Below are 56852 nucleotides of genomic sequence, written 5' to 3' on the forward strand. Positions count from 1 at the left end.
GTCGACACCCTTAATGCCAAGTGGAAACCCGGGTCGAGTCGAGAGATTGGCGAGCTTATGTTTAAGCCACTCATCTTTCTCGTGCTGGCATTTGCATCCTCTATCGCTGTCGTTGTGGCGAGCGGGCAGCAAGGCATATTTCGCACGATTGTTATCGCGACTGCTTTGGGACTTGCGGCCGGCGCTTTTTCTGCACTCTGTCGGAACGTCTGGCTAATCTCCAGGTTGGTCAAGCAATAGCCTTCTTGCGAGGGGTATCGAACGCCGCCCATCCCAAACCTGCTAAACTCACAAGGTTGCCGTCAAACGGCCGCGGATAAAGAGAGCTGGCACATCCTGTGACCGGCACCGCGCAACGAGGGAAAGGGGTCATCTATGCCTTTAGCACCAGATGCCAAGAAAGCAATCATCGACGAGTACGCCACTCACCCTGGTGACACGGGAAGCCCCGAAGTGCAGGTCGCTATGCTGACCGCACGAATTCTGGACCTCACCGAGCACTTGAAAGAGCACAAGCACGACCACCACTCGCGTCGTGGACTGCTTCTGCTGGTCGGCCAGCGTCGTCGCTTGCTCGGCTACCTCGCAGACGTGAACATCGAGCGTTACCGCTCGCTGATCGCACGCCTCGGACTGCGCCGCTAGTTTGCTCCGCTAGGAACGAACCTGTTCTTGGAACGGAAGCCGTCATCCCTCGTGGATGGCGGCTTTCGTGGTTTAACGCGGTAATAGAGAGCATGCCCACCTTTATCAAGCGCAGACCGGATGCTCCTGCCGGATTCTTCGAGGCCGAAGCCGCCGGACTGGCCTGGCTGGCGGAGGCGACCGACGGTGTGCGCGTCGCCGGTGTGATCCGCGTGGCACCCGGCGAGATCGAGTTGGAACGGATAGCCGAGGTCACCCCGACCGCCGAAGCCGCCGACGCGTTCGGAGCGGCGCTCGCCCGCACCCACGCCGCCGGTGCCGCGGCCTTCGGGTCACCTCCCGAGGGCCACACCGGCCCGTTGTTCATCGGCCGCCGCCCCCTCACAGCGGCGCGGCAGACCCGCTGGGGCCGCTTCTACGCGCGCGACCGCGTGCTGCCGTACCTGAGCCTCGCCGTGCAAGCCGGCACCGTGAACGAGCGCGAGGAACGTGTCATCCGCGCCGCCTGCGACCGCATCGCGAACGGCGACTTCGACGACTCCGAGCCACCGGCCCGGCTGCACGGCGACCTCTGGACGGGCAACGTCCTGTGGGCGCGCGACGGCGCGGTGCTCATCGACCCGGCCGCGCACGGCGGACACCGCGAGACCGACCTCGCGATGCTGGCGCTGTTCGGATGTCCCTTCCTCGAGCGAGTGCTCGGGGCGTACGACGCGAGCGCCGTCGACCTGGGTGCGCCCCTGCGCGACGGCTGGCGCGATCGCATGCCCGTACACCAGCTGCACCCGCTCGCGGTGCACGCCGCCGGGCACGGCCGCAGCTACGGCGTCGCCCTCGCCGACGCGGCCGGCCGAACGCTGGAGTTGTAACCTAGCCACTGCTTTATCTGTATCGGAGACCCATGACCTTCCGCTCCGACCTGCGCAGCATTGTCGAACTGCGACCGAGCCCGCCCCGCCTGTACGTCGCCATTCAGGCCGCGGTCGCCATCGGCATCCCGACCGTGGGCTTCGCCCTCGCCGGCAGCCCCGAACTCGGCCTGCTCGCCAGCAGCGGCGCCTTCCTCGCCCTGTACCTGACGACCCGCAGCCGCGGCGACCGCGCCCGCAGGCTGCCGTTGCTCGCCCTCGGGTTCCTCGCCGCCTCGGCCCTCGGCATAGCCGCATCCGGAAGCCTGGTCCTCGGCCTGCTCGTTCTGTTCGTCGTCGCTGCCGTCTCCTCGGTGCTCTGCCTCGGCCTGGACGTCGGCCCGCCCGGCGCCCTGTTCTTCGTGCTCGTCGCCGGCGTGAGCGGCCACGTCGCCGGGCCGGCAGAGCTCGGCGGCGGCGGCGTCGACGGCTGGCTCGTGCTGGGCATGCTCGCGCTCGGCCTCGTGATCGCCTACCTCGTGGTGCTCGCGCCGCTCGTGCTGCCGCGGGTGCGCGCCGCCGACGCTCGGGTGCGGAACGAACCGCTGCGGTTCGACTTCGACGAGACGACCAGGATCATCCTGGTCCGTCTCATCGTCGCGACCGCGATCGCCGTGGTCGTGGCCGCTCCGCTCGGTATCCACCGCTCGTACTGGGTCCTGGTCGCGGTCGTCGCGATCCTGCAGAACGGGCACCGGCTGCGCCTCACCGCCCTGCGCGGCGTGCACCGCGTTCTCGGGACGCTCGTGGGCCTCGGCCTGTTCGCGCTCGTCTCGCTCGTGAACCCGACCGGGGTCTGGCTCGGCCTGCTGCTGATGGCGCTGCAGTTCGTGGTCGAGCTCGTCGTCATCCGCAACTACGGGTTGGCCCTCGTGTTCATCACGCCGCTCGCGCTCACGATCGCCGCCCAGGCCGGCACGGCCGCCGTCGACGTGATCGTGACCGAGCGCTTCTTCGACACCCTGCTGGGAGCGGCGATCGCGACCGCCGTGTTGCTCGCGGCGCTCGGGCTGATGCGCTGGCGAGCCCGGAACCCGGCATGATGGAGGCGTGAACAGGGGCGGATGTCTCGTGGCCGCGGCAGCGGCAATCGTCGTTGTGCTGTCGGGCTGCACGGCCAGGGAGCTCCCGGCCGGTCCCACCGAGGCCGACGTCGACCGCTACTACGACGCGATCGCGGACGCGCACTGGAACGCTCTCGGATTCGACCCGGCCGTGCCTCGGCCCGATATCGAGATCGGATTCACGACCGCGGAGACATGGGCGGAGCAGGTCGCCCGCTGTCTGAACGAGGCGGGATTCGACGGCTACAGCGAGCAGGGTGGCACGCTCCTCGTCACCGGCGACGCCACCAATCTCGAGCAGTCGGCCGAGGAGAAGCTCGCCAACTACCGGTGTCAGATCGCGCACCAGGTGCGGCCGGTCGCCGGTCAGATCCTCAGCGCCGCGCAGCTCGAGTACGTCTACGACTACTACGTGCGGTTTCTCGTGCCGTGCCTCGAGGCGCGCGGCGAGGAGATCACCGACATGCCCGACCGCGAGTCGTTCCTCGCCGAGAGCTTCGTCGGGGCCTGGAGCCCGTACTGGAGCTCCATCAGCGCGGACAGGGAGGAGTTCGCCCGGCTCCGAGTGGAGTGCCCACCGATGCCACCGGGCATAGCCGTGCCGTGGGAATAGTTCCGCCGCGACATCCGTTCTATCTACATGCAAACGTATAGACTTGCAATGACAACCCGGGAGGGCACGAAATCATGAGCACAGGCACTGGAATGCAGTTCGGAATCTTCACCGTCGGAGACGTGACGACGGACCCCACCAACGACTCGACGCCCACCGAGCACCAGCGCATCAAGGCCATTCTGACCATCGCGCAGAAGGTCGAAGAAGTCGGCATGGAGGTGTTCGCGCTCGGCGAGCACCACAACCCGCCGTTCGTGCCCTCGAGCCCCACGACGATGCTCGGCTACATCGCCGCCAAGACCGAGCGCCTGATCCTGTCGACCGCGACGACGCTCATCACCACGAACGACCCGGTGAAGATCGCCGAGGACTACGCGATGCTGCAGCACGTGGCCGACGGCCGCGTCGACCTCATGATGGGCCGCGGCAACACCGGCCCCGTCTACCCCTGGTTCGGCAAGGACATCCGCGACGGCATCCCGCTCGCGATCGAGAACTACGCCCTGCTGCAGCGTCTCTGGCGGGAAGATTTCGTCAACTGGGAGGGCAAGTTCCGGTCGCCCCTGCAGGGCTTCCAGTCGACGCCCCGCCCGCTCGACGGCGTCGCGCCGTTCGTCTGGCACGGCAGCATCCGCTCTCCCGAGATCGCGGAACAGGCCGCCTACTACGGCGACGGCTTCTTCGCCAACAACATCTTCTGGCCGAAGGAGCACTACATGCGCCTCATCAGCTACTACCGCCAGCGCTTCGAGCACTACGGCCACGGCAAGGCCGAAGAGGCCATCGTCGGACTCGGCGGCCAGGCGTTTATGGCGAAGAACTCGCAGGACGCGGTGAAGCAGTTCCGCCCGTACTTCGACAACGCGCCCGTCTACGGCCACGGTCCCACGATGGAGGACTTCACCGAGCAGACCCCGCTGACCGTGGGCAGCCCCCAGCAGGTCATCGACCGCTACGCCGGGATGCGCGAGCACTACGGGGACTACCAGCGCCAGCTGTTCCTCATGGACCACGCCGGCCTGCCGCTGAAGACGGTGCTCGAGCAGCTCGACATCCTGGGTGAAGAGGTCATCCCCGTCCTGCGCAAGGAGTTCGCCAAGAACCGGCCAGCCAACGTGCCCGACGGCCCCACCCACGAGGCGCTTGTCGCGAAGCGGGATGCGGCTCTCGTCGCGTCCGTCCCTGAGCCCGTCGAAGCGGCGGTGGCCAACTGATGACCACCCGCAGAATCGCCGTCATCACCTCGGGGCTCAGCCAGCCCTCGTCGACGAGACTCCTCGCCGACAGGCTCGCGGATGCCACGGCTCGCCAGTTGGCGACGCTGGGTATCGACGCCGAGGTGGAGATCCTCGAACTGCGCGACACCGCGCAGGACGTCGTCAACAACCTGATGACCGGCTTCCCGAGCCCGAAGCTCGAGAAGGCGATCGAGACGGTCACGGGTGCCGACGCGCTCATCGCGGTGACGCCCGTGTTCACCACGAGCTACAGCGGATTGTTCAAGTCGTTCATCGACGTGCTCGATCCGCAGTCGCTCACCGACATGCCCGTGCTGATCGGCGCGACCGGGGGCAGTGAGCGGCACTCGCTCGCCCTCGACTACGCCATGCGTCCGCTCTTCACCTACCTGCACGCCGTGGTGGTTCCGACGAGCGTGTACGCGGCGTCGAGCGACTGGGGGAGCACCGGGGACGGGGTCGCGGCAGCCCTGCCCGACCGCATCGACCGCGCCGCTCGCGAGCTCGCGAACCTGGCGGCCGAGTCCGACCGTTCCAGCCGCGTGGTCGACCCGTTCGCCCTGCCCGCCGGGTTCAGCCCCGTCGGCGGCTACGGCGCGCAGTAAGAACCGATCCGAAAGCCCGACGCCGACACGGCGCCGGGCTTTTGTGGTCTCTAGGATCGAGGCATGACGAAGTTCCTGCGCCTCGGCCCTGTCGGTAGCGAGATCCCGGCCGTCGACGCCGGCGACGGCGTGCGCGACCTGCGCCCGCTGACCGCCGACATCGACGGTGCGTTCCTCGAGAGCGACGGCCTGCGCCGGGCGCGAGCCGCGGCATCCGACCTGCCCCTTCTCGAGGGAGCCGCCGACCTGCGCGTCGGCGCCCCCATCGCGCGTCCCGGTGCGGTGCTCTGCATCGGCCAGAACTACGCGGCGCACGCGGCAGAGTCGGGCAACGCCGCACCCACCGTGCCCATTCTGTTCTTCAAACACCCGAACACCGTCGTCGGCGCGTTCGACGACATCCACGTGCCGCCGCGCGCCGGGAAAATCGACTGGGAGGTCGAGCTCGGCGTCGTCATCGGCACCCGCGCCCGCTACCTCGACTCGGTCGACGTCGCGCTGAGCCACGTCGCCGGGTACGTCGTCAGCCACGACGTCTCCGAGCGCACCTGGCAGAAGGACGAGTCGGGCGGCCAGTGGTCGAAGGGCGAGATCGCCGAGACCTTCAACCCGATCGGCCCGTTCCTCGTGCCCGCCGACGAGGTGGACGCGCAGAACCGGCGGCTCTGGTCGACCGTCAACGGCGAGGCGCGTCAAGACTCGACCACCGCCGACATGGTGTTCTCGGTGGCCTTCCTGGTCTGGCACCTCTCGCAGTACGGCGTGCTCGACCCCGGCGACCTGATCAACACGGGCACCCCCGAGGGTGTGGCGATGTCGGGCCGCTTCCCCTACCTGAAGGTCGGCGACGTCGTCGAACTGGGCGTCGAGGGACTCGGGGTCATGCGGCAGACGCTGGTCAGCGCACCGCGCTAGTCACCGGTTGGTCACCAGCGACACCGCGTACCGGTCCCACCACACGCCCGCGGCAGGGCCGCCGTTGCAGGGCCCGTCGCTCACCCCCGGGTGCTTGACCCAGAGCAGCGCGTCGAGCTTCGTCGTGCCGGGAGTCGCTCGCGGGTTCACCCCGAGGGCCGCGCCCAGCGGGTTGCACCACTCGCCGTTCGCGCCGGCGCCGTTGCGCGACACGTCGATCACGTAGTGCTTCCAGTTCACCCGCGCCGAGAGCTTGCCGGCGTAATCCGACTCCTGTTGCACCGGGTGGAAGTTCGACACGTTCGTAAAGAAGCCGTTCGCCCGCGCGATGCCCGCCTTCTTCAGCCACTCCGCCTGCGCGGCCGGTCCGAGCCAGTTCGAGTTGCCGCCGTCGAGGTAGGTGACGAGTCCGGCGTCGGCGAGGATGTCGACCGCCTGCCTGATGAGCGGTGGACGCACCGCCACCTCGCTGGCACACTTCGGGGCGGCGAGCGATGACAGCGAGTCCGGTTCGATGAGCACGACGGCGCGTGTGCCCTCGAGTTCGTCGGCGATCACCCGGTTCCAGTCGAGGTAGGCGTCGTAGGTGGTGCCGCCGCCCGAGTGCCCGCCGCAGTCCCGGAACGGGATCGCGTAGGTCACGAAGACGAGCGTCGCACCCTGTTTAGCGGCGGCGGCGACGTGTCGGCGGATGATGGTGCGCATGAGCTCGTCGCTCCACCAGTTTCCGAGCCAGACCGCGGTGGGCTGAGCCGCGATGACGGCCATGGCGTCGGCCGAAGCGACATCACCCTGCGCTCTGAGGCGGGCGTCCGCTTTAGCGGCATCCGTATTTGCTTCCAGGTAGATCGGCCCCGGGAAGACCGGGTCGGCAGCGGTCGCCGATGTGGGCGCGCCGACGACGAGCAGCGCGGCGAACAGGAGTGCTGCCACCGCGCGCATCGTCAGTCTTTCGTCGGACGGTTGTCGACGAGGTCGAGGGCCTGTTCTTCCCACCACACGCCGGCCTTCGGGCCGCCGTTGCAGGCGCCGTCGCTGATGCCGGGGTGTTTGATCCAGAGCAGCGCGTCGAGGCTGGTGCTCTCGCTCGTGGTCACGACCGGCGCCTGGCCGAGGGCCGCGCCGGTGGGGTTGCACCAGTCGCCCTTCCAGCCGTTGCCGTTGCGCGACACGTCGGTCACGAAGCGTTTGCCGCCGAGCAGGGCCGACAGCGCCTCGCCGTACTGGCGCTCCTCGTCGACCCGGTAGAAGTTGGAGACGTTGGTGAAGAAGCCGCGCGCGTTCTCAACGCCCGCCGACGTGAGCATCTCGGCCATGCGCTTCTCGGGGATCCAGTTGTTGTTGCCCGCGTCGAGATAGGAGGTGAGCCCTGCCGCGGTGAACGCCTCGACGGCGCCCTTGATGAGCGGGAGGCGGCGCGTCTCCTCGCCCGCGCACTTCTCGCTGAACAGCATGGCGAGCGAGTCGGGTTCGACGATCATCACCGCGCCGGTACCCTTCAGTTCGTCGGCCAGGGCCTGCGCCCACGGCCCGTACTCGTCGTACTCGAGTCCGCCGGCCGAGAGCCCGCCGCAGTCGCGGTTGGGGATGGCGTACGGGACGAAGACGAGCGTCGTGCCGGCCTCTTCCGCCTCCGCGATGTACTCGCCGAGCACGTCGGGCATCTTCTCGGCGGTCAGCCATTCACCGAGCCAGATCGCCGTGGGCTGCTGGCTGATCTGCGCGATCTTCTTCGCTTCCTCGGTCTTACCGGCGTCGCGCAACTGCTGTTCCGCGACCATCGCCTCCGAGCGCGGGTCGAGGAACGGCCCGCCCGGAAAGACCTCGGCACTCGTCTTGACGCCCGGGGTCGTGGTCGGAGTCGGGGCCGCGGATGACTCGGATCCACCGTCGTCCGCCGGTGCCGTGCAGCCAGCGGCGAGCAGCGCGACGGTGGCCGCGACGGCCGCGGCGATGCAGACCCGAGAGAAGGATGGTGCGGTCGAAGTCACGTAGCGCCCCCAGCTAGGTTGAGGTTCAAGAGTTGCACGGCACCGCGGTAGGGGCAACGTCACCCAGCCGATGCGGAGGTGACGCGGTCGGCGAACAGCCCGAGCAGCGCCGCGACGGCCGGGCTCGGGTCGGGCCGGCTGATCACGCTCAGCCGCCAGTCGACGACGGGGTCGAGCCGCACGGCGACGGTGCCGGGCGGCAGCACGAGCGAGAGTTCCGGCACGACGGCGATTCCCAGATCCGCGGCGACGAAGCGCGGCACCTCGGTCAGGTCGCTTACGACAGTGCTCACGTTGCGCGTGATGCCCGCGTCGGCGAACGCCCGCTCGATCACGACCCGGTTGCCGAAGCCCGCCGGCGTGTCCACGAACTTCTCCTCGGCGAGATCGCGCAACGTGACGCGCTTCAGCGCGGCGAGCGGATGACCCAGCGGAAGCACGGCCACGAAGCGGGTCTCGGCGAGCGTGAGCACCTCGAGCCCCACGAGGTCCTGGATCGGGAGGCCCATGAAGGCGACGTCGACGCGCCCGCGGCGCACGTCGTCGGCGAGCCCGGTCGAGCCGGAGGCGGATGCACCGAGCTGGAGATCGACGAGGGGGTGCAACCCGTGGAACTCGCCGAACAGTCCGGGCAGGTCGACGAACCCGACGTTCGTGAAGATGCCGACGCGCAGCCTTCCGCGGATGCCGGTGGTCGACGAGGCGCTGCGTACCCGGTCGATCGCCTCCAGCGCGATCCTCGCCTCGGGAAGCAGCAGCTCCCCGGCGGGGGAGAGGGCGACGCTCTTCGTCGACCTGACGAACAGGGTGGTGCCGAGGTCGGACTCGAGCGCGCGGATGCCGGCGGACACCGTGGACTGCACCGCGAACATCCGCGCTGCCGCCCTCGTGAAGTTGAGTTCTTCGGCGACCGCGACGAAGTATTCCAGTTGGCGGGTGTCCATCCGCCTATTATCGCTTTCATCGATCAATTTGACCAGAATTAGTCGTTGGACACGATGAAGGTTCCGGCGCACTCTGGGGTCATGACAATTTCGGCACCCGCCCGCACCACCCGGTTCCAGTTGCGCCACGGCGCCGGCTTCTGGATCATCGCCGCCGCCTTCTTCACGGTGATGGCATTCTCGACCCTGCCCACCCCGCTCTACGCGCTGTACCAGCAGCGCGACGGGTTCGCGACGTTCATGATCACCGTGATCTTCGCCGCGTACGGCATCGGCGTGATGGCGAGCCTGTACTTCGCCGGGCACGTGAGCGACTGGCTCGGCCGCCGCCGCATCATCCTCATCGCGATCGTCGTCGAGATCGTCGCTGCGGCGATCTTCCTGCTCTGGCCCGAGGTGCCGGGCCTGATCGTCGCGCGGTTCGTCAACGGCGTGGGTGTGGGCATGCTCACGGCCACGGCGACCGCGCACCTCAGCGAGCTGCGCGCCGTCGCGCGGCCCGACGAGGGACCGTCGACCTCCGGCACCGTCTCCAGCTTCGTCAACATCGGCGGGCTCGCCGCGGGCGCGCTGATGTCGGGTGTGCTCGCCCAGTTCGTGGTCGCACCGCTCGTCGTGCCCTACGTCGTCTTCCTGGTGCTGCTCGTCGTCGGCGCGATCGCCGTGGCCTTCGTGCCGGAGACGGTCGAGCGCCAGGAGGAGCGGCACGCCTACCGTCCGCAGCGGGTCTCGCTGCCCGCGGCTTCCCGCTCCACGTTCTTCGCGGCCGGGGCGGGCGCGTTCTCCGCCTTCGCCATCTTCGGACTGTTCACGTCGCTCGCCCCGAGCTTCATCGCGGGCACCCTGCACGAGCCGTCCCGCCTCGTCGCCGGTGCCGTCAGCTTCGTCGTCTTCGGAGCGGCAGCCGTGTCCCAGGTCCTCACGACCCGCCTCGCGCCGGTGCGCCAGTTGCAGCTCGCCGTCGTGCTCATGTCGCTCGGACTGGTCGGGATCGCGACCGGCGTGCTCGTCGTCAGCCTGCCCGTCTTCGTGGGCGCCGGCCTGCTCGCCGGTGCGGGGGTCGGCATCCTGTTCCGCGGCTCGATCGGCGTCGCGGCGTCGCTCGCGAGCGGCCCGTCGCGCGGCGAGATCCTGGCCGCGCTGTTCCTCATCGCGTACGCCGGCATGTCGGTTCCCGTGCTGCTGATCGGTCTCGCGCTGGCCTTCCTACCGAGCACCACCGTGCTCGTCGGCTTTGCGGCGGTCGTGCTCGGGCTCGTGCTGGTGTCCGGAGCGCGCATGATCGCCACGCGCCGCTAGCGGCTATCGGCGGGGCCTGCTGGTAGTCTGGAGTCGCAACACAATGGAGCAGGCTGGCGGAGAGCTGGTCAGTGGTGGTGAATTCCCGGCACGCAGCCGGTGGTTTTCTACTGTTGACCAGACATGCGTCCCACTCTGGGGAGAAACGCGCGTACACATATCTGTGTGTCGAACGGCCCCTGTTCCTCGACGAGTCCCCTCCATACGGGAGCGGACGTAAAACAAAGAGGAGAAACCCCCGCATGGAGGGTCCAGAAATCAAGTTCGCCGAAGCCGTTCTCGACAACGGCAAGTTCGGCACGCGCACCGTGCGCTTCGAAACCGGTCGTCTCGCACAGCAGGCCCAGGGCGCAATCGCGGCCTACCTCGACGAAGACACCATGCTCCTCAGCGCGACCAGCGCCGGCAAGCACCCCCGCGAGGGCTTCGACTTCTTCCCCCTCACGGTGGACGTCGAAGAGCGCTCCTACGCGGCCGGCAAGATCCCCGGCTCGTTCTTCCGTCGCGAAGGCCGCCCGTCGACCGAGGCCATCCTGGTCTGCCGTCTCATCGACCGCCCCCTGCGCCCGACCTTCGTCGAAGGCCTGCGCAACGAGGTCCAGGTCGTCATCACCGTCCTGAGCATCGCTCCCGACGAGTTCTATGACGCCCTCGCGATCAACGCGGCATCGCTGTCCACGCAGATCTCCGGCCTTCCGTTCTACGGTCCCATCGGTGGCATCCGCCTCGCACTGATCAACGACCAGTGGGTCGCATTCCCCAAGTACTCGCAGCTGGAAGAGGCCGTCTTCGACCTCACCGTCGCCGGTCGCCTCGTCACCGATGCCGAGGGCAACGAAGACATCGCGATCATGATGGTGGAAGCCGAAGCCACCGAGAACAGCTGGGACCTCATCAAGGCCGGCGCCACCAAGCCCGACGAGACCGTCGTCGCCCAGGGCCTCGAGGCCTCGAAGCCGTTCCTCAAGCAGCTCATCAAGGCCCAGCTCGAGGTCGCAGCGCAGGCCGCCAAGCCGATCGCCGCGTACCCGGTCTTCCCGCCGTACCAGCAGGCGACCTACGACTCGGTCGCGGGCTTCGCCTACGAAGAGCTCAAGGGCGTCTACCAGATCGCCGACAAGGTCGCCCGCCAGGACGCCGACGACGAGCTCAAGGATCGCGTCAAGGCTCACGTCGCATCCGAAATCGAAGCCGGCAACCTCGACGGCAGCGCCACGTCCGAGATCTCCGCGGCCTACAAGTCGGTGTCCAAGAAGGTCATGCGCACCCGCGTGCTGACCGAGGGCATCCGCATCGACGGCCGTGGCCTCTCCGACATCCGCGCGCTCGACGCCGAAGTCCAGGTCATTCCGCGCGTGCACGGTTCGGCGATCTTCCAGCGTGGAGAGACCCAGATCCTCGGCGTCACCACGCTGAACATGCTCAAGATGGAGCAGCAGATCGACTCCTTGGCCCCCGTGACCAAGAAGCGCTACATGCACCACTACAACTTCCCGCCCTACTCGACCGGTGAGACCGGCCGCGTGGGTTCGCCGAAGCGTCGCGAGATCGGGCACGGCTTCCTCGCCGAGCGCGCCATCGCCCCGGTTCTGCCTCCCCGCGAGGAGTTCCCCTACGCGATCCGTCAGGTGTCCGAGGCTCTCGGCTCCAACGGTTCGACGTCGATGGGTTCCGTCTGCGCCTCGACCCTCTCGCTGCTCAACGCCGGTGTGCCGCTGCGCGCACCCGTCGCCGGTATCGCGATGGGCCTCATCTCCGACGAGATCGACGGCGTGACGCGCTACGCGGCACTCACCGACATCCTCGGCGCGGAAGACGCACTCGGCGACATGGACTTCAAGGTCGCCGGCACGTCGGAGTTCGTCACCGCGATCCAGCTCGACACGAAGCTCGCCGGCCTGCCCTCCTCGGTTCTGGATGGCGCGCTCAAGCAGGCCAAGGAGGCTCGCACCGCGATCCTCGCCGTGATCAACGCTGCGATCGACGCTCCCGACGAGATGGCCCCCACGGCGCCTCGCGTGATCTCGGTGCAGATCCCGATCGACAAGATCGGCGAGCTGATCGGCCCGAAGGGCAAGACGATCAACCAGATCCAGGACGACACCGGAGCCGACATCTCGATCGAGGACGACGGCACCGTGTACATCGGCGCCGTCGACGGTCCGTCGGCCGAGGCCGCCCGTGCCGCCGTCAACGCGATCGCCAACCCGCTCAACCCCGAGGTCGGGGAGCGCTTCCTGGGAACGGTTGTCAAGATCGCCACCTTCGGTGCGTTCGTCTCGCTCACCCCGGGCAAGGACGGTCTGCTCCACATCAGCGAGGTGCGTAAGCTTGCCGGTGGAAAGCGCGTCGAGAACGTCGAAGACGTCCTCGTCGTCGGCCAGAAGATTCAGGTCGAAATCACCAAGATCGACGACCGCGGAAAGCTGTCGCTCGCTCCTGTTGAGGACGAGACCGTCGGTGGAGACACCGAGGGTAGCGCAGCCGCCAGCGAGGGCCCCGAGGCCCCCGCAGAAGGCTAAGCAGCAACTGCAGCGCCCATAGATCTGCTCGAGGCCTCTCGCCAGGCGCTCGAGTAAGACGAAGAAGCCCCCACCGCAAGGTGGGGGCTTCTTTGCTTCCCGCCGCTTTTTCCGGCTCGGACGGGGTACAGATTTTTCCGGATGTAACCGGCACAATTCCATCCGACTACGTCCTGATAACGATTGGGGTGTCATCCCACGAATGTCGGCGGTGCATCCTATTCTCGAAATCGAGCTAAGGGGAACGTGAGACATGACGACTGCGATCGACACCGGTCGGCCGTCGGCGAGCGCGCGCTCCGGGCTCAGGCAGGTCGGCGCCTCCGACCTCGAGGTCTTCCCCCTCGCGATCAGTGGCAACGTCTTCGGCTGGACGGCCGACGTCGTCTCCACTAACGCGATCCTCGACGAATACGCCGCTGGCGGCGGCAACTTCGTCGACACCGCAGACTCCTATGCCGCTGGCCGCAGCGAGATCATGGTCGGCAACTGGATGCGCGACCGTCGCAACCGCCCAGAGATGGTCGTGGCGACCAAGGTCGGTAAGAGCGCCGACAACCCGGGCCTCTCGGCGCGCGCCCTCACGGCGTCGGTTCACGCGTCGCTCGAGCGCCTGCGCACCGGCTATATCGACCTTCTCTACCTGCACGTCGACGACGAGTCCGTGCCCTTCGAAGAGACTCTCTACGCCGTCGACGAACTCATCCGCGCCGGCAAGGTGCGCTACTTCGGCGTCTCCGACCACACCGGCAACCGGCTCATCGAGGCGCGCATCGCCTCGGGCCAGATGGGCATCGCCCCGATGGTGGCGCTGCAGAACCAGTACAACCTGCTGCACCGTGGCGAGTACGAGGGCGATCTCGCCCGCGTGGCCGACCGCCAGGGTCTCGGCGTGATGCCGCGCTTCGCCCTCGCCAGCGGCTTCCTCACCGGAAAGTACCGCTCGCGCTCCGACATCGCCAAGAACGAACGCGGTGCCGAGGCGGCGAAGTACCTCAGCCGCAAGGGGCTCAAGGTGCTGGCGACACTCGACCGCATCGCGCAGTCGCACGGAGTGGCTGTCGCCACCGTTGCGCTCGCCTGGCTGCTTTCCAAGCCCAACGTCGTGGCGCCGGTGGCGTCGGCGAGTCGCGCCGCCCAGGTCGGCGACCTCGTGGCCGCGGCGACACTTCCGCTCACCCGGGCCCAGATCGCCGAACTCGACAAGGTCAGCGCGTAGCTACCTCAGCGTTCAGCTAGCACAGGGCGTCGCTAGAACAGGCCGGGGATCGCGACCCACCCGAGTGCGGTCACGATCACGATCGAGTTGAGCACCAGAGCGACGACGGTGAGGGACTTGCTCCCGCGCCCTCCGGTGACCAGGGCGAGCACGAGCACCACCTCGAGAGCGACCGACACGACGATGAGGCTCAGCGGCGCCGGCAGCGCCGTGAAGGCGGTGAGCAGCATCAGTACCGCGAGCACGAGCTCGAGCACGGCGAGCACCGTGGAGTTGCGGCTCGCACGCAGGCGCCCGACGCCGTCGATGAAGGCGAGAACGGCGGCCGCCGCGGTGATGACGGTCAGCAGGTTCAGTGTGATCATGGCGGCTCCTCCGGGTACGCGGAACTCCCAAGGCTAGTGCGATTATTGGTGCCGTCGTGCCCATAACGTAGGCTCGGTGGCGATGACCGGTGCAGTGCAGTTACCCCTTGACCTCGCAGAACTCTCTTTCGTTTCGACCGGCGACTCGCTCGTCCGACGCAGCGTTCTGCCCAGCGGAGTGCGCATCCTGAGCGAGCGCGTTCCCGGGGCCCGCAGCGCCACGATCGGCTACTGGGTCGCGGTCGGTTCGCGCGACGAGACCCCGTCGACCTACGGTTCGACCCACTTCCTCGAGCACCTACTGTTCAAGGGCACGCTCACCCGCAGCGCGCTCGACATCGCGGTGAGCTTCGACGCCGTCGGCGGCGAGCACAACGCGATGACGGCCAAGGAGTACACCTGCTACTACGCGAAGATCCAGGATCGCGATCTGCCGATGGCGATCGACGTCATCTCCGACATGCTGACCTCGTCGCTGCTCGACCCCGACGAGTTCGAGACCGAGCGCGGCGTCATCCTCGAAGAGCTCGCGATGGCAGACGACGACCCGGGCGACGTTACGAGCGAGCGCTTCTTCGAGGCAGTGCTCGGCGACCATCCCCTCGGCCGCCCGATCGGCGGCAGCCCCGAGACGATCGCTGCCGCCACCCGGGAGTCGGTGTGGAACCACTACCGGGCCAACTACCGCGCCCAAGACCTCGTGATCACCGTGGCGGGAGCCGTCGACCACGACGAGCTCGTCGCTGGCGTCACGGCGGCCCTGCGTCGTGCCGACTGGAACCTCGACGCGCAGGCGGCCCCCGTGCCGCGCCGCAGCGGCAGCGGCGAACTGATCGAGCGGGGCAGCCCGCTCGCCGTCGTGCAGCGCCCGATCGAGCAGGCAAACATCCTGCTCGGGGTGGAGGGTCTCGCCGCCTCCGACCCGCGCCGACCGACGCTGGCCGTGCTCAACTCCGTGCTCGGCGGCGGCATGTCGAGCCGGCTGTTCCAGGAGATCCGCGAAAAGCGCGGGCTGGCCTACTCCGTCTACTCGTTCTCGCCCAGCTACTCCGACGCCGGGCTCTTCGGCATCTACGCGGGGTGCTCACCCTCGAAGATCGCCCAGGTCACCGAGCTCATGCTCAGCGAATTCCGCGCCCTCGCCACCGGCGGGGTCACCGCCGAAGAGCTGCGTCGCGCCAACGGCCAACTGAGCGGCGCGTCGGCGCTCGCGCTCGAGGACTCCGACACGCGCATGTCGCGACTCGGTCGAGCGGAACTCACGATGGGGGAGTACGTTGATCTGGACGAGTCGCTCCGGCGCCTCGATCTCGTGACGGCGGACGGCATCCGAGAACTTGCTGAGGACCTCGTGTCGCGGCCGCTTTCGGTCGCCGCAGTCGGCACGATTGACGAAACCGTGTTCTCCGAACTCGCTTCGTCGGCACGGTCGGCAGCGTCGCCGGCACCGGTCGCGTAGCTCTCGATCCGAACTAACAAGGCGGAATCTCTTGTCCCACTTCATCTACCTGGTTCGCCACGGCGAGCAGCAGGACGCCGAATACGGTCTCCCCGACGGCCCGCTCTCACCGCGCGGACGCCGCCAGGCCGAATCGATCGCCGAGCGGTTGAGTGGCGTGCCGTTCACGGGCGCGTTCCACTCGCCGCTGGAGCGGGCGTCGGAAACCGCGCGCATCATGCAGGGCCGGATGCCGGCGCTGAACTCACAACCGTCGGCGTTGCTGTTCGACTGCTACCCGAGCGGACCGACTCCCGACATGCCGCGGGCGTTCGAGTCGTTCTTCGGGGGAGTCACCGAGGAGGAGATCGAGGCGGGCCAGGCGCAGATGGCCGATGCCACGGCCGAATTCCTCTCGCCCACGGCGGGGGACCGCCACGACCTGCTCATCACCCACAACTTCGTGATCGGCTGGTTCGTGCGCGAGGCGCTCGACGCGCCGAACTGGCGCTGGCTCGGGCTCAACCAGGCCAACTGCGGCCTCACCATCATCCGCGTGCGCACGGCTAAGCCGCCGGTGCTCGTGACGCACAACGACCTGAGCCACCTGCCGATCGAACTGCGCACCGGCATGCCCGAGGGCTGGCCGGTCTAGCGCCGCTCATGGATTCGTCTTTCTGGCCGCCGCGTCGGGTGGAGATCGGCGACGCGGCATCGTTCGTCGGCATCACACCGCGGGCGATCCGCCGCTACCACGAGATCGGTCTGCTCCCGGAGCCCGAGCGGGGCAGCGACGACCGCCGCGGCTACGGCCACGAGGAGATGATCCGGCTGCTGTGGATCCGCAGGATGGCCGACGCCGGGATCGCCGTGGACGACATCCGTGGGTTCTTCGTCGACAGCGCTGCCGCCGGTGCCGACGGCATCCGGGGCAGCACTGTGGCTCTGCTCTCCGACATCGTCGCCAGTCGGCTGGAGGGCCTCCCCGAGGGCTCACTGCGGCAGTCGGATCTCGACAGCCTGCTGGTCATGGAGCGGATCTTCGGCCCGCTCGGTGCGGCCGTGAACGCATCACGCTACATCGCCATGGCCACCCATCCGGGCCTGCGGGAGGAATCCGACCGCGTCGATGCCGCCGAGGAGGCGCTCGACGACACGGTCGCGGTAGACGACCCGCGGGTGGCAGCGGTCGCAGCCGAACGCCACGCGTTCGAACGGGCTCTGCACGCGGTCATCGAGGATTCCGGTCTGGGGAAGGGTGACGAAGCGCTCTCCGACTCCTGGGAAGCGTTGCAGGCTGTTGAGGCCACCGCGCAGATGCCCTACGACTACTCGCCGGCCCGCAGGCGGTGTCTGGAATTGGCGGAAGAACTGGCCGCTCGCGAGTCAGCCTGACGCGGGCGCTACAGCTTCTTCGCGAACCAGTCGGTAGCGTTCGGGTTGTCGTTGTACGGCTCGACGCCCACGAACCCGGTCGAGCGGTACAGGCCGCCCGCGGCCTCGAGGCTGGCGTTCGTGTCGAGCACCAGCTCGGTCGCGCCGAACTCCCTCGCGCGCCGCTCGAGCTCGGCGAGCAGCGCCCGTCCGTAGCCGAGCCCGCGCGTGTGCGCTTGCAGCCAGAGGTGCTTGACCTCGTACCGCACCTCGCCGCGCGGCCCGTCGCCGATGCGCCGGATCCCGCCGCAGCCCACATCGGCGGGTTCGCCGGCGAGATCCTCGCCCTCCACGACGACGAACACACCGCGGGGTGGAACGAACTGTTCGGGATCGGGGAACGCCACCCGATAGGTTCCGCCGGTGAATCCCAGTTCGCGGCTGGTGAAGTATTCGTCGAGCAGGGCGTGAGCCGCGGCATCCGTCGTCTGTGATTCCCGCCAAGTGACCATGCCACAAGCGTAGGCGCCTGTAAGTTGGAAACATGACTACGAAGGTCGCCGTCGTCGGCGCAACCGGCACCATGGGACGACTCGTGTCGCGCCTCGTCGAAGAATCTCCCGACTTCGAGATCGTCGCCTCGCTGGGTTCGAAGGACCCGCTGAGCGACATGCTCGGGGCGGACGTGGTGGTGGATGTCACGGTGCCCGGCGTCTCGCAGGGTGTCGTCGACTTCGCCGTAGCGAACGGCCTGAACGTGCTCGTCGGCGCGTCCGGCTGGTCGGCCGACCGCATCGTCTCGCTCGAGCACCTGCTCGCCGACGTGCCCGGCGTGGGCGTCGTCATCATCCCCAACTTCTCCCTCGGGTCGGTGCTCGCTACGTCGTTCGCCGCGACGGCCGCCCGGTTCTACGACTCCATCGAGATCGTCGAGGCGCACAAGGCGTCGAAGGTCGACTCGCCCAGCGGCACCGCCGTCCGCACCGCGGAACTCATCGGCAAGGCCCGCGCGACCCTCGGCCCGGTGATCGCACCGCACGCCGACCAGCGCGCCCGCGGGCAGCAGGTGGCCAGCGTGCCGATCCACAGCCTGCGCATGCAGGGTGTCGTCGCCAAGCAGGACGTGGTCTTCGGCGGGAACGGCGAGACGCTCACCCTGAGCCACGTCACCATGTCGGAGACGTCGTACGAGACCGGCATCATGCTGGCCCTGCGCGCGGCTCGGAGTGCCGAGGGCGTCACGGTCGGGCTCGACAAGCTGCTCGACATCTCGTGAGGGGCCGCATAGCCGCCATCACGATGGCGGTACTGCTCGTGATCTACCTCGGGTTCGTCGTCAACTACGCGTTCGTGCTCATCGGTACGGGGGTCGGCGTCGCTATCGCCATGGGTATCGCCCTGCTCGTGCTGCCGCTCATCGCCGCGTGGCTGCTTTACCGCGAGATCGCCTTCGTGCTGCGCGGCGAACGGCTCGTGCGGGTGATGGGCGCGGCCGGCGAGCTCCCCGTCGACGACCTCCCGCGCCTGCCGAGCGGGCGCGCCGACTCGGCAGCCGCAGACGCCCAGTTCCCCGCCTACAAGGCGGCGGTCGAACAGCACCCCGACTCGTGGCGCGCCTGGCTGCTGCTCGGACTCGCGTACGACGCGAGCGGCGACCGCTCCCGCGCGCGCTGGGCGACGCGGGAGGCGATCAAGCTCGAACGCAGCGCGGGCTGAGCGGTTTCGACGGGCTCAACCAGCGGTCAGTGCCGCTATGGCCTGCTGCACCGTGGAGTGCTCGAAGGTGAAACCATCGCCGAGCAGTCGGCGCGGAACCGACTTCTGGCTGGCCAGCAGCAGTTCTCTGCCCGGTTCGCGCAGCGCGGTGCGCACGACCGGCTCCGGAATCCGCCAGGGGTGCCAGCGGTGCATCGCCTCGGCGAGCGTCGACGTCACCTCCTCCGACCTGGCCGGTGTCGGTCCGGCGAGGTTGACGGGGCCGGCCAGCTGCGACGTCAGCAGGTGCCGGATGGCCGCGGCCTCGTCGTGGAGGCTGATCCAGGGCCAGTACTGTGCGCCCGTTCCGAGCGTCGCGCCCAGCCCGAACCGCGTGAGCAACTGCAGCGGCGTGAACGCGCCGCCGTCGCCGACCACGAGCCCGGTGCGCACTGTCACGACCCGGGTGGAGTGGCTCGCGAGGTTCGCCGCCTGCTCCCACGCGTCGACGACGTCCGACAGGAAACCCTCGCCCTTCGTCGACTCCTCGGTGAGCTCCTCGTCGCCACGGTCCCCATAGAATCCGACGGCCGAGGCGCTGAGGAACGTCGCGGGTGGCGTGGCCGAACCGGCGATGGCGTCGGCCAGGGTCCAGGTCGCGTCGATGCGCGAGCGCAGGATCTCGCGCTTATAGCCGGCGGTCCACGGCAGGCGGCCGGTGGACGCACCGGAGAGGCTGATGACGGCGTCGACGGAGGCGATCAGTCCCGGATCGATGACCCGTGCCGCCGGGAACCAGCGGTACTCCGAACTGGAGCGGCGCTCGCGCCGCACGAGCCTGAGGACTTCGTGGCCGTCGGTCTCGAGCTGAGCGGTCAGCTCAGAGCCGATGAGCCCGCTGGCTCCGGCCATGAGTACCCGCATCAGGCGAGGCTGGCTTCGAGAGTGATCGGGATGCCGGCGAGCGCGCGGGACACGGGGCAGTTCTCCTTGGCCTCGGCCGCGAGGCGCTCGAAGTCCTCCTCGCTGATTCCGGGAACCTTGGCGCTGACCAGCAGGTGGCTGCCGGTGATGCCGACGGAGGGGTCGAAGGTCACCGCCGCGGTGACCTGCAGGCTCTCCGGCGTGTGGCCGGCCGTAGCGAGTTCGTTCGCGAAGGCCATCGAGAAGCAGGCGGAGTGCGCCGCACCGAGCAGTTCTTCCGGATTGGTCTTGCCGGCTTCGCCCTGGGAGCGCGCCGCCCACGAGACCGGGAACTCCGCGGCATCCGAAGAATCGAGCGAGGTGGTCCCTGATCCGCTCGGCAGATCTCCGAACCACAGGGTTGTTGCTTCACTGGTGACTGACATTGGATGATCCCTTTCGTCGATCTCACCCTAAGCCGGGAGGGGCGGTATCGTGAAGGCATGCTGCAATACCTCGACCTGCTGCGCGACGTTCTCGAAAACGGCGCCGAGAAATCCGACCGCACCGGCACGGGAACGCGCAGCGTCTTCGGCCGACAGCTGCGGTTCGACCTCGCCGAGGGATTCCCGATGCTGACGACGAAGAAGCTGCACCAGAAGAGCATCGTGGGGGAGCTGATCTGGTTTCTCCGCGGCGACACCAACGTGCACTGGCTGCAAGAGCGCGGCATCAAGATCTGGGACGAGTGGGCCGACGAGAACGGCGATCTCGGACCGGTCTACGGTCACCAGTGGCGATCGTGGCCGACGCCCGACGGCGGGTCGATCGACCAGATCGCCAAGGTCATCGACTCGATCAAGAACAACCCGGATTCCCGCCGCCACATCGTGAGCGCCTGGAACGTGGCCGAGGTCGACGACATGGCGCTGCCCCCGTGCCACACGATGTTCCAGTTCTACGTCGCCGACGGCAAGCTCTCCTGCCAGCTGTACCAGCGCTCCGCAGACGTCTTCCTCGGTGTGCCCTTCAACATCGCGTCGTACGCCCTGCTGACGATGATCGTCGCCCAGCTCACCGGCCTCGAGCCCGGCGAGTTCGTGCACACCTTCGGTGACGCGCACCTCTACAGCAACCATATCGAACAGGCCGAACTGCAGCTCACCCGTGAGCCCGGCCCGCTGCCGACGATGCTGATCAACCCGGACCGCACCGAGATCGACAGTTTCGAACTCGACGACTTCACCCTCGTCGACTACGTCGCCGCGCCCTCGATCAAGGCCCCGATCGCCGTATGACGCCCGCCCAGTCGATCACGCTCGTCGCGGCCATGGGGCGCAACCGTGTGATCGGCCTCGACGGCGACATGCCCTGGCACTTCTCCGAGGACCTCGCCCACTTCAAGCGCACCACCATGGGCGGCGTGATGATCATGGGGCGCAAGACCTTCGACTCGATCGGCCGCCCGCTGCCGGGGCGCCGCAGCATCGTGATCACCCGCAGCGCCGAGTGGTCGCACGAGGGCGTCGAGGTCGTGCACTCGCTCGACGACGCCCTGGCGTTGGCGGGCACGTCCGCGCCCGTGTTCGTCGTCGGCGGGGGAGAGATCTACTCCCAGTCGCTCGCCCTCGCCGACCGCCTGGTACTCACCGAAATCGACGACGCCCCCGCCGGAGACACCTACTTCCCCGAGTGGTCGCGAGCCGAGTGGGTCGAGACAGCCCGCGACACCCGCGACGACCTCTCCTTCGTCACCTGGGAGCGCGTCTAGCCGCGTTTGCGCCAGCGGCCTCTACGCGCTCGCTGTTTGCGCCGGTCACCCGCAAAACGTTCCTGAACCGAAGGACAACGGCGCCTGTTATTCATCAGCGTCCTTCGCTTCAGGAACGTTTTCACCGTCACGGCCACCGGCGACCTCGCCACTTCGCCCTCCACATCGCTGTGGCACCGCGTTCCTCCACACATTGCGCCACGCCGCGCCAGCGGGGACCCGCACGAGGCATGCTCGCGGAGTGCACCCTGTTGAGCGCGTGGTCCGAAAACTAGGCGGCATTGCGTCTACCGCGGAAATCTTGGCGCGCGGGTATGAGACCGACATGGTCAGGCTCGTGGCGAGCTACGGCCGCATCGTGCCTGTCCGGCAAGGCTGGTACGCGGTGCCCGAGGTGCCGAAGGACTCGCTTCGTGCCTGGCGTGCGGGCGGGCGCCTGACGTGCATCAGCGCGGCCGTGCAGCACGGGCTGTGGGCGCACGACGTCGACGCACTGCACGTGAGGGTCGCCGCCAACGCTTCGCGTGTAGAACGTTCGCCGCGCGTTGTCCTGCACTGGTCGCGCGCGGCGGTTACCGGCTCGCGACTCGCCGTTTCCGTCGAGGAAGCGTTGCAGACCATTCGCCGATGCCAGCCCGCCGAGGTATTCCATGCGATCCGGCGAGCGGCTAACCGATAGCCTTAGACCGTGTCTACTACGTCTAACCCATTCGGCCAGGTTCTCGTTGCGTTGGTGACCCCGTTCACCCCCGACGGCGAAGTGGACTGGAACGACGTAGAGAAGCACATCGACCGCGTCATCACCGACGGTGCGGACGGCATCGTCGTGACCGGTACCACCGGAGAGACATCCACCCTCACCGACCCCGAAAAGCTCAAGCTCGTCGAGGTAGCGAAGTCGGTCGCGGGCGGTCGCGCGAAGATCATCACCGGCGGCGGCTCGAACGAGACCGCGCACGCCATCGAGCTCGCCAAAAAGAGCGAGAAGGCCGGCGCTGACGGCAACATGATCGTCACCCCGTACTACAACAAGCCGACCCAGGCCGGAGTACTCACCCACTTCCGCATGATCGCCGATGCCACCGACCTGCCGGTGATCCTGTATGACATCCCCGGTCGCACGGGCATCCCGATCAAGTACGAGACGATCCTGCGCGCCTCGAAGCACCCCAACATCCTCGCGATCAAAGACGCCAAGGGCGACCTCGCCGAGGTGAGCCGCGTTCTCAACCAGACCGACCTCATCTACTTCTGCGGCGACGACGCCAACGCGCTGCCGAGCCTGGCCATCGGCGCCACCGGCCTCATCGGCGTGACGGCGAACATCGCCCCTATGCCGTACCGGCACATGATCGACGCCGTGAACGCGGGCGACCTCACCGCCGCGACCGCCGCGCACAAGGCCCTCGAGCCGCTCGTGCGCGCCATCATGACCCACGTGCCGGGTACCGTCTCGACCAAGTACGTGCTGCACGGCCTCGGCCGCATCGGCTCGCCCCGCGTGCGCCTGCCCCTCGTCGGGCCGGAAGAGTGGGAAGCCGCCCAGATCGAAGACGAGATCGATCTCGTGAAAGACATCCCCGGTGTCGACTTCCGCAACTTCCGTCCCGACCGCAACGCGGCCGCCGGGGGCGCCCTGCCCAAGGTGGCCGGCACCACCCGTTAGGTGCCCGACAACAAGCTTGCACAAGGGGGCTAAAGACCCCGCAGCTCAACAAAAAAGGAACGCATGCCCTCCACTATCTACACGCCCGCCAAGCTCAAACCCGGCACCCTGCGCATCACCCCGATCGGTGGTCTCGGCGAAATCGGTCGCAACATGACCACGTTCGAGATCGACGGCAAGATCCTGATCGTCGACTGCGGCGTGCTCTTCCCCGAGGAGCACCAGCCGGGCGTCGACCTGATCCTGCCCGACTTCACGCCGATCAAGGACCGTCTGCAGGACATCATCGGTGTCGTGCTCACGCACGGGCACGAGGACCACATCGGCGCGGTGCCGTACCTGCTCAAGCTGCGCCCCGACATCCCGCTCATCGGTTCCACCCTGACGCTGGCCCTCATCGAGGCGAAGCTCAAAGAACACCGCATCGTGCCGTACACGCTCACCGTCGCCGAGGGTGACCTCGAGCGCATGGGGCCGTTCGACCTCGAGTTCATCGCCGTCAACCACTCGATCCCCGACGCCCTCGCCGTGTGCATCACGACGAAGGCCGGAACCGTGCTGCACACCGGCGACTTCAAGATGGACCAGTTGCCGCTCGACGAGCGCATCACCGACCTGCGCGCCTTCGCGCGCATCGGCGAGACCGGCCTCGACCTGTTCATGAGCGACTCCACCAACGCCGACGTTCCCGGCTTCACGCCGAACGAGCGCGACATCGGACCGGTACTGGAGTCCGTCATCGCGCGTTCACCGCGCCGCGTCATCGTCGCGAGCTTCTCCAGCCACGTTCACCGTGTGCAGCAGGTGCTCGACGCCGCGTACGCCAACGATCGCAAGGTCGTTCTGATGGGCCGCTCGATGGTGCGCAACATGGGCATCGCCGCCGACCTCGGCTACCTCAAGGTTCCGAAGGACGTGCTGATCGACGCCAAGAAGGCCGTCAATCTGCCCGACAACAAGCTGGTCTACATGTCCACCGGCAGCCAGGGCGAGCCGATGGCCGTGCTCTCGCGCATGGCGAACCAGGAGCACCAGATCGTCATCGGCAAGGGCGACACGATCATCCTCGCGTCGAGCCTCATCCCCGGCAACGAAAACGGCGTCTACCGCATGATCAACGGGCTGATGAAGCTCGGCGCCAACGTGGTGCACAAGGGCAACGCCAAGGTGCACGTCTCCGGACACGCAGCCGCCGGGGAGCTGCTCTACTGCTACAACATCCTCAAGCCGAAGAACGTGCTCCCCGTGCACGGCGAGCAGCGTCACCTCGTGGCGAACGCGAACCTCGCAATCCAGACCGGCGTGCCGGAGGAGAACACCTTCGTCGCCGAAGACGGCACGGTGTTCGACCTGAAGGACGGCTACGTGCACCAGGTCGGGCAGCTCGACCTCGGCTTCGTCTACGTCGACGGCTCGAGCGTCGGCGAGATCACCGAGGCAGACCTCAAGGACCGCCGCATCCTGAGCGAAGAGGGCTTCATCTCCATCTTCGTCGCGGTGGACAAGCAGACCGGAAAGGTGCTCGTCGGACCCGAGATCCAGGCCCGCGGCTTCGCGGAAGACGAGGCCGTTTTCGACGCCGTGGTGCCTCAGGTCATCAAGGCCCTCGAAGACGCGGCCAAAAACGGTACCCGCGACAACGTCGCCCTGCAGCAGGTCGTGCGCCGCACGGTCGGCCGCTGGGTGAACACGCAGCACCGTCGCAAGCCGATGATCGTTCCGGTCGTCATCGAGGCGTGATGCCGATGCCGCTCCCATAGGCCGATTGCGGCCATATCGAGACCTATGGGGTCTGTGCCGTTCGCGGTGCAGACCCCATACTCGTCGTGTGACTACCGGTCCGCGCATGCTCTTCGCCGGTGTGATCACCGCCGCGGTGATCGCGCTCGACGCCTGCGCCAGCCCGTCGGAGACACCGTCCTCACCGAGCCCGACGCCGACGGTCTCGTCGACCCCCTCGCCGACCGCGGAGCCCGTACGACCGACCCTCGACGAACTGCGTCTGACGGCGGACGGGTTGGGCGACCTCGTCGTCGGCGAGCCCGTTCCGGAGACCCCGCCCGACCTCGCCATCGTCGCGTTCGATCCCCGAGGGTGCATCTCGGAGGAGTCGACGCTCGTCGAGGGCGAGCCGGGCGCCGGCTTCTGGCGTCCGAGCTACCCGGAGGACCGCCCATTCCAGGTCGTCACCGAGGGTCGGGTACAGGGCACGCCGATCATCAACATCCAGGTCGGATCCGAGTCCGTGCTGACTGACACGGGCATCGGCATCGGCTCCGGCGTCGACGAGGTGCTCGCGGCCTACCCCGGCATCACGGTCATGCCCGGGGCGTTGCTCACGCTGGTCTACGTGGTCGAGGCGCCCGAGGGGACGCTCGCCTTCGAGATCGCCAATCCGGCCGGCTCCCCGGAGGGATACTGGGAGCCCGAACAGCTGAACACGGTCGCCTACATGGTCGCGTACGCGCCCGGTCAGTCGGTGTCGGCCGTCTACGCGACGGACACCGCGGGCGCCTGCACGGTGTGACCGTCGTCGCCGACGCGACCGGCTGGCAGACCAACACGCACCCCCGCCTAACGGCCCGATGACGGCGCCCGACGGTACCGTGAACGCATGGCTACGAGCACCAAACCGACCTCGCGTGCGCGCACGACGTCGACTCGGGCGCGCCCGGCGGCAAAACAGGCCGCCACCAAGAACATAGCGACCAAGAAGCTTCCCGTCCCGAAGTCGGCGCCCAGCGACGAGCCCGGCCTGCTGAGCCGCGCCTACCTCGGCCTCGCCCACGTCGTGGGCGGTGCGGCCCGCGTGCTCGGCAAAGAGACGCTCGCGAAAGACGAACGCCGCGACGGCTTCCCCTTCTTCCTCTTCCTGCTCGCCGTGGCCGGCGCGGTGATCGAGTGGTTCAGCCCCCTCGACCCGGTGGCCATCGCGCTCGACGCCTACACGTTCGGCGGTCTCTTCGGCCGCGTCGCCTTCGCCCTGCCGGTGATCATGCTGGTCTTCGCCGTCTGGCTGTTCCGCCACCCCGCGAGCGTGCACGACAACGGCCGCATCGGCATCGGCCTCACCATCCTCCTCACCACGATCAGCGCGCTGTGTCACATCTTCGGCGGCCAGCCCGGCTGGCCGCTGGTCGCGACCGAGATCGCCGCGGCCGGGGGAGTGCTCGGCTGGCTCTTGGCGGCACCCCTCCTGCTCGCGACCGAGTGGGTCGCCGTTCCGGTGGTCGTCGTGCTGCTCGTGCTCTCGCTGTTCATCATCACGAAGACCCCGCCGAACCGCGTGGGCGACCGCCTGCGCGAGCTGTACGCCTACCTGTTCGGCGCCGAGCTCGAAGAGAAGGCAGCCGTCGCCAAGAGCGATAAGGCCGACAAGAACGCCTCCGCCCACAACGACTCAGGCAAATTCGGCTCGCTCGGCGACCTCGGAGTGGAGAACGACTACGACGCCGACCCCGCGAGCGTTCCCTGGTGGCGGCGCAACAAGACCGAGGCGGGCAGCGACCAGGCCGCGTTCGACTCGCCGGTGGTGCAGCCCACGTCAGGGCAGGCCGACAAGAACGGGCCCAGCGGCAAGACCGAGGTACTCGACCTCAACCACGCGAAAGACGGCGACTTCGGCATCGAACTGCTCGAAGAGCTCGTCAAGGCCGAAGAGGCCGTCAAGCGCTTCACCGGAGAGGTCGAGACCGGCGTCGTCGTGCGCGAAGACACGCCGAGCAAGGTCGCGCCCCTGCCCGGCTTCCCCTCGACCACGAGCGAGAAGGGCCACGCCGGCGAGTTCGAGGGCGCGCAGCAGCCGCCCCTACGCACGCCATCGATTCCGCACCGGGGCCCCAGCGCGCCCTACCGCCTCCCCGCGTCATCCATGCTCACCCCCGGAACCCCGCCCAAATCCCGCAGCGCCGCGAACGACGAGGTTGTCGCGTCGATCACGGAGGTCCTGCGCCAGTTCCAGGTGGATGCCTCGGTCACCGGTTTCAGCCGAGGCCCCTCGGTGACCCGCTACGAGCTGGAGCTCGGCCCGGGTGTCAAGGTCGAGCGGGTCACCGCTCTCGCCAAGAACATCAGCTACGCGGTGGCCAGCAACGAGGTCAACATCCTCTCGCCCATTCCCGGCAAGAGCGCCATCGGCGTCGAGATTCCGAACAAGGACCGCGAGATCGTCTCCCTCGGCGATGTGCTGACGTCCGGTGCATCCACCCGCAGCACCCACCCCATGACCATCGGGCTCGGCAAAGACGTCGAGGGCGGCTTCGTCGTCGCGAACCTCGCGAAGATGCCCCACCTTCTCGTCGCGGGTTCGACCGGCTCGGGCAAGTCGAGCTTCGTCAACTCCATGATCACCTCGGTGCTCATGCGCGCGACGCCGGCCGAAGTGCGCATGGTGCTGATCGACCCGAAGCGGGTCGAGCTCTCGATCTACGCGGGTGTCCCTCACCTCATCACGCCCATCATCACGAACCCGAAGAAGGCCGCCGAAGCGCTGGCCTGGGTCGTGAAGGAGATGGACATGCGGTACGACGACCTCGCCAGCTTCGGCTTCCGTCACATCGACGACTTCAACAAGGCCGTAATCGCCGACGAGATCGTGCTGCCCGCCGGCAGCGAACGCAAGCTGTCGCCCTACCCCTACCTGCTCGTGGTGGTCGACGAGCTCGCCGACCTCATGATGGTGGCACCGCGCGACGTCGAAGACTCGATCGTGCGCATTACCCAGCTTGCGCGCGCCTCGGGCATCCACCTCGTGCTCGCGACACAGCGGCCCTCCGTCGACGTCGTCACCGGCCTCATCAAGGCCAACGTGCCGTCGCGGCTCGCGTTCGCTGTGTCGAGCATGACCGACTCCCGCGTCATCCTCGACCAGCCGGGTGCCGACAAGCTCATCGGCCAGGGCGACGCGCTCTTCCTCCCGATGGGCACCTCGAAGGCCATCCGCGTGCAAGGCGCGTGGGTGCAGGAGAGCGAGATCGCCGCGGTCGTCGCTCACGTCATCGCGCAGGCCCAGCCTGACTACCGGGAAGACGTGGCGGTCACCGTCGAGAAGAAGGTGGTCGACGCCGACATCGGCGACGATCTCGAGCTGCTGCTGGCCGCGACCGAGCTCATCGTCAGCACCCAGTTCGGATCGACGTCGATGCTGCAACGCAAACTGCGCGTCGGCTTCGCCAAGGCGGGGCGCCTGATGGACCTGCTGGAGAGCCGCGAGATCGTCGGCCCGTCCGAGGGTTCGAAGGCCCGCGACGTGCTCGTCACCGTCGAACAGCTGCCGGCCGTGCTCGCCCGCCTGCGCGGGGGAGACGAGCCGGGAGCCCCGGCCACGCCGCCAGCGACCCTCGCGCCCGACAGCCTCCAGCGCCGCGATCTCGTTGAGGAGAGTTTCGACGGTTACGATGAGGTCGAGGCGCCGTCAGACGAAGACGCCTGGAACCTGACTGACCGGGAGTAACTTCGTGTCGACTGAACCGGTAAACGGCACGACTCCGCACGCTCCGCGTAAAAGCACCATGAGCGGCCGCATCTGGAGCGCCGGAGACAGCCCCGCCAGCAACGGCAACGTGGCGAACATCATCACCGTCGTGCGCATCCTGCTCGCGCCGGTCTTCGTCTACCTGCTGCTGCTCGACGGTGGCGAGATGGGCGCGGTGCGCTGGGTCGCCGCCATCCTGTTCATCGTGGCCATCGCCACCGACGGCATCGACGGCTACATCGCGCGTAGCCGCAACCTGGTCACCGACCTCGGCGTGCTGCTCGACCCGATCGCCGACAAGATCCTCACGCTGAGCGCCCTCGTCGTCTTGTCGATCCTGGGCGAGCTGTGGTGGTGGGTCACCATCATCATCGTCGTGCGGGAGCTCGGCATCACCATCTGGCGGCTCGTGGTCGTCACCAAGGTGGTCGTTCCCGCATCGAAGACCGGAAAGCTCAAGACGCTCGCGCAGGCCGTCGCGATCTCGCTCTTCCTGCTGCCGTTCGCGACCGTGCTCGGCGACTGGGTGCTGTGGATCAACTGGACCGTCATGGCGGTCGCGTTCGTGCTCACCGTCTACAGCGGCATCGAATACCTCGTGCAGGCGCGGCGGGCGAAGCAACCCCGTTGATTGACCCTCAGTTGAGTAAGCCTGTCGAAATGCCCGATGTCGGCGCCGGACTGGTCGCGCTGTTGAAGCAGCGCGGGCTCACCGTCGCCGTCGCCGAGTCGCTCACCGGCGGGCTGCTCGTCGCCGAGCTCATCCGCACGCCCGGCGCCTCGGCCGTGGTCAACGGGGGGGTGGTGGCCTACAGCACCGCGCTCAAGCACAGCGTGCTCGGCGTCGACGCCGAGCTTCTGGCCGCGAACGGAGCCGTAGACCCTCTCGTCGCCGAACAGATGGCGGCGGGTGTCCGGTCCGCCCTCGCGGTCGAGGGAACCCCGGCGGACATCGGTATATCGACCACGGGAGTCGCCGGCCCCGAACCGCAGGACGGCAAACCCGTCGGCACCGTCTACCTCGGCTTCGCGATCGGAACCCGGGTGACGAACGTCGCTCTGCACCTTTCGGGCACGCGCGATGGCATCCGATCTGCCGTCGTCTCCGAATCACTGAGGCGACTGACGCAACTGCTCACCGATTAGTCGGCGGGAATAGTCGGAGTTTCGATCTCGTTACAGATAACAGATTAACAAGCGACATACAGAATGCTCTGGCTAGAGTACTTACGTATTGGCGCCTGTAGTGTTACTGCTCCATACACTTTGTGGATCAGGGCAACAAGTCTTAGAGGAGGGTCCAATGGTTCTAGTTCGTCAAGAAATCGGTGACGTGCTCCGCGACTTCCGTTTGCAGAAGGGGCGCACCCTTCGCCAGGTCGCGAGCAAGGCGAGCGTCGCACTCGGCTACCTGAGCGAGGTGGAGCGTGGACAGAAAGAGGCCAGCTCCGAAATCCTCGCTTCCGTCGCGGATGCTCTCGAAACGCCGATCTCGGTCATCATGCGTGAAGTAGGCGATCGCCTCGCCATCATCGAGGGTGTCAATCTCGGCACCACGATCCCCGACACTCTGCCCGACGAACTCGTCGCGGAGTTCGACGCGGACCTGGTTTCGCGCTAACACCCTCCTCAGACAGCCCTGATCAGCACGAGCGCCCCGGTATCCACCGGGGCGTTCGTCGTTGTCGGGCATGGTCCATCAGCGACAGTTAGGGTTGACCGGTGCGATTGAGCGAATTCCGGATAGCGGTCGAAGAAGAGTTCGGCGAGGCCTACGGCCGAGTCATCACGCGCGACCTCGTGCTCGGAGACGTCGGCGGCCTCACCGCCGAGCAGGCGATCAAGGCCGGCGTCCCGCCACGCGCCATCTGGAACGCCCTGTGCGACGCGAGCGACGTGCCGGCCGAGCGGCGCTACGGCGTCGGGCTCCGCGAGGCGAACAACTAGTCTCGCCGTCCCTCGGCAACACGCCGACGAATCGCCTATCGAACATCCGTTCGGATGTCTGTAGACTCCTTCATAGCTTCTATCGAAGACGGTTTATCCACCGTTCGCGAGGCGTACGGCTCGATGTCGTACCTCACGCCTACGGTTGGAAACAACTGAACCAGCCTTTGTCGGGAGGCTCGGGGCCCTGCATCATCGGCCCCCAGAGTCCCGACAGCCTATGGGCAGCAACCTACGACTCCAAGGAGACACACAATGGCATCAGCAGCAGACCGCGAAAAAGCGCTCGACACCGCCCTCGCCCAGATTGACCGTCAGTTCGGTAAGGGCTCCGTCATGCGTCTCGGCAGCGACGAGCGCGCTCCCGTCGCCGTGATCCCCACGGGTTCGATCGCTCTCGATGTCGCGCTCGGCATAGGCGGGCTTCCCCGCGGCCGCATCGTCGAGATCTACGGACCGGAGTCGTCAGGTAAGACCACCCTCACGCTGCACGCGATCGCCAACGCCCAGCGCGCGGGCGGCATCGCTGCCTTCATCGACGCGGAGCACGCGCTCGACCCCGAGTACGCCCAGAAGCTCGGCGTCGACATCGACGCTCTGCTCGTGTCGCAGCCCGACACCGGTGAGCAGGCCCTCGAGATCGCCGACATGCTCGTGCGGTCCGGCTCGATCGACCTCGTCGTCATCGACTCCGTCGCGGCTCTCGTGCCGCGCGCCGAGATCGAGGGCGACATGGGTGACTCCCACGTCGGCCTCCAGGCCCGGCTCATGTCGCAGGCGCTGCGCAAGCTCACCGGTGGACTCAGCCAGACCAACACCACGATGATCTTCATCAACCAGCTGCGCGAGAAGATCGGTGTCTTCTTCGGAAGCCCCGAGACCACCGCCGGTGGTAAGGCGCTCAAGTTCTACGCCTCGGTGCGCCTCGACATCCGTCGTATCGAGACCCTGAAAGACGGCACGGAGGCCTACGGCAACCGCACGCGCGTCAAGGTCGTCAAGAACAAGATGGCGCCGCCCTTCAAGCAGGCGGAGTTCGACATCCTCTACGGCGTCGGCATCTCCCGCGAGGGCAGCCTCATCGACTTCGGCGTCGAGCACGAGATCGTGCGCAAGTCCGGCGCCTGGTACACCTACGACGGCGACCAGCTCGGCCAGGGTAAAGACAACTCGCGCAAGTTCCTGCTCGAGAACCCCGAGATCGCGGCCGAGATCGAGGGCAAGATCATGCTCAAGCTCGGAATCGGCGTCGAGGGCAAGGCCGCAAAAGACGTGGCCGACAAGGCCGCGGCCGTCGAACGAGCCGAGGCCAACGCCGCCAAGCTCGCAGCGAGCGCCGAGAAGGCAGCCAAGGCCACGAGCGCGGCCGCTCTCAAGGTCGCGAAGGGTTCGGCCGCGGGTGCCGCGGCGACCCAGAATGGTGCCGCGCGCGCCGGCGCACAGAGCGTCGCGGAGCGTGCCGACGCCGAGCTGCTCAAAGCCGTAGGCGAGTAACGTGCAGGATTCCGACGGCCGCCTCGCGAAGGTCAGCTATCTGTTCGGCGCGCCGTCGGAACCCGCTGCGCACGACGACTCCGCCGCCGTCTCCGCTGACGACTTCGCCGGTTCGCCCATCGGCGACACCGCGGGTCCGGCGGCGAACGGTCGCACTCCGGCGTCCGGCTGGTACATCGAGCCGGGCGACGACGCGCCGTCCCCGCGCGAAGACGAACCGGCCGAAGACGAAGAACCCGAGCCCGAGGCGCCGGCGATCGCTGCCGCTCGGCGGTTCCTCGCCGTGGTCGAGAACTCGACAGTCCAGGCGCCCGCTGCCGAGCCTGCCGGTGTCCGCTTCGTCGAGGCGCCCGATGAGCCTGAAACGTCCGCGCCGAAGCCTCCGCCGGTGCGCCGCGCCAGCATCAACGCGCTCGCCCGCAAGGGGATGTCGAGCGCCGAGATGACCACGCTGCTCGAGAACCGTGAGATCGAGCCCGACGAGGTGGCGGCCGAGGTCGAACGCCTCGAGGGTGCCGGACTGCTCGACGACAGGGTGCTCGCCCATGACCTGGTGAACACGCTCCGAGATCGCAAGGGACTCGGAAAGTCGGCCATCACGGCCGAACTGCGTCGCCGTCAGGTCGACCAGTCCGCGATCGATGAGGCGCTGGAGAGCGTCGACGTCGACGACGAACTAGAACGAGCCACCGAGGTCGCGATCAAGCGTGCCGGTCAACTCAGTTCCTACGACCGCACCACCGCCGAGCGGCGGCTGAGCGCCTTCCTGCAGCGCCGCGGCTACTCCGGCACCGTGGTCGGTGCTGCCGTGAAGGCGGCCCTCGGTCCGGCCGGGCCGCGCTTCCGCTGAGAAACGGCGCCTGCCGACCTGGCATGAGCAGAAACGCATCTGCTGAACTCGCGTTTCCGTACCGCTCCTGCTGAGGCGACCCTTCGGTGATCGCGTGCCCCGGGAGTTCTACACTGGACACCACTATGACCCTCGTCGCACCCACTCCAGTAGCGCCCGAATCGACCAAGGTGCGCACCTACGAGGTGCGCACGTACGGCTGCCAGATGAACGTGCACGATTCCGAGCGACTGAGCGGTTCGCTCGAGGCGGCCGGCTACGTTCGGGCGTCCGACGACCAGGCCGACATCGTCGTCATCAACACCTGCGCGGTGCGCGAGAACGCCGACAACAAGCTGTACGGCAATCTCGGCATGCTGGCGTCGATCAAGAAGACCCACGAGGGCATGCAGATCGCCGTCGGCGGCTGCCTCGCCCAGAAGGACAAGTCGGTCATCCTCGAGAAGGCGCCGTGGGTCGACGTGGTGTTCGGAACCCACAACATGGGTTCGTTGCCCGCGCTGCTCGAGCGCGCGCGTCACAACGACGAGGCGCAGATCGAGATCCTCGAGTCGCTCGACGTCTTCCCGTCCACCCTTCCGACGCGTCGCGAGTCCACGTACAGCGGCTGGGTGTCCGTCTCGGTCGGCTGCAACAACACCTGCACGTTCTGCATCGTGCCCGCCCTGCGCGGCAAGGAGAAGGACCGCCGCCCCGGCGACGTCCTCGCCGAAGTGCAGGCGCTCGTCGACGACGGCGCCCTCGAGGTCACCCTGCTCGGCCAGAACGTCAACTCCTACGGCGTCGAGTTCGGAGACCGTCAGGCGTTCGGCAAGCTGCTGCGTGCCGCCGGCACAATCGACGGTCTCGAACGCATCCGCTTCACGAGCCCGCACCCCGCCGCCTTCACCGACGACGTCATCGACGCGATGGCCGAGACCGACGCCGTGATGCCGCAACTGCACATGCCGCTGCAGTCGGGCTCCGACCGCGTCCTCAGGGCGATGAAGCGCAGCTACCGCAGCGAGAAGTTCCTCGGCATCCTCGACCGCGTGCGCGCCAAGATCCCTAACGCCGCGATCAGCACGGACATCATCGTCGGGTTCCCGGGCGAGACCGAGGAAGACTTCCAGGACACCCTGCGGGTCGTCGAGGCCGCGCGGTTCGCCTCCGCCTTCACCTTCCAGTACTCGATCCGCCCGGGCACGCCGGCGGCCACGATGGCCGACCAGGTACCGAAGGCCGTGGTGCAGGAGCGCTACGAGCGCCTGACCGCCCTGCAAGACCACATCTCGCGCGAAGAGAACCAGAAGCTCGTAGGAACCGTCGTGAACGTCCTGGTCTCCGCGGCGGAAGGCAAGCGCGACGCGGAACGTCACCGCCTCTCGGGGCGCGCCGAAGACTCGCGCCTCGTGCACTTCGACGTGCCGGCCGGCAGCCAGGTGCCGCGCCCCGGGGACATCGTCACCGTGCGCATCAGCGAGGCCGCATCCTTCCACCTGGTCGCCGACGCGACGCCAGGGGCGCCCCTCATCGTGCGCCGCACCCGCGCGGGCGACGCCTGGGACCGCGCCGAGGCCGCGTCGTGCGGTGTGCCGGCCCCCGCGGGTGCCGCGAGCGAACCCGGCCGCGTCTCGCTCGGCCTCCCCGGTCTGCGGATCGGCACCGGCCCCGGCGCCTCGCTGCCGCTGCGCGCCGTGAGCGCACCGCAGGTGTCGACGACGCCCATCTACGACATGCTCGACGGCCAGCGCTAACCCCTCGTGTTAGTCGTCGTCGTTGGTGCCACGGGCACCGGCAAGTCCGGCCTGTCGCTCGAGATCGCCGAACGCCTCGCCGAGCGCGGCCAGCCGGTCGAGATCGTCAACGCCGATGCCATGCAGCTCTATCGCGGCATGGACGTGGGAACCGCGAAGCTTCCGGTCGACGAGCGCCGTGGCATCCGACACCACATGCTCGACGTTCTCGATCCCCTCGACGAGGCGAGCGTCGCCGCCTATCAGACGGATGCGCGCCGGGTGATCGCCGACATCGAATCGCGCGGCGCCTGGCCTTTGCTCGTGGGCGGGTCGGGACTCTACGTCTCGAGCGTCATCTACGATTTCGAATTCCCGGGTACGGATGCGGCGGTCCGCGAGCGTCTCGAAGCGGAACTCGTCTCCACCGGCCCTGGCATGATGCACCGCCGCCTGCTCGCCGTCGACCCGGTCGCGGCCGAGGCGATCGGACCGAGCAACGGGCGGCGCATCGTGCGGGCGCTCGAGGTGTTCGAGATGACGGGGGAGCCGTTCGGTTCCGGTCTTCCCGCCGACGACGCGCTCTGGCGGGAGACGGCGATCTTCGGGCTGCGCGCGCCCCGCGACGAACTGGTGGCGCGCCTCGACGAGCGCGTGCGCCAGATGTGGAGCGACGGACTGGTCGCCGAGGTCGAGGGGTTGCTGCCGCACGGCCTAGGCGTCACGGCGGCCCGGGCAATCGGCTACGCTCAGGCCGCAGCACAACTGCGCGGCGAGCTGACCGAGACAGAGGCGATCGAACAGACCGCCCTGTTCACGCGCAAGTACGCGCGCAGGCAGGTGAGCTGGTTCCGGCGCTACGACGCCATCGACTGGCTCGACTACGACGACCCGCAGAGGGCGCGGCTGGCGCTGGCTAAACTTGGCGCGTGACTAATCTGCACTTCACCAAAGGCCACGGCACGGGCAACGACTTCGTGCTGTACTCCGACCCCGACGGCGTCGTCGACCTGAGCCCGGCCCAGGTGGCGGCGATCGCCGACCGCCACTTCGGCGTCGGCGCGGACGGCGTGCTGCGGGCGGTGCGGTCCACCCACCTCCCCGAGGGCGCCGAGGCCCTGGCCGAGGACGATTCCGCCGAGTGGTTCATGGACTACCGCAACTCCGACGGCAGCCTGTCGGAGATGTGCGGCAACGGCATCCGGGTCTTCGCCCGTTACCTGATCGAGAACGGCCTCGCCACGCTGGAACCCGGCGACACGCTCGCGATCGGCACGCGCGCCGGAGTGCGCGACGTGCAGCGCAACCTCAGCGGCTTCCAGGTCGACCTGGGCCGTTGGTCGCTCGACGGAGGGGAGCCGCTCGTGCGCGCCCGCAACCTCTCGGTCGCCCGCCCCGGGCTCGGCATCAACGTGGGCAACCCGCACGTCGTCGTCGCCCTCGCGAGCGACGAGGAGCTCGACAGCGCCGACCTGTCGTACATTCCCCAGCTCGACCCGGAACCCGAGGCCGGCGCGAACGTCGAGTTCGTGGTGCCCGCCGACCCGATGGTGAAAGACGGCGTCGGCTACATCCGCATGCGGGTGCACGAGCGAGGCAGCGGCGAGACCCTGTCCTGCGGCACCGGAGCCGCTGCGGCCGCCCTCGCGACCCGGCACTGGGCCGGCGCCGGCGCGCCCAACCAGTGGAAGGTGCAGGTTCCGGGCGGCGTGGTCGGCGTGCGCATGTTCCCCACGGAGGACGGCGAGCACGTATCGCTCAGCGGCCCCGCCGACCTCGTATTCGAGGGCGACCTGAGCCTGTAGGTTTCACGACTCGCAGTATTACTTCTTACGCGCCCGCAGCACCCGGTAGCCCTTGTTCGTCGCGGTGCGCACGAACGTGAAGTCATCGGGGAACGTCGCCTGCAGCCAGCGGTGCAGCGAGTCGGAACCGAGGTTGCGCTGCACGACGAGCCAGCCGTCCGAGCCGTCGTCGAGGCGCGGAAGCCACTTCTCGAGCAGCCCGTGCAACTCGTTCTTGCCCACACGGATGGGCGGATTCGACCAGATGGTCGTGAACGTCACGTCGTCGGGAACCTGGTCGGGCGTCACGGCGCGGATGTTCGTGGCCCCGACGATCTCGGCGTTACGGCGCACGAGGTCGAGCGCGCGCTCGTTCACGTCGACCGCCCAGACCGTGCTGCGCGGCGATTCGATCGCGAGCGTCAGAGCGATGGGACCCCATCCGCAGCCGAGGTCGAGGACGTTGCCACCGGGCGGTGGCTGCGGCACGTTGGCCAACAGGACCTGTGTTCCGGCGTCGATGTGCTCGGGACTGAAGATGCCGTTGGATGTCTGCAGTTCGTAGACCCGACCGGCGATGCGCGCGTGGATCGTGCGAAGTTTGAGTTCACTCTCCGGGGACGACGCGAAGTAGTGCTCGTTTGACATGCACCGAACCTATCGAAGTCTTGGCGAGTAAGGTTAATGGTAATGAGTGATATCGACACAACCCCAAACGAAAACGACGACGTTGTAGCGCGGGTTCTGGCCAATGCGGGTTCCCAGTCGGCGAACCGCACCACGTTCGGCTCCGGCAGCGCCATCGAGACGCGCGCCCAAGCCCTCCAGTCCGATTCGAACTACGACGAGCACCGCGACGGCGAACAGTTCGATCGCGAAGACCGCCAGGCGCTTCGCCGCGTCGCCGGCCTCTCCACCGAACTCGACGACGTCACCGAGGTCGAGTACCGGCAGCTGCGCATCGAGCGCGTCGTGCTGATCGGCATCTACACCCAGGGCAACACCGTCGACGCCGAGAACTCGCTGCGTGAGCTCTACGCCCTCGCCGAGACCGCGGGTGCCGTCGTGCTCGACGGACTGCTGCAGCGTCGGGCCAACCCCGACCCCTCCACGTATTTCGGCAAGGGCAAGGCCGAGGAATTGCGCGGCATCGTCGCCGCCAGTGGCGCGGACACGGTCATCGCGGACACCGAACTCGCGCCCAGCCAGCGCCGCGCACTCGAAGACATCGTGAAGGTCAAGGTGATCGACCGCACGGCCGTGATCCTCGACATCTTCAGCCAGCACGCGAAGAGCCGCGAGGGCAAGGCGCAGGTCGAACTCGCGCAGCTCGAGTACATGCTGCCGCGACTGCGTGGTTGGGGTGAGGCGCTCTCCCGTCAGGGTGGTGGCGCCGGTGGTTCCGGAGACGGAATGGGCAGCCGTGGCCCGGGTGAGACCAAGATCGAGCTCGACCGTCGCCGCATCCACACCCGCATGTCGCGCCTGCGCAAACAGATCAAGGGGTTCGCCCCCGCTCGCGAGGCCAAGCGCGCCAACCGCAACCGTTTCGAGGTCCCCAGCGTCGCCATCGTCGGCTACACCAACGCCGGTAAGTCGAGCCTGCTGAACCACATCACGAGCGCCGGCGTGCTCGTCGAGAACGCGCTGTTCGCGACCCTCGACGCGACAGTGCGCAAGTCGGTCACCGCCGACGGCCGCCCGTACACGCTCACCGACACCGTCGGTTTCGTGCGCAACCTCCCGCACCAGCTCGTCGAGGCCTTCCGGTCGACGCTCGAGGAGGTCGGCGAGTCCGACGTCATCGTGCACGTCGTCGACGCCTCGCACCCCGATCCCGGCAGCCAACTCGCGACCGTGCGCGACGTGATCGGCGAGGTCGAGGCGCGCGACGTCCCCGAGATCGTCGTGTTCAACAAGGTCGACCTGCTGCAGGACGACGACCAACGCCTCCTGCTTCGCGCGCTCGAACCCACCGCGATCTTCGTCTCGGCCCGCACGGGCGAGGGCGTCGCCGAGCTGCAGGCCCGCATCGCCGAACTCGTTCCGAGCCCCGACGTGCAGGTCGAACTGCTCGTACCGTACGACCGCGGAGACATCGTGGCGAGCCTGCACGACCGCGGACGCATCCTCACCACCGAATACGTCGAGGGCGGAACCCACATCACCGCCATGGTCAACGCCATGGACGCGGGGGCGCTGAAGGCGTTCAGCGTGGTCAGCGCGTAACACAGCGCAACTCTCCACCGCGGGCCGCGGCCCGCCACTAGCTTGGGAACCGCTGCCGCAGCTTCGCGGCACGGAGCGACAGCCGAGCCCGGCACCCGCCCATACCGAATCAGATTCTTGATGTCCGGAGGGCCCAGGTGAATACAGCGACTGCGAACGCGGCGACGACGGTCGAGCGCCCGACGTTCTCGTTCGAGCTCTACCCACCGCGCACCGTCGCGGCCGAGGAGACGCTGCTCGCCTCGCTCGAGCATCTGGTGGCCGCGGGCCCCGAATTCATCTCGGTGACTTATGGCGCCAACGGTTCGTCGCGCAGTTCGTCGCTCTCGGTGCTGCTGCGGCTGCTGGCCGAGACGGACATCAAGGCGATGGCCCACCTGACCTGCGTCGGCTCGTCGTACGCCGACGCCACGCGGCTCATCCGCGAGTTCCTCGACGCGGGCGTCACGAGCTTCCTCGCCCTGCGCGGCGACCCTCCGGCCGGCGCGGCCGAGGGTGACAGGTTCCTCGGCGACCTCGGCAGCGCGGGCGAGCTCGTGCAGCTCATCCATCGGGTGCAGGCCGAACGCGAACAGTTCAGCCTGAACGACGTACCCGGTTTTCCCGGCGCGAAGCGACTGAGCAGCGGCCACAAGGTCACCATCGCCGTGGCGGCTTTTCCCAACGGGCATCCGCGAAGCCGCTCCGTCGAACAGGATCTCGACACGCTCCTCGCCAAGGAGGCCGCCGGCGCGAACCTCGCGATCACCCAGCTGTTCTTCCACGCCGACGACTACCTGCGATTCGTCGACCAGGCGCGCGCGGCCGGCGTCACCATGTGCATCCTGCCGGGCATCATGCCCGTGCTCAGCCCGCAGCGCCTGCGCCGCATCGTCGAACTCACCGACGAGAAGCTGCCGACCGACCTCTTGCGGGCGTTGGAGGCGCAGGAGTCGCCCGAGGGCCAGCGCGCCGTCGGTATCGCCCACGCGATCGAGCTGGGCAGGGCCGTCATCGGCACCGACGACGTCGGGTTCGGCCGGCCCGGCCTGCACCTCTACACCTTCAACCAGCACGAGGCCGTTCTCGAGGTCTTGCGCGGCACCGAACTTCTCTCCGTCACGACCAACCACAACTAAGGAACGAAGCAATGAGCACTCCCTTCCCCACGGGCACCATCCTCGGCTACCCGCGCATCGGGCGCCGTCGCGAACTCAAGAAGGCCGTCGAAGCCTTCTGGGCCGGTCGCATCAGCGCCGAGGAGCTCGAGACCGCGGCGGCCGAGCTGCGCGCCGTCACCCGCGAGCGTCTCGTCTCGCTGGGGCTGGGCGCCACGGATTCCTCGATCCCCGAGGCGTTCTCGTTCTATGACCAGGTTCTGGATGCCGCGGTGACGGTGGGCGCGGTGCCCTCGCGTTTCGAACGACTCGTCCGCGAAGACGGAACCCTCGATCTCGCCGGCTACTTCACGATCGCCCGCGGCGAGGGCAACGACGTGCCAGCGGAGATGACGAAGTGGTTCGACTCGAACTACCACTACCTCGTGCCCGAGATCGCACCGGAGACACGGTTCCACCTCGCCTCCGACCGGCTGCTGCGCGAGGTCGCCGAGGCCACCACGAGCGGGTACCGCACCCGGCCCGTGATCGTGGGTCCGGTCACCTTCCTGCTGCTCAGCAAGCCGAGCGAGGGCGCGCCGGAGGGCTACCGGCCGCTCGACCGTCTCGACGACCTGCTGCCCGTCTACGCGGAGCTCATCGCCGGCCTCACCGCCGTGGGCGCAGAGTGGGTGCAGTTCGACGAGCCCGCGCTGGTGAGCGAGTCGATCGAGGTCGACCGCGCCGCGGTGCTCGAGGCCACGGCGCGCGCGTACGAGCTGCTCGGGGCGGTGCCCGCGCGCCCGCAGATCTTCGTCGCGGCTCCATACGGCTCGCTCGACGACGCCCTGCCGGTGCTCCTCGCGTCGCCGGTCGAGGCGATCGGGCTCGACCTGGTGAAGGGAGCGGTCCCTGAGCTCACCTCGGTCCCTGAGCTTGTCGAAGGGACCACCAAGACCCTCGTTGGCGGCGTCGTCGACGGCCACAACATCTGGCGCGGCGACCTCGACGCCGCCTTCGGCACACTCGAGTCGCTGCGCACGCTGACCCCGAACGTCGCCGTGTCGAGCTCGACGAGCCTGTTCCACACCCCGCACTCGATCGCCGACGAGCCCGACCTCGACGACCGGCTGAAGAGCTGGCTGGCCTTCGCCGACGAGAAGGTCGCTCAGATCGCCGCCCTGGCCACGGGGCTGACGCAGGGGCGCGCAGGCATCGAGGAGACGCTGGCTGCAGCATCCGCGGCTCTGAACGACCGCCGCGACGCTCCGGGCGTGCGCGACGGAGCTGTGCGCACGCGCGCCGCTGCCCTCACGCCGGCGGACTTCAGCCGGGGCGACTACGCCGAGCGTCTCGAGGCGCAGGAGACCGCGCTCGGCCTGCCGTTCCTTCCCACCACGACCATCGGGTCGTTCCCGCAGACCGGCGACATCCGCAATGCGCGAGCCGCCAACGCGCGCGGCGAGATCAGCGACGCCGAGTACAACGACTTCCTCAGGGCGGAGATCCGCTCGGTCGTCGACCTGCAGGAGGAGATCGGCATCGACGTCATCGTGCACGGCGAGCCGGAACGCAACGACATGGTGCAGTACTTCGCCGAGCACCTCGACGGCTTCTCCGTCACCCAGAACGGCTGGGTGCAGTCGTACGGCAGCCGCTGCACGCGTCCGTCGCTACTCTGGGGCGACGTCTCGCGGCCGGCACCGATCACGGTCGGCTGGAGCGCCTACACGCAGAGCCTCACCGAGAAGCCGGTCAAGGGCATGCTCACCGGCCCCGTCACGATCCTCGCCTGGAGCTTCGTGCGCGACGACCAGCCGCTCGCCGACACCGCCAACCAGGTGGCGCTCGCCCTGCGCGACGAGATCGCCGACCTCGAGAGTGCCGGCATCGGTGTCATCCAGGTCGACGAGCCGGCGCTGCGTGAGCTGTTGCCGCTGAAGAAGGCCGACCAGGACTCGTACCTCGACTGGTCGGTCGGCTCGTTCCGGCTCGCCACCGCGGGTGTCGCGAAGCAGACGCAGATCCACACGCACCTCTGCTACTCGGAGTTCGGCGTGGTGATCGACGCCATCAACCGGCTCGACGCCGACGTCACGTCGATCGAGGCGGCGCGTTCGAAGATGGAGGTCGTGCCCGACATCAAGTCGTCCGGCTTCGGCCGTGGCATCGGGCCGGGCGTCTACGACATCCACTCGCCGCGTGTGCCCTCGGTCGACGAGGTGACGTCGCTGTTGGAGACCGCACTGGCGTCGATCCCGTCGCGACAGATCTGGGTCAACCCCGACTGCGGGCTCAAGACGCGCGGCTACACCGAGACCGTCGACTCGCTGCGCAACGTCGTCGCGGCGACGAAGGCGGTGCGCGAGAGGGTCGGCGTCAGCGCCTGAGCGCCCGGACCGCGGCGGTTCGACAGGACCGGACGCCCGGTCCGACGCGTGAACAGGGCGGATGCGCCTCGCGCGGCGCATCCGCCCCTGTTCACGCGCCCCTGTTGACGCGGGGTCCGGCCCTGCCACAATGACTCGTGCCATTCACCCCGAGCCACGCGGCGGCGATCCTGCCCTTCGCCCGCACGCCGCTCGTGCCCGCCGCGCTCGTGGTCGGCAGCGTCATGCCCGACCTGTTCTACTTCGTGCCCGGCGACGTCGAGCGGGGGTTCTCGCACTCCCTGATCGGCGCGGTCACGCTCGACCTCGGCGTCGGGATGATCGTCTTCGCGCTCTGGCAGGTCGTGTTCCGCCGGCCCGCGGGCGACTTCGCGCCGTACTGGCTTCGGGCGCGGCTTCCGAGATCGCGCGCCCGCCCCTCGGCCGACTATGTCGCGCTCGCGGCGGCATCCATACTCATCGGCATAGCGACGCACCTTGTGTGGGACGCCTTCACACACAGGGGTTGGCTGACCGGCGCGGCACCGTGGACCGGAGCCGAGCTCGGTGGGCTGCCGTTGGTCACGTGGCTGCAGCACGCGAGTTCCGTGCTCGGTGCGCTGTTTCTGGGCGTGTGGTTCGTGCTCTGGGTGCGACGAACGCCCCAGGGCGAGGTCGACGCGAGCCGCCTCGACCGGCGTAGCCGAATCGCGGGATGGGCCGTCGTCGGCGTGCCCGTACTCGCCGTCGGAGCGGGCTACTGGGTATGGAGAATGGGCGAGGGGGTGGTCCCGCTCGACCCGCACCTGCTCTTTTCGACCGCGCGGCTCTGCATCGGTTCGGCGGCGCTGCTCGCGGTGCTGCTGTGCCTCGGCTGGTGGGCGGCCCGGCCCGGGAGCCGGAGATCGCCCGACCTCGGCGTGGGCGGCCGGCGCTAGACCGAGCGCAGTACCGCGACGACCTTGCCGAGCACCTCGGCGAAGTCGCCGAGGATGGGGGCGAACTGGCTGTTGCGGGGGAGCAACCAGGTGTGGCCGTCGCGCTGTTGGAATACCTTGACGGTCGCCTCGTCGTCGAGCATCGCCGCGACGATGTCGCCGTTCTCCGCGTTCTTCTGCTGGCGCACGACGATCCAGTCGCCGTCGCAGATGGCCGCGTCGATCATCGAGTCGCCGACGACCTTGAGCATAAAGAGCTCGCCCTTGCCGACGAGCTGGCGGGGGAGCGGGAAGACCTCATCGATCTGCTGCTCGGCGGTGATCGGGATACCGGCCGCGATGCGACCGACCAGCGGCACCATCGCGGCGTCGCCGACCGAGGGGGCGTAACCCGTGCTCTCCGGTGCATCCGACTCCTGTGTCGGCATCTCGATGAGCACCTCGAGGGCGCGGGGGCGCTTGGGGTCGCGGCGCAGGTAGCCGCTGAGTTCGAGCTGGTTGAGCTGGTGAGTGACGCTCGAGAGGGAGGAGAGCCCAACAGCGTCGCCGATCTCGCGCATGCTCGGCGGGTAGCCCTGGCTCGCGACCGAGCGCTGGATGACGTCGAGGATGGCGAGCTGCTTGTCGCTCAGGCTCTTGCGTCGTCTGGTCGTCGACCGCTCCGGAGTGGCGTTGCCGCCGGTCTCGTCGCTCATGTGCACTCCAATGTCGGTGGCTGCTGATTACCTGTTCTCAGACATTCGAAACAGTATCCGCATTATCGCCTCAAAACAAACACCTATTCGAGTGTGTCGCAGAATCATTCGTCTACATATTCGAATAGTTGCTTGCGGTTGACCTGATTCGAATGTATGTTCGGAACAAAGCTTCGTATCCGGCCCTCCCGGCCGAGGGTCGGATACGACGCTTTTCACGAACGAACAGAGTCAGCCAAGCGAGTCACGAGAAGGAGCAGCACATGAGCACAGCAGTCGTCACCACCATCACGGAACGTCCGGTCGTTCGTGTCCCCTCCGCACAGCCTCGCCTTCGCATTACGAAGCGTGGCCGCGCCGTGCTCACCACGCTCGCGGCGATCCCCGTGGTTGCCGGCGTCATGCTGGTCGCACTCAACGGCGGCGGCGCCACTGCCACGAACTCGAGCGGCGCCGACCTCGAAGAGGTCACCGTTCAGGCCGGCCAGTCGCTCTGGAGCCTCGCCGAAGACATCGCCCCCGGTGCCGATCCCCGCGACGTGATCAGCGACATCCTTTCGGTCAACCAGCTCGAGACCGGCAGCGTGCAGGCCGGCCAGCGTCTGATGCTCCCGGCCGAGTACAGCGCCGAATAAGCGTCGGAACAGCGCCGAATAGGCAGCTGTACAGCGCCGAGCGGGCAACCCGGCCCGCGGCGCAGCATCGCGCGGGCCACCGGCCATACGATTGAGCAGTGGTAAACCTCTCCGATCTCCCCATCCGTGACGACCTCCGCGGTCTCGAGCCCTACGGCGCCCCCCAGAAGCCCGTGCGCATCGCGTTGAACGTGAACGAGAATTCGCACCCGATTCCCGAGGCCGTGGCCCAAGACATCGTCGAGTCGCTCGCGGCGGCTATCCTCACGGTGAACCGCTACCCCGACCGCGAATTCACCGAGCTGCGCGAGTCGCTCGCTCGCTACCTCAACCCCGGGCTGCCCGCCGACAAGGCGCTCACCGCCGACAACCTCTGGGCGGCGAACGGTTCGAACGAGGTGCTGCAACAGATCCTGCAGGCCTTCGGAGGCCCGGGCCGCAGCGTGCTGGCGTTCCCGCCCACGTACTCGATGCACAAGATCCTCGCCTCCGGCACCGGCACCCGCTGGATCGCGGGGGAGCGCGACGCCGGCTACGAGATCTCGCCCGAGACGGTCACCCGGTGGATCGACGAGACCACGCCCGACCTCGTTTTCCTGTGCGCGCCGAACAACCCCACGGGAACCGGCGTCTCGCTCGAGACCATCGAGGCTGCCTATAACGCGACCGACGGCATCGTCGTGGTCGACGAAGCCTACGCGGAGTTCGCGGGCGACGACGAACCCAGCGCGATCACCCTCCTCGACGGACGCCCGCGCTTGCTCGTCTCGCGCACCATGAGCAAGGCGTTCGCCTTCGCGGGGGCTCGCGTCGGCTACCTCGCCGCCGATCCCGCGGTGAACGACGCGCTGCGTCTCGTGCGCCTGCCCTACCACCTGTCCGCGCTCACCCAGGCCGCGGCCGTGGCCGCCCTGCGGCACACACCCGAAATGCTCGCGATGGTCGACGACATTCGGGGCCAGCGCGACCGCCTGCTCGTCGAGCTGCCGAAGCTCGGCTACAGCGTGCTGCCGAGCTCGGCGAACTTCGTGCTCGCGGGCGGCTTCGACGACCCGAACGCCACCTTCGAGGCGCTGCTGCAACGCGACATCCTCGTTCGCGACATCGGCATCGAAGGCCACCTGCGCATCACGGCGGGAACCAAGGCCGAGACCACGGCCCTGCTCGACGCGCTCGCGTCGCTGCGGCCCGCGACGTAACGAGCCCCACGTGACGACCCCGCCACGTGACGAGCCCGCCACCCGACAGACCCCGCCTCGATAGAATTGACAGCATGAGCACCGAACCCCGCGTCGCCAGCATCAAGCGCGCCACGAGCGAGTCCAGCATCGAACTGTCGATCAACCTCGACGGTACGGGCGTTTCCGACATCCAGACCTCCGTGCCGTTCTACGACCACATGCTCACCGCGTTCTCGAAGCACTCCCTGATCGACCTCACCGTCCGGGCCACGGGCGACACCCACATCGACGTGCACCACACCGTCGAAGACATCGGGATCGCGCTCGGGCAGGCCCTCAAGCAGTCTCTCGGCGACAAGTCCGGCATCTCCCGGTACGGCGACGCCGTCGTGCCGCTCGACGAGGCGCTCGTGCAGGCCGTCGTCGACATCTCGGGCCGGCCCTACCTCGTGCACACGGGTGAGCCCGCCGGCTTCGAGATGCACCTCATCGGCGGCCACTTCACCGGGTCGATGGTGCGCCACGTCTTCGAGGCCATCACCTTCAACGCGGGACTCACCGTGCACATCACCGTTCTCGGAGGCCGCGACCCGCACCACATCGCCGAGGCCGAGTTCAAGGCGTTCGCGCGCGCCATGCGCAAGGCGGTAGAGCCCGACGCCCGCGTCAACGGCATCCCCTCGACGAAGGGTGCGCTGTGAGCACCGCCCAGCCCTCCGTCGTTGTGCTCGACTACGGGTCGGGCAACGTGCACTCCGCCGCGAAGGCGCTCGAGCTGGCGGGCGCCCGCGTCGAGCTCACCGCCGACCGCGATCGCGCCATGAACGCCGACGGGCTCTTCGTGCCCGGTGTCGGCGCCTTCTCCGCGGTCGCCGAAGCACTCGCGAAAGTCGGCGGCGGCGCTCTCATCGAGAAGCGCCTCATCGCCGACCGTCCCGTCATGGGCATCTGCGTGGGTATGCAGGTGATGTTCGAGCACGGCGTCGAGCGCGGAAACCAGGCGCCCGGTCTCGGCGAATGGCCGGGCAGTGTCACCGAGCTCGACGCGCCCGTTCTGCCGCACATGGGCTGGAACACCGTCGAGGCGCCCGAAGAGTCGAGGCTCTTCGCCGGCATCCACGACGAGCGCTTCTACTTCGTGCACTCCTACGCGGTGCAGCAGTGGCAGCTCGACCCGCAGCCGCCGTTTACCCCGCCCCTCGTGACGTGGGCGCAGCACGGCGCCAAGTTCATCGCGGCGGTCGAGAACGGTCCACTCACGGCGACCCAGTTCCACCCCGAGAAATCGGGGGAGCCGGGCATCCGTCTCCTCAAAAACTGGCTCCAGTCTCTCTAAGGCGGGCCAACCGGTACTATCGAGTGTTTGCGCGCCCGAGTTCGCAATCTCTCCAGAAGAAAGCACGGCAATGAGCGAGTTCACCAGGACCCCCGGTCTCACCCTTCTTCCCGCAGTCGACGTCGCCGGCGGCAAGGCCGTGCGCCTCACCCAGGGCGAGGCGGGTTCGGAGACGTCGTATGGCAACCCGATGGACGCCGCCGACGAGTGGATCAGCCAGGGCGCCGAGTGGATCCATCTCGTCGACCTCGACGCGGCGTTCGGCCGCGGTGACAACCGTCACGTGATCGAGAAGGTCATCAAGAATTCGCCGCGCAGCGTGAACATCGAGCTCTCGGGCGGCATCCGCGACGACGCGAGCCTCGAGGCCGCCCTGCAGACGGGCGCCAAGCGCATCAACCTCGGCACCGCGGCTCTGGAAAACCCCGAGTGGGCGGCCCACGTCATCGCCGAGTTCGGTGAGGCCGTCGCCGTCGGACTCGACGTGCGCGGCACCACCCTCGCCGCCCGCGGCTGGACGCAGGAGGGCGGCGACCTCTGGACCGTGCTCGAGCGCCTCGAAGACGCCGGTTGCAGCCGCTACGTCGTCACCGACGTCACCAAGGACGGCACCCTGCAGGGCCCGAACCTCGACCTGCTCGTCCAGGTCATGGAACGCACCCACAAGCCGGTCATCGCGTCCGGCGGCATCTCGAGCCTCGACGACATCGCCGACCTGCGCGAGCTCGTTCCGCGTGGCCTCGAGGGCGCGATCCTCGGCAAGTCGCTCTACGCGAAGAACTTCACGCTCGCGGAGGCGCTCGACGTCGCGAACGACTGATCATGGCTGAGCGCGAGATTCCGGGGCATCACGGCCACCACCCTCAGGGCGGTGCCGACTCCGCCGGAACCCCGTGGGCCGGCCGCCATTTCGAACCCAATACGAGTTCGGATGACGACGGCTCGGCGCCGGAGCGGCTGATCGAGGCGTTGCGCCGGTTCTCGAGTGGCGAACTGGGGGAGTCGGAGGTCGTCGACGCCCTGCGTGAGTCGCGGCTGCTCATCCCGCTCGTCGCGCACCTGGGCGAGGCCGGACTCAACGAGCACGGCGTCGTCATCGACAAGACGCAGGAGCTGTCGATCATCACGGTCGCCGGGCCCGACGGGCGCAACGTGCTTCCCGTGTTCACCTCCGTGACCGCGATGAGCCACTGGAACCCCAAGGCGCGACCGGTGCCCGCCGCCGGAACGCGCGTCGCCCTCGCCGCGGCGAGCGAGCATACCGAGCTGGTCGTGCTCGACCCCACTTCGCCGACCGAGTTCGTGATCCGTCGACCCGCGCTGTGGGCGATCGCCCAGGGGCAGTCGTGGACGCCGAGCTTCCGCGATGAGGCCGTTCTCGACGCCTTCGCGGATGCCGCGGCTGGCGAACCGGCGGTGCGCAGCGTCGCCCTGGCGGCCGGAGACCCATCGGCGCGCCTGGCCGGCCCCGAGCTGGTCGTCCAGCTCGCCCTGGCCGACGGCCTCAGCCGGCACGAGCTCGACGCCGTCGTGTCGCGTATGCAGCAGAAATGGGTGGCGAGCGAGATCATCGCGACCCGCGTCGACTCGATGCGCGTGCAGCTCGTGAGCGCGAGCTAGCAGGGCCTACAGCGAGGGGCTACTCTTCCGCGTCTTTCGAACGCGGCGCCTTCGGGTTCGGCCGCAGGGCCGCTCCGAACAGTCGCCTCAGCGCGCCGCCCTTCGTCGTCGGGCTGTTGCGCACCGGAAACTGCGACGCGAACTCGGCCGGCGTGCCGAACTCGTCTTCCGCGGGCTTACCCGTCTTCTTCGTATAGGCACGCAGCTCGGTCAGCGAACTCGCGATCTCCTGCTCGGTCTGGCCGCGCATGCGCAGGTGCAGCACGAGTTCGCGCTCGTACTTGGCCGCGTCGTTGTCTGTCATCTTCCGATTCTCCCGCACGAGCACCGTGACCCAGACCGTGCCGGAGGCGGACCGCGCGCCGCTCACACAGACGCGATTTAGACTGATGCGATGAGAATCGGAGGAGCGGCGCGGGTCGCCGCCCTCGTGGCCACCGCGCTGCTTCTCGCGGGGTGTGCGCCCACTCTGGCCGAGGGCCAGACGAGGACCGACGCCGGCGCCCTCGCAGACACTCACTCGCTCACCGTCGACGGCGTCGAACGCAGCTACGTCGCACACGTTCCCGAGGGTGCCGCGGCTGCGCTCCCCGAGACCCTGCCCGTGCTCGTCGTGCTGCACGGCGCCGGCGGAAACGGCGCGAAGGCCGAGGCCGCGACGGGACTCTCCGGTCTCGCGAAGGCGCGCAACTTCATCGTGGTCTACCCGAACGGCACGCAGGCGGCGGACATCGAGGGCCAGTTGGCCTGGAACGCCGACGGATGCTGCGCCGCCCCGCGCCGCACCCAGGTCGACGATGTCGGCTTCATCGCGGCGATGCTCGACGACGTCGAGCAGAGGTTCCCGGTCGACGCGAGCCGCATCTACCTCGCGGGCTTCTCGAACGGCGGCATGATGTCATACCGGCTCAGCTGCGAGCTCGGCGACCGTATCGCGGGTATCGCCGTGGTCGCGGGCGCGTTCAACGTGGCCGACTGCGACCGGAGCGAGACGACCGACGTGCTCATCATCCACGGGACGGGCGACCTCACCGTGCCCTACCGCGGCGGACCGACGAACGAGATGACGGCTTCCCGGTTCGGCCAGTGGACCAACGCCTCCGTGGCCGACGCGACCCGCGAGTGGATCGGACGCAACGACTGCAGCCGGTTCCCGCAGACGGTCATCGAGGGAACGGTCACCCGCGCGACCTACGATGAGTGTGATGAGGAATCGAAGCTCGAGGTGATCACGATCGCCGGCGGTACCCACGTGTGGCCACTCGCGCCCGAAAAGGGGTTCGACGCATCCGAAACCGTCGTCGATTTCTTCGGACTCGGCTCGTGAGCGACCTGCCACCGCCGCTGCCGCCCTACGGGGTGCGCGACAGCGGGGACGCCTGGGTCTACGGGCCGGATGGCGCGAAATACTGGGGCCGGTTCGGCGCGGCCGGACTGCTGGTCTGGCACCCGACCGCGGGAGTGCTGCTGCAGCACCGGGTCGGCTGGAGCCACCACGGTGGAACCTGGGGCCTGCCGGGTGGTGCGCTCAAGGAGGGCGAGACGCCCGTCGAGGGCGCGATGCGCGAGGCGCTCGAGGAAGCCGGAGTGCCGGCCGAGCTGCTCACCGTGATCTACACGTCGGTGCTCGAGCTCGGATTCTGGCGTTATACGACGGTCGTGACCGAGACGTCGAGCGAGTTCGAGCCGGTCATCGGCGACGCGGAAAGCGTGGCTCTCGCGTGGGTTTCCGTCGACGAGGTAAAAAATCTGCAACTTCATCCCGGGTTTGCAGCCGCTTGGCCCGAACTGCGTTCCCGGCTGCGCTAAGCTATTCGAGTTGCCTTTCGAGGCGACATGTCGCGGGCTGTAGCGCAGCTTGGTAGCGCACCTGACTGGGGGTCAGGGGGTCGCAGGTTCAAATCCTGTCAGCCCGACCACGACAAACACGAAACGCTCTCCTCCGGGAGGGCGTTTCGTCGTTACCGTCCTTTCCGACTTCGTGATCCAGACGGTGTTGCGGTGACAGGGCCCAGTAGCAATGCACTGGCCTACCGGCGCGCTAACGTAAGCTCATCTCACTATGAGTATCGACAGCGACGTGGCTCCGCCAGAATCTAAATTCAATGCCGTGCTCACTGCTGCGTCGGGATTGCCCGGAGTGCGGATTCATCGCGAGGCGTACTTGCGCCGTGCACTTGCGCGCTATTGCTCTGACGAACAAGTTCAAAAGGCGGTTAACGAAAGCCCAGCCGCGGCCGGAATACCGTCCAACGTTATCGACAAAGCCGCAATGGATTCGATCAAGTACGAAACCGCAAAAGTCACCGGTCTTTCGGCCGCTGCAGGAATTCCCGGTGGCTTTGCACTCGTTGGCACCGTCCCAGCAGATTTTGCTCAGAACTTCGCCCACGTGCTTCGGATCGCACAGAAGCTTGCATATCTTTACAGCTGGCCCAACCTGTTCGCCGCGGATGGCGAAGAGCCTGACGACGCGACAAAGGGGATGCTCACACTCTTCGTCGGCGTGATGTTTGGCGCGCAAGCAGCAAATCAGGGTGTCACTGCAGTTGCAGGCATGTTGGCGAAGGAGGCTCTCCGCAAGCTGCCGCAACAGGCGCTCACCAAGGGAGTCATATATCCGATCGTTAAAGAGGTCTCCAAGAAACTTGGCGCGGAAATGACGAAGCTCGTTTTTGCCAAAGGGATGGCAAAAGTCATTCCTATCGTCGGCGCCGTTCTCAACGGAGGCGTGACTCTTGCAACGTATGCCCCGATGAGCTTGAGGCTTAAGAAGCACCTCGCCAGCTTGGAGCTGACCAAGCCGCACGCCGAGCCTGCAAGCTAGATAGGCTCGGTTCAGCGCAGCTCGTGGGGTAGGGGATCAGATAGTGACGTCGCAAATAGAGAGCCGCGCTTTCGCGCCCGGCTCAGTGGTCGTAGTTCGCGACGAAGAGTGGCTCGTGACCTCCGTCACCGATACCGTCGACGGGATACTCCTCAACGTCTACGGCCTCAGCGAACTGGTACGGGACACCACAGCGACGTTCTACGAAAGCCTCGACACGATCGAAGTTCTCGATCCGCGAGAAGCCCGAGTAATCGCCGATGATTCACCTGGGTACCGACGTTCTCGCCTATGGGTCGACTCCACGCTCCGGAAGTCAGCGCTTCCACTCAGCGACGATCAGCCATCCGTCAGCACACGCATGCTCGCCGACGCTCTGCCGTACCAGCAAGCGGCGGTCCGTCAGGCGCTGAGCCGCGACAACTTGCGGCCGCGCATCCTCCTCGCCGACGCCGTTGGACTGGGCAAGACGCTCGAGATCGGAATGATCCTCTCTGAGCTGGTTCGCAGAGGTCGCGGCGACCGCATTCTTATCGTCACCCCGAGGCACGTTCTCGAGCAGATGCAGCAAGAGATGTGGACACGTTTCGCGCTCCCATTCGTCAGACTCGATTCCCTCGGCATCCAACGAATCCGTCAGCTGCTACCCGCCACGCGCAACCCGTTCACCTACTACAAGCGTGTCATCATCTCCGTAGACACACTGAAGAGCGAGCGTTACCTCGCCCACCTGCGTACTCAGAAGTGGGATGCGGTCGTCATTGACGAGTCGCACAACCTCACAAACAATAAGACACAGAACAACGCTCTCGCGAGGGTTCTCGCGCCGAACACGGAGGCCCTGATCCTCGCGTCCGCGACGCCTCACAACGGGAAGCCTGAGTCGTTCGCTGAACTGGTCCGTCTTCTCGAGCCGACGGCGGTCACGCCGGATGGCGAGCTTGTCGTGGAAGAGGTGCGAAGACTTGTTATCCGACGCCATCGACAAAGCCCTGAGGTGAAATCTGTGGTCGGTGCAGATTGGGCCGAGCGGATGCCACCCCAACACGTCCTCGTAGAGCCTTCGCTGGAAGAACAGGCGATTGCAGTCGAACTCGACGGCGTTTGGTTGCATCCGACGGGTTCCGTGCCAAACTCGGGATCCAATTCCGCTCTCTTCCCTTGGACGCTCGCGAAAGCTTTTCTCTCCTCGCCGGCTGCTCTGGCCGACACCGTCACAGAACGACTTTCGAAGGTCCGTGGGGCCCGTACCGATGCCCATCGAGAACGGGAGGCCCTTGAGCGGCTCGCCTCTCTCGCCGCCTCCGCGCGCGAGACCCGTGCCGGAAAGTTCGCGGCGTTGGCGAAGCATCTCCGGGAGATCGGCGTGGGCAAAAATTCGCCTATGCGCGCCGTCGTCTTCGCCGAGCGGGTCGCGACTCTCGAATGGCTAGTCGATGCGCTGCGCGAGGAGTTCAAGCTGCCCGCGGATGCCGTCGAAATCCTGCATGGCGGCCTCACCGATGACGAGCAGATGGGTGTAATCGAGAAGTTTAAGCTGGAGAGCTCCAATTTGCGCATTCTCGTGACAGGAGATGTGGCCTCCGAGGGCGTCAACCTGCACAAGCAGTGCCACCATCTCGTCCACTACGACATTCCGTGGAGCCTGATCCGCATCGAGCAACGAAACGGCCGCATCGACCGCTACGGGCAGAGGCATCGCCCTCAAATCACGACTCTTCTCTTGGATCCGGTCGGCACGGAGTTTAGCGGTGACATCAAGGTGCTCACTCGTCTTCTAGAGAAAGAGGAAGAGGCTCGTCTTGCGCTAGGCGATTCCTCCGCCATTATGGGCCAGTACGACGTGGCCCGCGAAGAAGACATCGTGCGCAAAGTGCTGGCAGGCAAGGCCCAGCTCGACGAGGTCGTGCCCGACGTCGACGACGCACTCGCGCACGATCCGGTTCAGGCTTTTCTCGCGTCGTTGACCGCGGTGCCGCAAAACGCACCCGAAGCCGTGCCCGTTGCTGAAGCCGGCAGTGGTCTCTTCGCCAGCGACGTTGACTTTCTCCGTGAGGCACTGGAGGAGGCATTCATCACCCCGGGCTCGTCCGCAGAGGCGGGTGGTGTGGAGTGGCGGGACTTCGGCAATCAGAGCGTCGTCGAGCTCGCCCCGCCGGCCGACCTGCGTCAGCGTCTCGAGGTGCTCCCGCAGAGCTATCTCGCGCAGCGTCGTGTTGTGTCGAAGTTCGTGCTCGCGACATCCGTCACCAAGGCACAGCAGGTGCTTACCGCCGCGCTCTCCGAGGGCTCGACCTGGCCTGACGCGCACTACCTCGGTCCGCTGCATCCGGTACTCGACTGGGCGGCCGACCGCGCCCTCTCGGCCCTCGACCGCAATCGGGTATTCGTTGTGTGCGGCGACGTTGAGGCGCCACGCGTCCTGTTGCAGGGCACGCTCACCAATCGTCGCGGCCAGACCGTCACGTCGGTGCACGTCGCCGTGGAGTTTCCCACCAGCAGCGAGGGCTTTCACAGCGAGCGCACCTACGCCACAGCCCGCGATATGCTCGCCGACGCCGGAGTCGAGACCGGCGCCGTCAACGCCGGCGGTCTCGCGAATGCAGATGGGCTGACCCGCTTCATCGCCCCGTCGATCGATGCCGTGTCCAGCTGGATGCTGACGACGCTCGGTGCGGCAATGGATGCGACAGACGAGCGGGTGGATGCCTGGGCCAACCGGGTCGCCCGTTGGAAAGACGATGCGAATGCGCTCATTCAGACGCGCTACATCAGGGAGCGTCGTGGCACAGTCGATCGCGAGAAAGAACTGCTCGAACAACTGCGCCCCGACAAGCGGGCCCTCGTGACACCACTTCTCGTGGTTGTGCCGCGCGGAGGAGAGAACTAATGCCGAACAGTGATGCGTTTATCGTCAGCGAGGACTGGATCAGCGAGAGCTATTTCACTTCGGATGCCACGAAGCAGTCGTATTTCGCCCGCGTGATCGAGAGACGCAAGGGTTGGGAGGCGCGAAAGGCCGAGCTGGGCAATAGCCCGCTAACCCGTTTCAGTGCGGTGCGCGGCGAGATCTCGTCGCTAATTGTCGCTGCCGCCGACGAGTCGACCGGTGACGGTTCGCGAGCGGATGCCGCGCACGATCTCACCGCTCTGCTACACCGCACTCTCGGCTTCCACGACCCCGGCCGCGCGCAGCGAAGCAGCGGTCCGATCACCTGGGTGCGTTCTACCAGTGTCGACACCGATGTTGTGGCGCTCGTCGACGCGATGCCCGCTGATTCGCTAGAGGACCTGCTCTCCAAAGAGACTGGGCGGCTCAGCGAGCCGTGGCTCGACGACGACGGCAAGGAGATAGCGAGCGTGGTGGCGCGGGCGCTGTCGTCGATCTTTGCCGACTCCGAATCTCCCGATTTCGCGGTCGTCTTCGCGGGCCGATGGACGCTCGTCGCCGAACGCTCCCGATGGGCGGAGGGCCGCTACCTGGCTATCGACGTGCAGCTCGTCGCCGATCGCAACGAGGTCAAGCGCGGCGGAGAGATCGACTCGGCACTCGCCGCGCTGCACTCCGACTCGTTCATTCCTGAGGCGGACGGTTCGGTGTGGTGGAGTCTCACGCTCGACGACTCGATCAAACACACGGTGGGTGTGTCGCAGGACCTCCGCGAGGGCATCCGGCTGTCCATCGAGGACATAGCCAACGAGGTCGTGCAGCGACGCGCGACGAAAGGCCTCGAACCCCTGCCCGACGATCAGGCGCAACCACTCGCCATCCAGTCGCTGCGCTTTCTCTACCGTATTCTCTTTCTTCTCTTCGCCGAGGCGTCGCCAGAGCTCGAGGTGCTGCCGACCAATGCCGCTGATTACGACAAGGGGTATTCGCTCGATCGCCTGCGCGAGCTCGTGCAGGTGAAGATCGAGTCGCCGAAGGCGAAGAACGGCACCCACTTCTACGATTCGCTCGCCGTATTGTTCAGGCTCGTCGACCAGGGCCACACTCCGCCCAAGTCCGACGAGGAGCATGACGCCCTCACGTTCAACGCGCTGCGGGCAGACCTGTTCTCGTCGAGCGCTACCTCCCACATCGACGAGGTCGGGCTCGGCAACGAGGCGCTGCAGCGGGTGCTCGATCGTCTACTGCTCAGCAAGAAGCAGAACAACAAGCAGCGCGGCTTCATCTCGTACGCGGAGCTCGGCATCAACCAGCTCGGCGCCGTCTACGAAGGATTGATGTCGTATACCGGCTTCTTCGCGTCTGAGCCACTCTACGAAGTCGCGCCGAACGGTGATTCGAGCAAGGGCTCGTGGGTGGTTCCGGTGGCCCACGTCGATGCAGAAGCCGAGAACGCTGAAACCTGGATCGACCCGCACTTTGTGCGCCGCGAAGACGAGATCACGCAAGCAAGTGCGCCGGTCAAACACGACCGCGGCGAGTTCGTTTTTCGCTTGGCCGGCCGGGAGCGGCAGCAGTCTGCGTCCTATTACACCCCCGAGGTGCTGACCAGGTTCACGGTGTCCCAGGCGCTGGAAGAACTGCTCGACCAGGACGGCGTGGTGACGAGCGCCGAGGCCGTACTCGCTATCACGGTATGCGAGCCGGCCCTTGGGTCAGGCGCGTTCGCGATCGAGGCTGTTCGCCAGCTCGCGGAAGCGTATTTGAAGCGTCGCCAGAACGAACTCGGCATGCGGGTGGACCCGGAGGAGTACACACGAGAGCTGCAGCGAGTCAAGGCCTACATTGCCCTGCACCAGGTGTACGGCGTCGACCTCAATGGCACGGCGGTGGAACTCGCCGAGATTTCACTCTGGCTCGACACGATGGCTCCCGGACTCGACGCTCCTTGGTTCGGACTCCACCTGCGCCGGGGCAACTCGCTCATCGGGGCGCGTCGTGCCGTCTACTCGGCGGGCCAAGTTGCCGATAAGTCGTGGCTGAAGGCAGTGCCGAGGGATGTCGCACTCGATGAATTCGACGGCATAGGCGCCGGTATCCACCACTTCCTCCTTCCCGCCGAGGGATGGGGCGCTACCGCGGGCGCGAAGGAAGGCAAAGAATTAGCGCCGGCGGCTGTGACCGCGCTCAAGGCGTGGCGCCGGACGGTTGCGTTGAAACCCTCTAAGAAGCAGGTGGATGAGCTCGCCTCGATCTCGCAGCGCGTCGAGGTGCTCTGGGGCTTCGCGCGCCGGAGACTCGAGATCGCCGATCGCGAGGTGCGTCGGTCAATCCCCGTCTGGGGACGCGATGTCGAGACCGCAGGTGCCGTGACTCGCGAACAGATCGAAAGCTCTCTCGCCGACGCCAACGGATCCTATCGTCGACTCCGTCGCATCATGGATGCATGGAATGCGCTTTGGTTCTGGCCACTCACCGACGCGGCCACTGGGGGAGTGGCGCCTCCCACAATGCAGCAGTGGATTGACGCTTGCCGACTGATTGTCGGTCGCACCGTTGAAGCGAAGCCGGCGGCTCTGCGCCAGGGGCAGGCGTCGCTTTCGGGCGGCCAGTCG

57 protein-coding genes and 1 tRNA gene (2 of these 58 cut by a window edge) are annotated in these 56852 nt (G+C 67.4%); 48 read left to right on the forward strand and 10 right to left on the reverse strand.

From position 1 onward, the window contains the following. The 8 genes from IEV96_RS02235 to IEV96_RS02270 all read left to right on the forward strand — a co-directional run. Window positions 1–240: the 3' portion of a hypothetical protein gene (locus tag IEV96_RS02235; protein WP_188509081.1), read on the forward strand. It extends 219 nt beyond the left edge of the window; the window shows 240 of its 459 coding nt (coding positions 220–459); its start codon lies off the left edge, out of view; the stop codon is at window positions 238–240. A 135-nt stretch (window positions 241–375) separates the two neighbouring features. Continuing rightward, a complete protein-coding gene (rpsO, locus tag IEV96_RS02240) occupies window positions 376–645 on the forward strand; it encodes a 30S ribosomal protein S15 (protein WP_188509082.1) in 270 nt (89 codons plus the stop codon). 92 nt (window positions 646–737) lie between these two features. Further along, window positions 738–1514: a fructosamine kinase family protein gene (locus tag IEV96_RS02245; protein WP_188509083.1), complete on the forward strand. Its 777-nt coding sequence runs from the start codon at window positions 738–740 to the stop codon at window positions 1512–1514. Between the two features lie 32 nt (window positions 1515–1546). Next, complete coding sequence (locus IEV96_RS02250; RefSeq protein WP_188509084.1) at window positions 1547–2596, forward strand: FUSC family protein; 1050 nt, start codon at window positions 1547–1549, stop codon at window positions 2594–2596. 7 nt (window positions 2597–2603) lie between these two features. Further along, the gene (locus IEV96_RS02255) at window positions 2604–3230 is read left to right on the forward strand and encodes a hypothetical protein (RefSeq protein ID WP_188509085.1); all 627 of its coding nucleotides are present in this window, start codon (window positions 2604–2606) and stop codon (window positions 3228–3230) included. Between the two features lie 92 nt (window positions 3231–3322). Further along, window positions 3323–4447 (forward strand): LLM class flavin-dependent oxidoreductase, encoded by a 1125-nt coding sequence (locus IEV96_RS02260; RefSeq protein ID WP_188511085.1) that lies wholly within the window; start codon window positions 3323–3325, stop codon window positions 4445–4447. Continuing rightward, window positions 4447–5076: an FMN reductase gene (locus IEV96_RS02265; protein ID WP_188509086.1), complete on the forward strand. Its 630-nt coding sequence runs from the start codon at window positions 4447–4449 to the stop codon at window positions 5074–5076. Before IEV96_RS02260 ends, IEV96_RS02265 begins: the two co-directional genes overlap by 1 nt. Window positions 5077–5139: 63 nt before the next feature. Next, window positions 5140–5991, forward strand: coding sequence for a fumarylacetoacetate hydrolase family protein (locus IEV96_RS02270; RefSeq protein WP_188509087.1), 852 nt, complete (start codon window positions 5140–5142; stop codon window positions 5989–5991). Here the strand turns inward: IEV96_RS02270 and IEV96_RS02275 are convergent, their stop codons facing one another. The 3 genes from IEV96_RS02275 to IEV96_RS02285 are packed head-to-tail and all read right to left on the reverse strand — an operon-like array spanning window position 5992 to window position 8926. Further along, on the reverse strand, window positions 5992–6933 hold the full coding sequence (locus IEV96_RS02275; protein WP_188509088.1) for a glycoside hydrolase family 6 protein: 942 nt from the start codon (window positions 6931–6933) through the stop codon (window positions 5992–5994). Window positions 6934–6935: 2 nt separating this feature from the next. Next, complete coding sequence (locus IEV96_RS02280) at window positions 6936–7982, reverse strand: glycoside hydrolase family 6 protein (RefSeq protein ID WP_188509089.1); 1047 nt, start codon at window positions 7980–7982, stop codon at window positions 6936–6938. 59 nt (window positions 7983–8041) lie between these two features. Beyond that, window positions 8042–8926 (reverse strand): LysR family transcriptional regulator, encoded by an 885-nt coding sequence (locus IEV96_RS02285; protein WP_188509090.1) that lies wholly within the window; start codon window positions 8924–8926, stop codon window positions 8042–8044. A gap of 81 nt (window positions 8927–9007) precedes the next feature. On the opposite strand from IEV96_RS02285, the gene IEV96_RS02290 reads away from it, so the two are divergent. The 3 genes from IEV96_RS02290 to IEV96_RS02300 all read left to right on the forward strand — a co-directional run bounded on the left by IEV96_RS02290 (window position 9008) and on the right by IEV96_RS02300 (window position 13966). Next, a complete protein-coding gene (locus tag IEV96_RS02290; protein WP_188509091.1) occupies window positions 9008–10225 on the forward strand; it encodes an MFS transporter in 1218 nt (405 codons plus the stop codon). Between the two features lie 242 nt (window positions 10226–10467). Further along, window positions 10468–12747, forward strand: coding sequence for a polyribonucleotide nucleotidyltransferase (locus IEV96_RS02295; protein ID WP_188509092.1), 2280 nt, complete (start codon window positions 10468–10470; stop codon window positions 12745–12747). A 253-nt stretch (window positions 12748–13000) separates the two neighbouring features. Then, complete coding sequence (locus IEV96_RS02300) at window positions 13001–13966, forward strand: aldo/keto reductase (RefSeq protein WP_188509093.1); 966 nt, start codon at window positions 13001–13003, stop codon at window positions 13964–13966. A 32-nt stretch (window positions 13967–13998) separates the two neighbouring features. Here IEV96_RS02300 and IEV96_RS02305 read toward each other — a convergent pair whose 3' ends face one another. Continuing rightward, window positions 13999–14331 carry a hypothetical protein gene (locus IEV96_RS02305; protein WP_188509094.1) on the reverse strand — a complete coding sequence of 111 codons (333 nt, stop codon included), beginning with the start codon at window positions 14329–14331 and terminating at the stop codon, window positions 13999–14001. Between the two features lie 82 nt (window positions 14332–14413). Between IEV96_RS02305 and IEV96_RS02310 the strand changes: the two genes are divergently transcribed. The 3 genes from IEV96_RS02310 to IEV96_RS02320 are packed head-to-tail and all read left to right on the forward strand — an operon-like array spanning window position 14414 to window position 17164. Then, complete coding sequence (locus IEV96_RS02310) at window positions 14414–15790, forward strand: M16 family metallopeptidase (protein ID WP_188509095.1); 1377 nt, start codon at window positions 14414–14416, stop codon at window positions 15788–15790. A gap of 31 nt (window positions 15791–15821) precedes the next feature. After that, entirely contained in the window at window positions 15822–16424 is a 603-nt protein-coding gene (locus IEV96_RS02315; RefSeq protein ID WP_188509096.1) for a histidine phosphatase family protein, read from the forward strand. Window positions 16425–16462: 38 nt separating this feature from the next. Then, window positions 16463–17164, forward strand: a complete 702-nt coding sequence (locus tag IEV96_RS02320) for a MerR family transcriptional regulator (protein ID WP_229732962.1) — start codon at window positions 16463–16465, stop codon at window positions 17162–17164. 8 nt (window positions 17165–17172) lie between these two features. Here IEV96_RS02320 and IEV96_RS02325 read toward each other — a convergent pair whose 3' ends face one another. Next, complete coding sequence (locus IEV96_RS02325; RefSeq protein ID WP_188509098.1) at window positions 17173–17655, reverse strand: GNAT family N-acetyltransferase; 483 nt, start codon at window positions 17653–17655, stop codon at window positions 17173–17175. Window positions 17656–17687: 32 nt separating this feature from the next. On the opposite strand from IEV96_RS02325, the gene dapB reads away from it, so the two are divergent. Together dapB and IEV96_RS02335 are read left to right on the forward strand one after the other, a co-directional pair. Beyond that, window positions 17688–18419, forward strand: coding sequence for a 4-hydroxy-tetrahydrodipicolinate reductase (dapB, locus tag IEV96_RS02330; protein ID WP_188509099.1), 732 nt, complete (start codon window positions 17688–17690; stop codon window positions 18417–18419). Then, window positions 18416–18859: a tetratricopeptide repeat protein gene (locus tag IEV96_RS02335; protein WP_373282403.1), complete on the forward strand. Its 444-nt coding sequence runs from the start codon at window positions 18416–18418 to the stop codon at window positions 18857–18859. The genes dapB and IEV96_RS02335 overlap by 4 nt, the downstream gene beginning before the upstream one ends. 15 nt (window positions 18860–18874) lie before the next feature. On the opposite strand, the gene IEV96_RS02340 is transcribed toward IEV96_RS02335, so the two are convergent. Continuing rightward, on the reverse strand, window positions 18875–19762 hold the full coding sequence (locus IEV96_RS02340) for a TIGR01777 family oxidoreductase (protein WP_188509100.1): 888 nt from the start codon (window positions 19760–19762) through the stop codon (window positions 18875–18877). Next, window positions 19762–20187: an OsmC family protein gene (locus IEV96_RS02345; protein WP_188509101.1), complete on the reverse strand. Its 426-nt coding sequence runs from the start codon at window positions 20185–20187 to the stop codon at window positions 19762–19764. Before IEV96_RS02345 ends, IEV96_RS02340 begins: the two co-directional genes overlap by 1 nt. A gap of 57 nt (window positions 20188–20244) precedes the next feature. Between IEV96_RS02345 and IEV96_RS02350 the strand changes: the two genes are divergently transcribed. The 16 genes from IEV96_RS02350 to dapF all read left to right on the forward strand — a co-directional run bounded on the left by IEV96_RS02350 (window position 20245) and on the right by dapF (window position 36462). Then, entirely contained in the window at window positions 20245–21039 is a 795-nt protein-coding gene (locus IEV96_RS02350) for a thymidylate synthase (RefSeq protein WP_188509102.1), read from the forward strand. Further along, a complete protein-coding gene (locus tag IEV96_RS02355) occupies window positions 21036–21512 on the forward strand; it encodes a dihydrofolate reductase (RefSeq protein ID WP_188509103.1) in 477 nt (158 codons plus the stop codon). Before IEV96_RS02350 ends, IEV96_RS02355 begins: the two co-directional genes overlap by 4 nt. A gap of 325 nt (window positions 21513–21837) precedes the next feature. Further along, window positions 21838–22191, forward strand: a complete 354-nt coding sequence (locus IEV96_RS02360) for a hypothetical protein (RefSeq protein ID WP_188509104.1) — start codon at window positions 21838–21840, stop codon at window positions 22189–22191. Between the two features lie 9 nt (window positions 22192–22200). Further along, window positions 22201–23178: a 4-hydroxy-tetrahydrodipicolinate synthase gene (dapA, locus tag IEV96_RS02365; RefSeq protein ID WP_188509105.1), complete on the forward strand. Its 978-nt coding sequence runs from the start codon at window positions 22201–22203 to the stop codon at window positions 23176–23178. A 63-nt stretch (window positions 23179–23241) separates the two neighbouring features. Then, on the forward strand, window positions 23242–24918 hold the full coding sequence (locus tag IEV96_RS02370) for a ribonuclease J (protein WP_188509106.1): 1677 nt from the start codon (window positions 23242–23244) through the stop codon (window positions 24916–24918). An 88-nt stretch (window positions 24919–25006) separates the two neighbouring features. Beyond that, a complete protein-coding gene (locus tag IEV96_RS02375) occupies window positions 25007–25705 on the forward strand; it encodes a hypothetical protein (protein WP_188509107.1) in 699 nt (232 codons plus the stop codon). 87 nt (window positions 25706–25792) lie between these two features. After that, entirely contained in the window at window positions 25793–28630 is a 2838-nt protein-coding gene (locus IEV96_RS02380) for an FtsK/SpoIIIE family DNA translocase (RefSeq protein ID WP_188509108.1), read from the forward strand. 58 nt (window positions 28631–28688) lie between these two features. Next, window positions 28689–29282 (forward strand): CDP-diacylglycerol--glycerol-3-phosphate 3-phosphatidyltransferase, encoded by a 594-nt coding sequence (pgsA, locus tag IEV96_RS02385; protein WP_188509109.1) that lies wholly within the window; start codon window positions 28689–28691, stop codon window positions 29280–29282. 29 nt (window positions 29283–29311) lie between these two features. Then, window positions 29312–29797 (forward strand): CinA family protein, encoded by a 486-nt coding sequence (locus IEV96_RS02390; RefSeq protein ID WP_188509110.1) that lies wholly within the window; start codon window positions 29312–29314, stop codon window positions 29795–29797. A gap of 157 nt (window positions 29798–29954) precedes the next feature. Beyond that, window positions 29955–30272: a helix-turn-helix domain-containing protein gene (locus IEV96_RS02395; RefSeq protein WP_188509111.1), complete on the forward strand. Its 318-nt coding sequence runs from the start codon at window positions 29955–29957 to the stop codon at window positions 30270–30272. Window positions 30273–30373: 101 nt separating this feature from the next. Beyond that, window positions 30374–30598 (forward strand): DUF3046 domain-containing protein, encoded by a 225-nt coding sequence (locus tag IEV96_RS02400; RefSeq protein WP_188509112.1) that lies wholly within the window; start codon window positions 30374–30376, stop codon window positions 30596–30598. A gap of 255 nt (window positions 30599–30853) precedes the next feature. Beyond that, window positions 30854–32092 carry a recombinase RecA gene (gene recA / locus IEV96_RS02405; RefSeq protein ID WP_188509113.1) on the forward strand — a complete coding sequence of 413 codons (1239 nt, stop codon included), beginning with the start codon at window positions 30854–30856 and terminating at the stop codon, window positions 32090–32092. Window position 32093: 1 nt separating this feature from the next. Further along, on the forward strand, window positions 32094–32942 hold the full coding sequence (locus IEV96_RS16610) for a regulatory protein RecX (protein ID WP_229732964.1): 849 nt from the start codon (window positions 32094–32096) through the stop codon (window positions 32940–32942). A 125-nt stretch (window positions 32943–33067) separates the two neighbouring features. Further along, complete coding sequence (miaB, locus tag IEV96_RS02415; protein ID WP_188509114.1) at window positions 33068–34678, forward strand: tRNA (N6-isopentenyl adenosine(37)-C2)-methylthiotransferase MiaB; 1611 nt, start codon at window positions 33068–33070, stop codon at window positions 34676–34678. Between the two features lie 6 nt (window positions 34679–34684). Next, window positions 34685–35590 (forward strand): tRNA (adenosine(37)-N6)-dimethylallyltransferase MiaA, encoded by a 906-nt coding sequence (gene miaA, locus IEV96_RS02420; protein ID WP_188509115.1) that lies wholly within the window; start codon window positions 34685–34687, stop codon window positions 35588–35590. Further along, on the forward strand, window positions 35587–36462 hold the full coding sequence (gene dapF / locus IEV96_RS02425) for a diaminopimelate epimerase (protein WP_188509116.1): 876 nt from the start codon (window positions 35587–35589) through the stop codon (window positions 36460–36462). The genes miaA and dapF overlap by 4 nt, the downstream gene beginning before the upstream one ends. A gap of 18 nt (window positions 36463–36480) precedes the next feature. Here dapF and IEV96_RS02430 read toward each other — a convergent pair whose 3' ends face one another. Then, window positions 36481–37089 carry a class I SAM-dependent methyltransferase gene (locus tag IEV96_RS02430; protein WP_188509117.1) on the reverse strand — a complete coding sequence of 203 codons (609 nt, stop codon included), beginning with the start codon at window positions 37087–37089 and terminating at the stop codon, window positions 36481–36483. A gap of 42 nt (window positions 37090–37131) precedes the next feature. Between IEV96_RS02430 and hflX the strand changes: the two genes are divergently transcribed. The 4 genes from hflX (at window position 37132) to IEV96_RS02450 (ending at window position 43053) form a co-directional block, all read left to right on the forward strand. Beyond that, window positions 37132–38670: a GTPase HflX gene (gene hflX / locus IEV96_RS02435; protein WP_188509118.1), complete on the forward strand. Its 1539-nt coding sequence runs from the start codon at window positions 37132–37134 to the stop codon at window positions 38668–38670. A 137-nt stretch (window positions 38671–38807) separates the two neighbouring features. Next, the gene (locus IEV96_RS02440; RefSeq protein ID WP_188509119.1) at window positions 38808–39788 is read left to right on the forward strand and encodes a methylenetetrahydrofolate reductase; all 981 of its coding nucleotides are present in this window, start codon (window positions 38808–38810) and stop codon (window positions 39786–39788) included. Window positions 39789–39799: 11 nt separating this feature from the next. After that, a complete protein-coding gene (gene metE / locus IEV96_RS02445) occupies window positions 39800–42136 on the forward strand; it encodes a 5-methyltetrahydropteroyltriglutamate--homocysteine S-methyltransferase (protein WP_188509120.1) in 2337 nt (778 codons plus the stop codon). Between the two features lie 137 nt (window positions 42137–42273). Then, window positions 42274–43053 (forward strand): DUF4184 family protein, encoded by a 780-nt coding sequence (locus IEV96_RS02450; protein ID WP_188509121.1) that lies wholly within the window; start codon window positions 42274–42276, stop codon window positions 43051–43053. Here the strand turns inward: IEV96_RS02450 and lexA are convergent. Then, the gene (gene lexA / locus IEV96_RS02455; protein ID WP_188509122.1) at window positions 43050–43748 is read right to left on the reverse strand and encodes a transcriptional repressor LexA; all 699 of its coding nucleotides are present in this window, start codon (window positions 43746–43748) and stop codon (window positions 43050–43052) included. The genes IEV96_RS02450 and lexA overlap by 4 nt on opposite strands. Before the next feature lie 263 nt (window positions 43749–44011). On the opposite strand from lexA, the gene IEV96_RS02460 reads away from it, so the two are divergent. The 6 genes from IEV96_RS02460 to IEV96_RS02485 all read left to right on the forward strand — a co-directional run bounded on the left by IEV96_RS02460 (window position 44012) and on the right by IEV96_RS02485 (window position 48520). Continuing rightward, complete coding sequence (locus IEV96_RS02460; protein ID WP_188509123.1) at window positions 44012–44383, forward strand: LysM peptidoglycan-binding domain-containing protein; 372 nt, start codon at window positions 44012–44014, stop codon at window positions 44381–44383. Between the two features lie 98 nt (window positions 44384–44481). Next, window positions 44482–45582 (forward strand): histidinol-phosphate transaminase, encoded by a 1101-nt coding sequence (locus IEV96_RS02465; protein WP_188509124.1) that lies wholly within the window; start codon window positions 44482–44484, stop codon window positions 45580–45582. A gap of 74 nt (window positions 45583–45656) precedes the next feature. Further along, window positions 45657–46265, forward strand: coding sequence for an imidazoleglycerol-phosphate dehydratase HisB (hisB, locus tag IEV96_RS02470; protein WP_188509125.1), 609 nt, complete (start codon window positions 45657–45659; stop codon window positions 46263–46265). Next, window positions 46262–46900, forward strand: a complete 639-nt coding sequence (hisH, locus tag IEV96_RS02475; protein ID WP_188509126.1) for an imidazole glycerol phosphate synthase subunit HisH — start codon at window positions 46262–46264, stop codon at window positions 46898–46900. The genes hisB and hisH overlap by 4 nt, the downstream gene beginning before the upstream one ends. A gap of 70 nt (window positions 46901–46970) precedes the next feature. Further along, window positions 46971–47720 (forward strand): bifunctional 1-(5-phosphoribosyl)-5-((5-phosphoribosylamino)methylideneamino)imidazole-4-carboxamide isomerase/phosphoribosylanthranilate isomerase PriA, encoded by a 750-nt coding sequence (gene priA, locus IEV96_RS02480; protein WP_188509127.1) that lies wholly within the window; start codon window positions 46971–46973, stop codon window positions 47718–47720. A gap of 2 nt (window positions 47721–47722) precedes the next feature. Then, the gene (locus tag IEV96_RS02485; RefSeq protein WP_188509128.1) at window positions 47723–48520 is read left to right on the forward strand and encodes an SseB family protein; all 798 of its coding nucleotides are present in this window, start codon (window positions 47723–47725) and stop codon (window positions 48518–48520) included. Window positions 48521–48539: 19 nt separating this feature from the next. Here the strand turns inward: IEV96_RS02485 and IEV96_RS02490 are convergent, their stop codons facing one another. After that, window positions 48540–48824 carry a DUF1129 domain-containing protein gene (locus IEV96_RS02490; RefSeq protein WP_188509129.1) on the reverse strand — a complete coding sequence of 95 codons (285 nt, stop codon included), beginning with the start codon at window positions 48822–48824 and terminating at the stop codon, window positions 48540–48542. A 90-nt stretch (window positions 48825–48914) separates the two neighbouring features. Here IEV96_RS02490 and IEV96_RS02495 point away from each other — a divergent pair, with 90 nt between their 5' ends. The 6 genes from IEV96_RS02495 to IEV96_RS02520 all read left to right on the forward strand — a co-directional run. Beyond that, window positions 48915–49847, forward strand: coding sequence for an extracellular catalytic domain type 1 short-chain-length polyhydroxyalkanoate depolymerase (locus IEV96_RS02495; protein WP_188509130.1), 933 nt, complete (start codon window positions 48915–48917; stop codon window positions 49845–49847). Continuing rightward, entirely contained in the window at window positions 49844–50329 is a 486-nt protein-coding gene (locus IEV96_RS02500) for an NUDIX domain-containing protein (protein ID WP_188509131.1), read from the forward strand. The genes IEV96_RS02495 and IEV96_RS02500 overlap by 4 nt, the downstream gene beginning before the upstream one ends. 33 nt (window positions 50330–50362) lie before the next feature. Further along, window positions 50363–50439: transfer RNA gene (locus IEV96_RS02505), tRNA-Pro, on the forward strand. Window positions 50440–50582: 143 nt separating this feature from the next. Further along, window positions 50583–51347, forward strand: coding sequence for a hypothetical protein (locus tag IEV96_RS02510; protein WP_188509132.1), 765 nt, complete (start codon window positions 50583–50585; stop codon window positions 51345–51347). 115 nt (window positions 51348–51462) lie between these two features. Next, the gene (locus IEV96_RS02515; protein ID WP_229732966.1) at window positions 51463–54237 is read left to right on the forward strand and encodes a helicase-related protein; all 2775 of its coding nucleotides are present in this window, start codon (window positions 51463–51465) and stop codon (window positions 54235–54237) included. Further along, a protein-coding gene (locus tag IEV96_RS02520; RefSeq protein ID WP_188509133.1) for a class I SAM-dependent DNA methyltransferase crosses the window boundary here: on the forward strand, window positions 54237–56852 show its 5' portion. The gene runs 2040 nt beyond the window's last position; only the first 2616 of its 4656 coding nucleotides appear in the window; its start codon is at window positions 54237–54239; the stop codon falls past the right edge of the window. The genes IEV96_RS02515 and IEV96_RS02520 overlap by 1 nt, the downstream gene beginning before the upstream one ends.

The sequence above is a fragment of the Conyzicola nivalis genome, assembly GCF_014639655.1.
Lineage (GTDB): Bacteria > Actinomycetota > Actinomycetes > Actinomycetales > Microbacteriaceae > Conyzicola > Conyzicola nivalis.

Coding starts and splice junctions, on each gene's coding strand:
- rpsO (WP_188509082.1), top strand. CDS start 376: ATGCCTTTAGCACCAGATGCCAAGAAAGCAATCATCGACGAGTACGCC.
- IEV96_RS02245 (WP_188509083.1), top strand. CDS start 738: ATGCCCACCTTTATCAAGCGCAGACCGGATGCTCCTGCCGGATTCTTC.
- IEV96_RS02250 (WP_188509084.1), top strand. CDS start 1,547: ATGACCTTCCGCTCCGACCTGCGCAGCATTGTCGAACTGCGACCGAGC.
- IEV96_RS02260 (WP_188511085.1), top strand. CDS start 3,323: ATGCAGTTCGGAATCTTCACCGTCGGAGACGTGACGACGGACCCCACC.
- IEV96_RS02265 (WP_188509086.1), top strand. CDS start 4,447: ATGACCACCCGCAGAATCGCCGTCATCACCTCGGGGCTCAGCCAGCCC.
- IEV96_RS02270 (WP_188509087.1), top strand. CDS start 5,140: ATGACGAAGTTCCTGCGCCTCGGCCCTGTCGGTAGCGAGATCCCGGCC.
- IEV96_RS02275 (WP_188509088.1), bottom strand. CDS start 6,933: ATGCGCGCGGTGGCAGCACTCCTGTTCGCCGCGCTGCTCGTCGTCGGC.
- IEV96_RS02285 (WP_188509090.1), bottom strand. CDS start 8,926: ATGGACACCCGCCAACTGGAATACTTCGTCGCGGTCGCCGAAGAACTC.
- IEV96_RS02290 (WP_188509091.1), top strand. CDS start 9,008: ATGACAATTTCGGCACCCGCCCGCACCACCCGGTTCCAGTTGCGCCAC.
- IEV96_RS02295 (WP_188509092.1), top strand. CDS start 10,468: ATGGAGGGTCCAGAAATCAAGTTCGCCGAAGCCGTTCTCGACAACGGC.
- IEV96_RS02300 (WP_188509093.1), top strand. CDS start 13,001: ATGACGACTGCGATCGACACCGGTCGGCCGTCGGCGAGCGCGCGCTCC.
- IEV96_RS02305 (WP_188509094.1), bottom strand. CDS start 14,331: ATGATCACACTGAACCTGCTGACCGTCATCACCGCGGCGGCCGCCGTT.
- IEV96_RS02310 (WP_188509095.1), top strand. CDS start 14,414: ATGACCGGTGCAGTGCAGTTACCCCTTGACCTCGCAGAACTCTCTTTC.
- IEV96_RS02325 (WP_188509098.1), bottom strand. CDS start 17,655: ATGGTCACTTGGCGGGAATCACAGACGACGGATGCCGCGGCTCACGCC.
- dapB (WP_188509099.1), top strand. CDS start 17,688: ATGACTACGAAGGTCGCCGTCGTCGGCGCAACCGGCACCATGGGACGA.
- IEV96_RS02340 (WP_188509100.1), bottom strand. CDS start 19,762: ATGCGGGTACTCATGGCCGGAGCCAGCGGGCTCATCGGCTCTGAGCTG.
- IEV96_RS02345 (WP_188509101.1), bottom strand. CDS start 20,187: ATGTCAGTCACCAGTGAAGCAACAACCCTGTGGTTCGGAGATCTGCCG.
- IEV96_RS02350 (WP_188509102.1), top strand. CDS start 20,245: ATGCTGCAATACCTCGACCTGCTGCGCGACGTTCTCGAAAACGGCGCC.
- IEV96_RS02355 (WP_188509103.1), top strand. CDS start 21,036: ATGACGCCCGCCCAGTCGATCACGCTCGTCGCGGCCATGGGGCGCAAC.
- IEV96_RS02360 (WP_188509104.1), top strand. CDS start 21,838: ATGGTCAGGCTCGTGGCGAGCTACGGCCGCATCGTGCCTGTCCGGCAA.
- IEV96_RS02370 (WP_188509106.1), top strand. CDS start 23,242: ATGCCCTCCACTATCTACACGCCCGCCAAGCTCAAACCCGGCACCCTG.
- IEV96_RS02380 (WP_188509108.1), top strand. CDS start 25,793: ATGGCTACGAGCACCAAACCGACCTCGCGTGCGCGCACGACGTCGACT.
- pgsA (WP_188509109.1), top strand. CDS start 28,689: ATGAGCGGCCGCATCTGGAGCGCCGGAGACAGCCCCGCCAGCAACGGC.
- IEV96_RS02390 (WP_188509110.1), top strand. CDS start 29,312: ATGCCCGATGTCGGCGCCGGACTGGTCGCGCTGTTGAAGCAGCGCGGG.
- IEV96_RS02395 (WP_188509111.1), top strand. CDS start 29,955: ATGGTTCTAGTTCGTCAAGAAATCGGTGACGTGCTCCGCGACTTCCGT.
- recA (WP_188509113.1), top strand. CDS start 30,854: ATGGCATCAGCAGCAGACCGCGAAAAAGCGCTCGACACCGCCCTCGCC.
- miaB (WP_188509114.1), top strand. CDS start 33,068: ATGACCCTCGTCGCACCCACTCCAGTAGCGCCCGAATCGACCAAGGTG.
- IEV96_RS02430 (WP_188509117.1), bottom strand. CDS start 37,089: ATGTCAAACGAGCACTACTTCGCGTCGTCCCCGGAGAGTGAACTCAAA.
- hflX (WP_188509118.1), top strand. CDS start 37,132: ATGAGTGATATCGACACAACCCCAAACGAAAACGACGACGTTGTAGCG.
- metE (WP_188509120.1), top strand. CDS start 39,800: ATGAGCACTCCCTTCCCCACGGGCACCATCCTCGGCTACCCGCGCATC.
- lexA (WP_188509122.1), bottom strand. CDS start 43,748: ATGAGCGACGAGACCGGCGGCAACGCCACTCCGGAGCGGTCGACGACC.
- IEV96_RS02460 (WP_188509123.1), top strand. CDS start 44,012: ATGAGCACAGCAGTCGTCACCACCATCACGGAACGTCCGGTCGTTCGT.
- hisB (WP_188509125.1), top strand. CDS start 45,657: ATGAGCACCGAACCCCGCGTCGCCAGCATCAAGCGCGCCACGAGCGAG.
- priA (WP_188509127.1), top strand. CDS start 46,971: ATGAGCGAGTTCACCAGGACCCCCGGTCTCACCCTTCTTCCCGCAGTC.
- IEV96_RS02485 (WP_188509128.1), top strand. CDS start 47,723: ATGGCTGAGCGCGAGATTCCGGGGCATCACGGCCACCACCCTCAGGGC.
- IEV96_RS02490 (WP_188509129.1), bottom strand. CDS start 48,824: ATGACAGACAACGACGCGGCCAAGTACGAGCGCGAACTCGTGCTGCAC.
- IEV96_RS02495 (WP_188509130.1), top strand. CDS start 48,915: ATGAGAATCGGAGGAGCGGCGCGGGTCGCCGCCCTCGTGGCCACCGCG.
- IEV96_RS02510 (WP_188509132.1), top strand. CDS start 50,583: ATGAGTATCGACAGCGACGTGGCTCCGCCAGAATCTAAATTCAATGCC.